At 71.4% G+C, this 55790-nt stretch carries 49 protein-coding genes, 4 tRNA genes and 1 pseudogene (2 of these 54 cut by a window edge); 26 read left to right on the top strand and 28 right to left on the bottom strand.

The features are described from left to right. Positions 1–424: the end of a VCBS repeat-containing protein gene (locus K7G59_RS34975; RefSeq protein ID WP_225832498.1), read on the top strand. Its footprint begins 2786 nt before the window's first position; the window shows 424 of its 3210 coding nt (coding positions 2787–3210); its start codon lies off the left edge, out of view; the stop codon is at positions 422–424. A gap of 91 nt (positions 425–515) precedes the next feature. Here the strand turns inward: K7G59_RS34975 and aspS are convergent, their stop codons facing one another. Continuing rightward, a complete protein-coding gene (gene aspS, locus K7G59_RS10165; RefSeq protein ID WP_225832501.1) occupies positions 516–2279 on the bottom strand; it encodes an aspartate--tRNA ligase in 1764 nt (587 codons plus the stop codon). Positions 2280–2456: 177 nt separating this feature from the next. On the opposite strand from aspS, the gene K7G59_RS10170 reads away from it, so the two are divergent. Continuing rightward, positions 2457–4628 (top strand): SpoIIE family protein phosphatase, encoded by a 2172-nt coding sequence (locus tag K7G59_RS10170; protein ID WP_225832502.1) that lies wholly within the window; start codon positions 2457–2459, stop codon positions 4626–4628. Between the two features lie 100 nt (positions 4629–4728). Here K7G59_RS10170 and K7G59_RS10175 read toward each other — a convergent pair whose 3' ends face one another. Continuing rightward, positions 4729–5796, bottom strand: a complete 1068-nt coding sequence (locus K7G59_RS10175; protein ID WP_225832504.1) for an AI-2E family transporter — start codon at positions 5794–5796, stop codon at positions 4729–4731. Between the two features lie 89 nt (positions 5797–5885). Here K7G59_RS10175 and K7G59_RS10180 point away from each other — a divergent pair, with 89 nt between their 5' ends. Further along, the gene (locus tag K7G59_RS10180) at positions 5886–6284 is read left to right on the top strand and encodes a VOC family protein (protein WP_225832505.1); all 399 of its coding nucleotides are present in this window, start codon (positions 5886–5888) and stop codon (positions 6282–6284) included. 28 nt (positions 6285–6312) lie between these two features. Here K7G59_RS10180 and K7G59_RS10185 read toward each other — a convergent pair whose 3' ends face one another. The 3 genes from K7G59_RS10185 to K7G59_RS10195 all read right to left on the bottom strand — a co-directional run bounded on the left by K7G59_RS10185 (position 6313) and on the right by K7G59_RS10195 (position 8783). After that, positions 6313–7284, bottom strand: a complete 972-nt coding sequence (locus K7G59_RS10185) for a pirin family protein (RefSeq protein ID WP_225832507.1) — start codon at positions 7282–7284, stop codon at positions 6313–6315. A 104-nt stretch (positions 7285–7388) separates the two neighbouring features. Further along, positions 7389–8249 carry a hypothetical protein gene (locus K7G59_RS10190; protein WP_225832509.1) on the bottom strand — a complete coding sequence of 287 codons (861 nt, stop codon included), beginning with the start codon at positions 8247–8249 and terminating at the stop codon, positions 7389–7391. A 45-nt stretch (positions 8250–8294) separates the two neighbouring features. Beyond that, complete coding sequence (locus tag K7G59_RS10195) at positions 8295–8783, bottom strand: SseB family protein (protein WP_225832511.1); 489 nt, start codon at positions 8781–8783, stop codon at positions 8295–8297. 249 nt (positions 8784–9032) lie between these two features. On the opposite strand from K7G59_RS10195, the gene K7G59_RS10200 reads away from it, so the two are divergent. The 3 genes from K7G59_RS10200 (at position 9033) to K7G59_RS10210 (ending at position 12563) form a co-directional block, all read left to right on the top strand. Then, positions 9033–10859 carry an acyl-CoA dehydrogenase gene (locus K7G59_RS10200; protein WP_225832513.1) on the top strand — a complete coding sequence of 609 codons (1827 nt, stop codon included), beginning with the start codon at positions 9033–9035 and terminating at the stop codon, positions 10857–10859. A gap of 81 nt (positions 10860–10940) precedes the next feature. Further along, positions 10941–12242, top strand: a complete 1302-nt coding sequence (locus K7G59_RS10205) for a M18 family aminopeptidase (protein ID WP_225832515.1) — start codon at positions 10941–10943, stop codon at positions 12240–12242. A gap of 66 nt (positions 12243–12308) precedes the next feature. Then, complete coding sequence (locus K7G59_RS10210; RefSeq protein ID WP_225832517.1) at positions 12309–12563, top strand: DUF6458 family protein; 255 nt, start codon at positions 12309–12311, stop codon at positions 12561–12563. A 12-nt stretch (positions 12564–12575) separates the two neighbouring features. On the opposite strand, the gene K7G59_RS10215 is transcribed toward K7G59_RS10210, so the two are convergent. After that, positions 12576–14405 (bottom strand): thioredoxin-like domain-containing protein, encoded by a 1830-nt coding sequence (locus tag K7G59_RS10215; RefSeq protein WP_225832519.1) that lies wholly within the window; start codon positions 14403–14405, stop codon positions 12576–12578. Positions 14406–14435: 30 nt separating this feature from the next. After that, positions 14436–14828 (bottom strand): cupin domain-containing protein, encoded by a 393-nt coding sequence (locus K7G59_RS10220; protein WP_225832521.1) that lies wholly within the window; start codon positions 14826–14828, stop codon positions 14436–14438. 52 nt (positions 14829–14880) lie between these two features. Here K7G59_RS10220 and K7G59_RS10225 point away from each other — a divergent pair, with 52 nt between their 5' ends. After that, positions 14881–15888, top strand: a complete 1008-nt coding sequence (locus tag K7G59_RS10225) for a GlxA family transcriptional regulator (RefSeq protein ID WP_225832523.1) — start codon at positions 14881–14883, stop codon at positions 15886–15888. A gap of 32 nt (positions 15889–15920) precedes the next feature. Further along, on the top strand, positions 15921–16439 hold the full coding sequence (locus K7G59_RS10230) for an LURP-one-related/scramblase family protein (RefSeq protein WP_225832526.1): 519 nt from the start codon (positions 15921–15923) through the stop codon (positions 16437–16439). On the opposite strand, the gene K7G59_RS10235 is transcribed toward K7G59_RS10230, so the two are convergent. Next, complete coding sequence (locus K7G59_RS10235) at positions 16436–17236, bottom strand: carbon-nitrogen family hydrolase (RefSeq protein WP_225832528.1); 801 nt, start codon at positions 17234–17236, stop codon at positions 16436–16438. The two genes, K7G59_RS10230 and K7G59_RS10235, sit on opposite strands and share 4 nt — an antisense overlap. Positions 17237–17420: 184 nt before the next feature. Here K7G59_RS10235 and K7G59_RS10240 point away from each other — a divergent pair, with 184 nt between their 5' ends. Then, on the top strand, positions 17421–18245 hold the full coding sequence (locus K7G59_RS10240) for a maleylpyruvate isomerase family mycothiol-dependent enzyme (protein ID WP_225832532.1): 825 nt from the start codon (positions 17421–17423) through the stop codon (positions 18243–18245). Between the two features lie 159 nt (positions 18246–18404). On the opposite strand, the gene K7G59_RS10245 is transcribed toward K7G59_RS10240, so the two are convergent. Beyond that, a complete protein-coding gene (locus tag K7G59_RS10245) occupies positions 18405–19646 on the bottom strand; it encodes a nitrate/nitrite transporter (RefSeq protein ID WP_225833094.1) in 1242 nt (413 codons plus the stop codon). 62 nt (positions 19647–19708) lie between these two features. Then, positions 19709–20359 carry a GntR family transcriptional regulator gene (locus K7G59_RS10250; RefSeq protein WP_374114207.1) on the bottom strand — a complete coding sequence of 217 codons (651 nt, stop codon included), beginning with the start codon at positions 20357–20359 and terminating at the stop codon, positions 19709–19711. A 258-nt stretch (positions 20360–20617) separates the two neighbouring features. Here K7G59_RS10250 and K7G59_RS10255 point away from each other — a divergent pair, with 258 nt between their 5' ends. Continuing rightward, positions 20618–21520: a D-alanyl-D-alanine carboxypeptidase family protein gene (locus tag K7G59_RS10255; RefSeq protein ID WP_225832534.1), complete on the top strand. Its 903-nt coding sequence runs from the start codon at positions 20618–20620 to the stop codon at positions 21518–21520. 138 nt (positions 21521–21658) lie between these two features. Continuing rightward, positions 21659–22597 carry a D-alanyl-D-alanine carboxypeptidase family protein gene (locus tag K7G59_RS10260; RefSeq protein WP_225832536.1) on the top strand — a complete coding sequence of 313 codons (939 nt, stop codon included), beginning with the start codon at positions 21659–21661 and terminating at the stop codon, positions 22595–22597. 573 nt (positions 22598–23170) lie between these two features. On the opposite strand, the gene K7G59_RS10270 is transcribed toward K7G59_RS10260, so the two are convergent. Both K7G59_RS10270 and K7G59_RS10275 read right to left on the bottom strand, forming a co-directional pair. Beyond that, on the bottom strand, positions 23171–23455 hold the full coding sequence (locus K7G59_RS10270; RefSeq protein WP_225832539.1) for an alpha/beta fold hydrolase: 285 nt from the start codon (positions 23453–23455) through the stop codon (positions 23171–23173). A gap of 187 nt (positions 23456–23642) precedes the next feature. Then, on the bottom strand, positions 23643–24419 hold the full coding sequence (locus tag K7G59_RS10275) for a hypothetical protein (protein WP_225832541.1): 777 nt from the start codon (positions 24417–24419) through the stop codon (positions 23643–23645). Positions 24420–24607: 188 nt separating this feature from the next. On the opposite strand from K7G59_RS10275, the gene K7G59_RS10280 reads away from it, so the two are divergent. From K7G59_RS10280 to K7G59_RS10300, 5 genes are all read left to right on the top strand, one after another. Further along, positions 24608–24678: transfer RNA gene (locus K7G59_RS10280), tRNA-OTHER, on the top strand. 7 nt (positions 24679–24685) lie between these two features. Next, positions 24686–24757, top strand: a tRNA-His gene (locus tag K7G59_RS10285). 7 nt (positions 24758–24764) lie between these two features. Further along, positions 24765–24836, top strand: a tRNA-His gene (locus tag K7G59_RS10290). A 10-nt stretch (positions 24837–24846) separates the two neighbouring features. Then, positions 24847–24918 (top strand) — tRNA-His (locus tag K7G59_RS10295). A gap of 2 nt (positions 24919–24920) precedes the next feature. Beyond that, positions 24921–27293, top strand: coding sequence for a hypothetical protein (locus tag K7G59_RS10300; protein ID WP_225832543.1), 2373 nt, complete (start codon positions 24921–24923; stop codon positions 27291–27293). A gap of 85 nt (positions 27294–27378) precedes the next feature. Here K7G59_RS10300 and K7G59_RS10305 read toward each other — a convergent pair whose 3' ends face one another. Genes K7G59_RS10305 through pdhA (K7G59_RS10315) form a run of 3 tightly spaced genes read right to left on the bottom strand, consistent with a single transcriptional unit; the run spans position 27379 to position 31021 of the window. Next, complete coding sequence (locus K7G59_RS10305; RefSeq protein WP_225832546.1) at positions 27379–28824, bottom strand: dihydrolipoamide acetyltransferase family protein; 1446 nt, start codon at positions 28822–28824, stop codon at positions 27379–27381. An 11-nt stretch (positions 28825–28835) separates the two neighbouring features. Next, on the bottom strand, positions 28836–29801 hold the full coding sequence (locus tag K7G59_RS10310) for an alpha-ketoacid dehydrogenase subunit beta (RefSeq protein ID WP_225833100.1): 966 nt from the start codon (positions 29799–29801) through the stop codon (positions 28836–28838). A gap of 23 nt (positions 29802–29824) precedes the next feature. After that, complete coding sequence (gene pdhA, locus K7G59_RS10315) at positions 29825–31021, bottom strand: pyruvate dehydrogenase (acetyl-transferring) E1 component subunit alpha (RefSeq protein WP_225832548.1); 1197 nt, start codon at positions 31019–31021, stop codon at positions 29825–29827. A 455-nt stretch (positions 31022–31476) separates the two neighbouring features. Between pdhA (K7G59_RS10315) and K7G59_RS10320 the strand changes: the two are divergent. Next, positions 31477–32238: pseudogene (locus tag K7G59_RS10320) on the top strand (phosphotransferase); the annotation flags it as partial. 85 nt (positions 32239–32323) lie between these two features. Here the strand turns inward: K7G59_RS10320 and K7G59_RS10325 are convergent. Further along, entirely contained in the window at positions 32324–33913 is a 1590-nt protein-coding gene (locus K7G59_RS10325; RefSeq protein WP_225832550.1) for a protein kinase, read from the bottom strand. 353 nt (positions 33914–34266) lie between these two features. Here K7G59_RS10325 and K7G59_RS10330 point away from each other — a divergent pair, with 353 nt between their 5' ends. After that, positions 34267–35907 carry a Stk1 family PASTA domain-containing Ser/Thr kinase gene (locus tag K7G59_RS10330; RefSeq protein WP_225832553.1) on the top strand — a complete coding sequence of 547 codons (1641 nt, stop codon included), beginning with the start codon at positions 34267–34269 and terminating at the stop codon, positions 35905–35907. Positions 35908–36115: 208 nt separating this feature from the next. On the opposite strand, the gene K7G59_RS10335 is transcribed toward K7G59_RS10330, so the two are convergent. Next, a complete protein-coding gene (locus K7G59_RS10335; protein ID WP_225832555.1) occupies positions 36116–36661 on the bottom strand; it encodes a bacterial proteasome activator family protein in 546 nt (181 codons plus the stop codon). Positions 36662–36925: 264 nt separating this feature from the next. Between K7G59_RS10335 and K7G59_RS10340 the strand changes: the two genes are divergently transcribed. Beyond that, entirely contained in the window at positions 36926–37540 is a 615-nt protein-coding gene (locus tag K7G59_RS10340; RefSeq protein WP_225832556.1) for a hypothetical protein, read from the top strand. Between the two features lie 54 nt (positions 37541–37594). On the opposite strand, the gene K7G59_RS10345 is transcribed toward K7G59_RS10340, so the two are convergent. The 6 genes from K7G59_RS10345 to pdhA (K7G59_RS10370) all read right to left on the bottom strand — a co-directional run bounded on the left by K7G59_RS10345 (position 37595) and on the right by pdhA (K7G59_RS10370) (position 44642). Beyond that, positions 37595–38575 (bottom strand): NAD(P)H-quinone oxidoreductase, encoded by a 981-nt coding sequence (locus K7G59_RS10345; protein WP_225832558.1) that lies wholly within the window; start codon positions 38573–38575, stop codon positions 37595–37597. A gap of 64 nt (positions 38576–38639) precedes the next feature. Beyond that, positions 38640–40043 carry a molybdopterin molybdotransferase MoeA gene (locus K7G59_RS10350; RefSeq protein ID WP_225832560.1) on the bottom strand — a complete coding sequence of 468 codons (1404 nt, stop codon included), beginning with the start codon at positions 40041–40043 and terminating at the stop codon, positions 38640–38642. Beyond that, on the bottom strand, positions 40040–40951 hold the full coding sequence (locus tag K7G59_RS10355) for an NTP transferase domain-containing protein (RefSeq protein ID WP_225832562.1): 912 nt from the start codon (positions 40949–40951) through the stop codon (positions 40040–40042). The genes K7G59_RS10350 and K7G59_RS10355 overlap by 4 nt, the downstream gene beginning before the upstream one ends. A gap of 201 nt (positions 40952–41152) precedes the next feature. After that, entirely contained in the window at positions 41153–42487 is a 1335-nt protein-coding gene (locus tag K7G59_RS10360) for a dihydrolipoamide acetyltransferase family protein (protein WP_225832564.1), read from the bottom strand. Continuing rightward, positions 42487–43491, bottom strand: a complete 1005-nt coding sequence (locus K7G59_RS10365) for an alpha-ketoacid dehydrogenase subunit beta (protein WP_225832565.1) — start codon at positions 43489–43491, stop codon at positions 42487–42489. Before K7G59_RS10365 ends, K7G59_RS10360 begins: the two co-directional genes overlap by 1 nt. Then, positions 43488–44642 (bottom strand): pyruvate dehydrogenase (acetyl-transferring) E1 component subunit alpha, encoded by a 1155-nt coding sequence (gene pdhA, locus K7G59_RS10370; RefSeq protein ID WP_225832567.1) that lies wholly within the window; start codon positions 44640–44642, stop codon positions 43488–43490. The genes K7G59_RS10365 and pdhA (K7G59_RS10370) overlap by 4 nt, the downstream gene beginning before the upstream one ends. Positions 44643–44832: 190 nt before the next feature. Here pdhA (K7G59_RS10370) and K7G59_RS10375 point away from each other — a divergent pair, with 190 nt between their 5' ends. Beyond that, on the top strand, positions 44833–45318 hold the full coding sequence (locus tag K7G59_RS10375; protein ID WP_225833102.1) for an Lrp/AsnC family transcriptional regulator: 486 nt from the start codon (positions 44833–44835) through the stop codon (positions 45316–45318). Here K7G59_RS10375 and K7G59_RS10380 read toward each other — a convergent pair whose 3' ends face one another. Both K7G59_RS10380 and K7G59_RS10385 read right to left on the bottom strand, forming a co-directional pair. Continuing rightward, positions 45319–45906, bottom strand: a complete 588-nt coding sequence (locus K7G59_RS10380) for a TetR/AcrR family transcriptional regulator (protein ID WP_225832569.1) — start codon at positions 45904–45906, stop codon at positions 45319–45321. Further along, on the bottom strand, positions 45903–47417 hold the full coding sequence (locus tag K7G59_RS10385) for a 3-hydroxyacyl-CoA dehydrogenase (protein WP_225832572.1): 1515 nt from the start codon (positions 47415–47417) through the stop codon (positions 45903–45905). Before K7G59_RS10385 ends, K7G59_RS10380 begins: the two co-directional genes overlap by 4 nt. A 159-nt stretch (positions 47418–47576) precedes the next feature. On the opposite strand from K7G59_RS10385, the gene paaN reads away from it, so the two are divergent. Further along, positions 47577–49271, top strand: a complete 1695-nt coding sequence (paaN, locus tag K7G59_RS10390) for a phenylacetic acid degradation protein PaaN (RefSeq protein ID WP_225832574.1) — start codon at positions 47577–47579, stop codon at positions 49269–49271. 7 nt (positions 49272–49278) lie between these two features. Here paaN and K7G59_RS10395 read toward each other — a convergent pair whose 3' ends face one another. From K7G59_RS10395 to K7G59_RS10405, 3 genes are read right to left on the bottom strand one after another with little or no spacing between them, the layout of a single operon-like run. Continuing rightward, on the bottom strand, positions 49279–50034 hold the full coding sequence (locus K7G59_RS10395; RefSeq protein ID WP_225832576.1) for an RNA methyltransferase: 756 nt from the start codon (positions 50032–50034) through the stop codon (positions 49279–49281). Further along, the gene (locus K7G59_RS10400) at positions 50031–51242 is read right to left on the bottom strand and encodes an HTTM domain-containing protein (protein WP_225832578.1); all 1212 of its coding nucleotides are present in this window, start codon (positions 51240–51242) and stop codon (positions 50031–50033) included. The genes K7G59_RS10395 and K7G59_RS10400 overlap by 4 nt, the downstream gene beginning before the upstream one ends. Next, positions 51239–52210 carry a DUF5819 family protein gene (locus tag K7G59_RS10405; RefSeq protein ID WP_225832580.1) on the bottom strand — a complete coding sequence of 324 codons (972 nt, stop codon included), beginning with the start codon at positions 52208–52210 and terminating at the stop codon, positions 51239–51241. The genes K7G59_RS10400 and K7G59_RS10405 overlap by 4 nt, the downstream gene beginning before the upstream one ends. A gap of 285 nt (positions 52211–52495) precedes the next feature. On the opposite strand from K7G59_RS10405, the gene paaA reads away from it, so the two are divergent. The 5 genes in view from paaA to K7G59_RS10430 are tightly spaced (each overlapping or abutting the next) and all read left to right on the top strand, a layout consistent with a single transcriptional unit that may run on beyond the window. Beyond that, positions 52496–53557, top strand: coding sequence for a 1,2-phenylacetyl-CoA epoxidase subunit PaaA (gene paaA, locus K7G59_RS10410; RefSeq protein ID WP_225832582.1), 1062 nt, complete (start codon positions 52496–52498; stop codon positions 53555–53557). Further along, positions 53554–53841, top strand: coding sequence for a 1,2-phenylacetyl-CoA epoxidase subunit PaaB (gene paaB / locus K7G59_RS10415; protein ID WP_225832585.1), 288 nt, complete (start codon positions 53554–53556; stop codon positions 53839–53841). The genes paaA and paaB overlap by 4 nt, the downstream gene beginning before the upstream one ends. Continuing rightward, positions 53838–54557 (top strand): 1,2-phenylacetyl-CoA epoxidase subunit PaaC, encoded by a 720-nt coding sequence (paaC, locus tag K7G59_RS10420; RefSeq protein WP_225832587.1) that lies wholly within the window; start codon positions 53838–53840, stop codon positions 54555–54557. Before paaB ends, paaC begins: the two co-directional genes overlap by 4 nt. Further along, positions 54551–55090, top strand: a complete 540-nt coding sequence (gene paaD / locus K7G59_RS10425; RefSeq protein ID WP_225832589.1) for a 1,2-phenylacetyl-CoA epoxidase subunit PaaD — start codon at positions 54551–54553, stop codon at positions 55088–55090. Before paaC ends, paaD begins: the two co-directional genes overlap by 7 nt. Then, positions 55090–55790: the 5' portion of a 2Fe-2S iron-sulfur cluster-binding protein gene (locus K7G59_RS10430; protein WP_225832591.1), read on the top strand. Its footprint extends 364 nt past the window's final position; the window shows 701 of its 1065 coding nt (coding positions 1–701); its start codon is at positions 55090–55092; its stop codon lies off the right edge, out of view. The genes paaD and K7G59_RS10430 overlap by 1 nt, the downstream gene beginning before the upstream one ends.

Below are 55790 nucleotides of genomic sequence, written 5' to 3' on the forward strand. Positions count from 1 at the left end.
CCTGATCGCCCGCAACGCGTCGACCGGCACGGTGTACCTGTTCAAGGGCACCAGCACCGGCGGACTGTCCGCCCGCGTGAAGCTGTACGACAACTGGAAGGGCTACAAGAAGATCGTCGGCACCGGCGACCTCAACGGCGACGGCATCGGTGATCTCCTCGCCCAGGACGGATCGAACACGCTCTACCGCTACAACGGCACCGGAAAGGGCACCTTCGCCGCCCGCTCCAAGGTGTTCAGCAGCTGGGGCGGCTCGTACAACGTCATCGTCGGCGTCGGCGACACCAACCGCGACGGCAAGGCGGACATCGTCGCGCGGGACACCTCGGGCAACCTCTACCGCAACTACGGTGACGGCAAGGGGTCGTTCGGGGCGCGCACCCAGATCGCGACCGGGTGGGGCGGGTACAGGTCCCTGTCCTAGTACCGGCTGATCGCAGCTCGTCCTGACGCATGCGAAGGGGCCCGGAACCGCCGTCGCGGTTCCGGGCCCCTTCGTTGCCCGACCCAGCCGGTTACTTCGGCTGCGGCTTGCGGATGTTCAGGTGCAGCTCGCGCAGGCGGGTCTCGTCCAGCTCCGTCGGCGCGCCCATCATCAGGTCCTGGGCGTTGCCGTTGAGCGGGAAGGCGATCGTCTCGCGGATGTTGGGCTCGTCCGCGAGGAGCATGACGATGCGGTCCACGCCGGGGGCGATGCCGCCGTGCGGCGGGGCGCCGAAGCGGAACGCGCGCAGCATGCCCGCGAACTTCTCCTCCACCGTCTCGTGGTCGTAGCCCGCGATCTCGAAGGCCTTGAGCATGACCTCCGGGTCGTGGTTCCGGATCGCGCCGGAGGACAGCTCGACGCCGTTGCAGACGATGTCGTACTGCCAGCCCAGGATGTCCAGGGGGTCCTGGGTCTGCAGGGCCTCCAGGCCGCCCTGCGGCATGGAGAACGGGTTGTGCGAGAAGTCGATCGCGCCGGTCTCCTCGTCCCGCTCGTACATCGGGAAGTCGACGATCCAGCAGAAGCGGAAGACGCCCTCCTCGAAGTGGCCGGCCCGGCGGGCGGCTTCCACCCGCACCGCGCCCATGACCTTGGAGACCTCGTCGAACTCGCCCGCACCGAAGAAGACGGCGTGGCCGGGGGCCAGGGACAGGCGCTTGGTCAGCTCGGCGACGTTCTTCTCGGTGAGGAACTTCGCGATCGGGCCGGACAGGGCGCCGTCCTCGCCGACGCGGACCCACGCCAGGCCCTTGGCGCCCAGCGAGACGGCGAACTCGCCGAGCTGGTCGAAGAACTTGCGCGGCTGGTCCTGGACCGCCGGCACCGGCAGGGCACGCACGTGCTTGCCGGCGAAGGCCTTGAACTCCGAGGCCTCGAAGACGTCGGTGATGTCGACCAGCTCCAGCTTGGCGCGCAGGTCCGGCTTGTCGGAGCCGTACTTCAGCATCGCCTCGCGGAACGGGATCCGCGGGAAGGGGGAGGTGACGTGGCGGCCACCGCCGAACTCCTCGAACAGCTCGGTCATCAGCTGCTCGACCGGCTGGAAGATGTCCTCCTGCTCGACGAAGCTCATCTCGATGTCGAGCTGGTAGAACTCGCCCGGCGAGCGGTCGGCGCGGGCGTCCTCGTCGCGGAAGCAGGGCGCGATCTGGAAGTAGCGGTCGAAGCCGGAGATCATGAGCAGCTGCTTGAACTGCTGCGGGGCCTGCGGCAGGGCGTAGAACTTGCCCGGGTGCACACGGGAGGGGACCACGTAGTCACGGGCGCCCTCGGGGGAGGTGGCGGACAGGATCGGCGTCGCCATCTCGTTGAAGCCCATCGCGGCCATCTTGTGCCGCATCGCGGAGATCACGGCCGTGCGCAGCATGATGTTGCGGTGCATGCGCTCGCGGCGCAGGTCCAGGAAGCGGTACTCCAGGCGCCGCTCCTCGTTGACCCCGTCCTCGGTGTTGATCGTGAAGGGCAGCGGGGCGGCGGCACCCAGCAGCTCGACCGCGCCGACCTCGACCTCGATCTCGCCGGTGGGCAGGTCGGGGTTGACGTTCTCGGTTCCACGTGAAACAACGCGGCCGTCGACGCGGACCGTGGACTCCTTGGAAATCTTGTCCAGGGCCTCGTACGCGGGCGTGCCGGGGCGGGCGACCAGCTGCGTGATGCCGTAGTGGTCGCGCAGATCGATGAAGAGGATGCCGCCCAGGTCGCGCCGATTGTGCAGCCAGCCACTCAGCCGGACGTCGGTGCCGACGTCAGAGGCGCGGAGCTGGCCGCAGGTGTGGGACCTGTAGCGATGCATCGTCGTTCATCGTCCTTCGTGGTGGGGTTGGCTCCTGCCCGGGCGCTGGGCCCCGGCGGGAACGGGCACGGGGCCCGGACCCATCAAGGGTACCGGGCACCCGAGATCGGCTCCCCGCCATTACCGTCGGGCCGGCCAGGGTGGCATTCATCGGGCAGGTGTTCCTAAAGTGGGGCAATGCGCACAGGCGAGCCCCTCCCGTCCGTCGGGGTCGTCCTCGCCGCCCTCGCGACCGGGCTGTGGCACTGGGACACGGCCGCCGGCCTGGTCACCGTGGACGCGGAGGCGGCGCGGCTGCTGGGGCTGCCCGCGGAGGCGACCACCCTCACGGAGGCCCAGACCCGGGCCCGGCTGCATCCGGTCGACTGGAACGAGATCACCGGGGTGGTCCCGATGGCCGTCGCCGAGGGCACGCTCGCCGAGGTACGCGTCCGCATCATGGACGAGCAGGGCAACGTCCTGCGGGTCGTCCGCAGCCGCTCGAAACCGTCCTACGACCCCGAGTGTCAGGCGTACGAGCTGGTCGGCACCCTCCAGGAGGTCACCGAGCCGGCCCCGGGCACGCGGGCCGCCCGCAGCGCGGTCACCGGTGACTGGCGGCGCTCACGGGAGGCGTTCCTGCTGGACGCGGGCCGGGCGCTGGCCGAGGCACGCTCCACGGCCGAGGTGCTCCGGGTGGTCGGCGGCCTGTCGATGCCGGGGTTCTCCCCGGACGGGCTCGTGGTCTTCGGGGTGGAGGGCGACCGGCTGACGATCATCGGCCAGCACGGGCACCGGCCCGGCGCCATGAGCGCCTTCTCGCACATGCCGCTGACCACCAGCTATCCGGCGGCCGAGGTCGTGCGAACCGGCCGCGCCGTGTATCTGTCCTCCCCCGCGGAGTACAAGGCCCGCTACCCGGCGACCTGGCCGCTCGCCCGGCACTTCGGCCGCCGCTCGTGGGCCTTCATGCCGCTGACGGTGGCCGGACGCACGATGGGTGCCTGGATGGCCGCCTTCACCTATCCGGTGGCCTTCACCCCGGACGAGCGCGCCGTCCTGGCCACGGTGGCCCGGATGCTCGCCCAGGCCCTGTCGCGGGCCGGCGCCCAGGAGGAGGAGCGGGAGCTGACGGAGGGCCTGCAGCGCTCCATGCTGCCCACGCTGGGCCCCGCGATACCGGGCATGCGGGTGGCCGCCCGCTACATCCCGACCGGCGGCGGCCTCCAGGTCGGCGGCGACTGGTACGACATGATCCCGCTGCCCTCCGGGCGCTTCGCGCTGGTCATAGGGGACGTACAGGGCCATGACGTACGGGCGGCGGGCCTGATGGGGCAGCTCAGGATCGCCCTGCGCGCCTACGCGTCCGAGGGCCACCGCCCGGACGCCGTCCTCTCCCGGGCCTCCCGCTTCCTGCACGGCATGACCCATGACCGCCGGAACGGACACCCCGGCCGCGCCGGACACCCCGGCCGCGCCGCACCCCCCGAACCGCGCTTCGCCACCTGCCTGTACGCCGAGGCCGACCCGGTGAGCGGCCGGCTGGAGATCGCCCGCGCCGGGCATCCGCACCCGGCGATCCGGATGGCCGACGGCACGGTGATACAGCGGCCGACCGCGGGCGGGCTGCCGCTGGGCATCGACCCGGACGCCGACTACCCGACGACCCGGTTCACGCTGGAGCCCGGCGAGATCATGATGCTGTGCACCGACGGCCTGATCGAGACCGGCGGGCACGACATGGAGAGCGGCTGGCAGCGCCTTCGCACGATCCTTGAGGACTTCGGCCCGGGCCACGACCCCAACCACGAGCACGGCCTGGAGATGCTGGCCGACACACTGGTGCAGGGCGTGCACGGGCCCTCCTCGCACCACACCACCGGTCCGCTGGCCGACCGCCGCGAGGACGACATAGCACTGCTGCTCCTGGGCCGGCCCGGGGACGGCTACGGCGCCGCCGTGACGGCACGGTCGGCGGTACGGCGCACGCTGCTGTCGGTGGCGCAGGACGAACCGGACCGGATCGCCGAGGCCCGCCAGTACGTGCGCGAGCTGCTGCACGACTGGTCCGACGGAGAGCAGGTGGACGCGGCGGTGCTGCTGGTCTCCGAGATGGTCACCAACGTCCTGGTGCACACCGACGCCGACGCGCTGCTGCTCGCGGAGGTCGCCGGGGAGCCGGGCGGCCGACGGCTCAGGGTGGAGGTCACCGACGCCGGCGACGACCTGCCGCACAAGCGCCGCCCCGGCGAACTGGCCTCCTCCGGCCGCGGTCTGATGCTGGTCGAACTGCTCGCGCACGGATGGGGAGTGGATCCGCGGGGCGAGGGCAAGAGCATCTGGTTCGAACTCTTCGAGAAGTACTACTGACCCGGCCGCCCTTCCCAGCCACGCTGCCCAGCCGCCCTTCCCGGCCGCGCTGCCCAGCCGCGCTGCCCAGCCGCGTTGCCCAGCGCTCTGCCCGGCCGGCTCACTCGGCCGGTCTGCCGGCCGACTCGCTCTGCGCGTAGTGGTTCCGCAGCTCCTGTACGACCCCGAAGGCCGCGGCGGTCAGCGGTACGGCGAGCAGCATGCCGAGGATGCCCGCGACCGAGGCGCCCGCGGTGATCGCCAGCAACACCGCGGCCGGGTGCATCTGCACGGTCCGGCTCTGGATCACCGGCTGCAGCACATGCCCCTCCAGCACCTGCACGGCGAGCACGACACCGAGCGCCCACAGGGCGATGACGAAGCCCCGGTCGGCGAGCGCGACCAGCACGGCCACCGCGCCGGAGATGAAGGCACCGAGGTAGGGGATGTAGGCGCCGACGAACACGAGCGCGCCGAGCCCGACCGCACCGGGCACCTGGAGGATCAGCAGGCCGAGGGTGATGCACGCCGCGTCGATGAGGGCGATGACAGTCGTCCCGCGCATGAACCCCTCGACCGCCTGGAAGGCACGGCGTGCGATGGCCTCCAGGGTGTCGGCGCTGTCGCCGGGGGCGCAGGCACGCAGGCCCGCGACGGCGCGCCCGGAGTCGCGCAGGAAGAAGAAGACGAGCAGCAGCGCGAGGACGGCCATCGCCAGGAACTCGCCGACGACACTGACCCCGCTGATGACGTTGGAGGCGGCTGTCCCGCCGAACTTGCCGAGCAGCCGGCGCGCGTTGGCGGCGAGGTCGTCGAGACTGGTCCCGGCGGCCCCGAAGTGCCGGGTGAGGGACTTGGCGGCGTCTCTCAGGGAAGTGATGATCTGGTCGCCGGTGTCGATGAGCGCGGCGACGACGATGTAGACCGCGCCGCCGACGACGGCCAGTACGGCGACACAGGTGAGCCCTGCCGCCACCGAGGGTGTCACCCTGGCCCGCACCAGCCGCCGGTACAACGGCCCGAGCAGCGCGGTCCCGAGCAGCGCGAGCAGCACCGGGGTGACAGCCGCGCGGAACTCGGCGCACAGCTGCACAGCGACCCAGCCGACCCCGGCGACGAGCAGCAGCACGGCGCACCAGGCGGCAAGACGGCGAACGGGCGCGGGCAGCAGGTCCGGTGGCGTGGACATGCGCCCATGCCACCACGGCCGCCGAGGGCCCGCCTGTCGTAGGACCCACCCAGGTGACAGGCCGTCAACTCGGACGTAGGCTCGCCGTCGTGATCGACTCGACCACCCATGTCCGTGTGGCCCGGCCCTCGCGGGATCTCGCCGCTGCCGAGCACTTCTACGTGACCGGACTCGGACTCGACGTACTGTGGCGGACCACCGAACGGGTGCCGGGCGAGCACGACCTGCTGATGGTCGGCCCGCCCGGCGGGTCCTGGCACCTCGAACTCACCCACGACCCCGAGCAGCCGATGGAGCCCACCCCGACCGTGGAGGACCTGTTCGTGGTCTACCTGGGCGCCCCGGTCGACGAGGCTCTGGTCGAGCGCCTGGTCGCCGCCGGGGGAGCCCGGGTCCCCGCACACAACCCGTACTGGGACGTGCACGGGGTGACGGTCGCCGACCCGGACGGCTACCGCCTGGTGCTGTGCTCGCGCACCTGGGGCTGACGGCGGCCGGCTGACAGCCGGCGGAGGGTCAGATGCCGCCCTCGGACATCCCGTGCACGGCCGGTACGGTTCCCAGCCGGCCCTTCTGGAAGTCCTCGAAGGCCTGCATCAGCTCTTCCTTGGTGTTCATGACGAACGGGCCGTAGTGGGCCATCGGCTCCCGGATCGGCTGTCCGCCGAGGAGGACGACCTCCAGGTCCGGCGTGTGCGAGTCCTGCTGCTCGTCCGCGCGGACGGTCAGCGAGGACCCGGCGCCGAAGACGGCGGTCTGGCCCATGTGGACCGGGCGCCGCTCGGCGCCGACCGCACCGCGGCCCGCGAGGACGTACGCGAGACCGTTGAAGTCCTCCCGCCAGGGCAGGGTGATCTCCGCGCCCGGGGCGAGGGTCGCGTGGATCATCGTGATCGGCGTGTGCGTGATGCCGGGGCCCTGGTGGCCGTCCAGCTCACCGGCGATGACACGCAGCAGCGCGCCGCCGTCGGGGGAGGTGAGGAGCTGGACCTGGCCGCCCCGGATGTCCTGGTACCTCGGAGCCATCATCTTGTCCTTGGCGGGCAGGTTCACCCACAGCTGCAGGCCGTGGAAGAGACCGCCGGACACCACCAGGTGCTCGGGCGGGGCCTCGATGTGCAGCAGGCCGGAGCCCGCCGTCATCCACTGGGTGTCGCCGTTGGTGATGGTGCCGCCACCGCCGTTGGAGTCCTGGTGGTCGAAGACGCCGTCGATGATGTAGGTGACGGTCTCGAAGCCCCGGTGCGGGTGCCAGGGGGTGCCCTTGGGCTCGCCCGGCGCGTACTCCACCTCGCCCATCTGGTCCATCATGATGAACGGGTCGAGGTGGCGGTAGTTGATCCCGGCGAACGCCCGGCGCACCGGGAAGCCCTCGCCCTCGTAACCGCCCGGAGCGGTCGTGACGGTCAGCACGGGGCGTGCCACGGCGTCGGCGGGCGCGGTCACACGGGGCAGCGTCAGCGGGTTCTCGACGGTCACTGCAGGCATGGTGGGTACCTCCTTGGTACGCCCAGTTTAGTTGAGCGTTGAACTTCTCGCCAGGTGTAACAGAAGAAGCCCGGAGGGAATTCCCTCCGGGCCCTCCGTCCGGCCTACGCGAACAGGGGCGCCAGCCCCGTAGCGACCATCTCGAGACCGATCGCCGTCATGGGCGCTCCGAGCAGCAGGGCGAGAAGCAGCCCGGCCAGCAGGTGCCCCACCGTGCCACGGCCGACCTTGGCGGTGCCGCCAGGATCGTCCGGGTCGTAGAGGATCTCGACCTCCACTCCGCCGCCTTCGGGTCCACTGCGCCGGTGCGGCTCACCGAGGGCGTCCTCGTACGCGTAGACGTACTCGGTTCTCCTGTCGTCCCCGTCACCCAGCTCGTACGTGCCCACGAGCCGCCCCGCGACCACGATGCCCCGCCGGCCCAGCACCAGGGCGTCGCGCACCATGCGCAGACCGCCCCTCAGCGGCAGCACACCGACCGTTGTCATCATCGGGCTCAGCAGCCAGGAGACCTGAGCCTGCTCCCCCGCGTCACGTGCCACCAGGAGCACGGTGATCACCCCGAAGAGCGCCGCAGCGAGCCCGCCCAGCGCCCACCGCGCCACATTCCGGGGTTCCAGCCCCGGGCGCTCCATCGGCGTGACCGTCACCAGCGCCGCCCCGTCCCGGCTCGGCTCGCCGGCGGCCCGCACGGGCAGTGCGCGGCGCACCGCCTCGGCGAACTCCCGCACGGCGGGTGCACTGCCGGAGGTGAGGGCGTAGGCCGCCCTGCCGGGGGAGGCCGAGGTCAGGACGACGACCAGCTCACGCCCCCTGCGCCCGCGTACGTCGACGCGCTCGATCGCGGAGACGGGTATTTCGCGGCGCACACCCCCCGACTCCAGCAGCAGCGCCCCGGAACGCAGCCGGGCAACAGAACGCCGCCGGCCGTACAGGACCAGCGGCGAGGTGTCGGCTGAGGCCATGCGGAAACGGTAGGCGAGCCGTGCGACCGGAAGGAGCGGTTCGGCTCAGCCGCCGCCGTACATCCGGCGCATCGCGAAGTCGACCATCTGCTCGACCGCCTTCGCGTCGAAGACGATCCGGTGCTCGCCCTCCATGTCCAGGACGAAGCCGTAGCCGGTCGGCAGCAGGTCGATCACCTCGGCACCGGTGATCACGAAGTACTTGGACTCCTTGCCCGCGTACCGGCGCAGCTCCTTCAGCGAGGTGAACATGGGGATCACCGGCTGCTGGGTGTTGTGCAGGGCGAGGAAGCCGGGGGTGTCGCCGCGCGGGCAGTACACCTTGGACGTGGCGAAGATCTGCTGGAAGTCCTCGGCCGACATCTGGCCCGTGGTGAACGCGCGCACCGCGTCCGCGAGCGAGGGCGGCGACGGCTCGGGGTACAGCGGCGGCTGCTGGCCGTACCCGCCGACACCGCCCGGCATCTGCTGCTGCGGCGGGGCGTACTGCTGCTGTGCGGCGCCCCCGTCCATGGGCTGGCCGTATCCGTACATGGGCGCAAGCGTACCGAGCCGCCGCGCCGCCCGAACGGCCCGCGGCGGTAACCGCCCAGCCCCGGCCGGCCGCCGGAGCACGCGGGGTTGCCCGCAGGGACGCCATGGGCCGAGGCTTGAGCCTCGTCACAGATACCGGGGCAGGGTTGCGTCTTATTACCGGCGGGTAGCATCATCTAGCTACTTGCTGGTACCTGAACAAGGCGCGAGGAGTCAGTGCCTCGCCGATCCCTCTACGGAGCCGTCACCATGGGGCACTACAAGTCCAACCTCCGCGACATCGAGTTCAACCTCTTCGAAGTGCTCGGCCGCGACAAGCTGTACGGCACCGGCCCGTTCGAGGAGATGGACGCGGACACCGCCAGGAGCGTCCTCGAGGAGCTGACCCGGCTCGCCGAGAACGAGCTGGCGGAGTCCTTCGCGGACGCCGACCGCAACCCGCCGGTCTTCGACCCCGAGACGAACACCGCACCCGTTCCGGCGTCCTTCAAGAAGAGCTACAAGGCCTTCATGGACTCCGAGTACTGGCGCCTCGGCCTGCCCGAGGAGATCGGCGGCACCGTCGCTCCCCCGTCCCTGCTGTGGTCGTACGGCGAGCTGGTCCTCGGCGCCAACCCCGCGGTCTGGATGTACTCCTCGGGCCCGGCGTTCGCCCGCGTCCTCTTCGAGGAGGGCAACGAGATCCAGAAGAAGATCGCCAAGATCGCGGTGGAGAAGACCTGGGGATCCACCATGGTGCTCACCGAGCCGGACGCCGGCTCGGACGTCGGCGCCGGCCGCACCAAGGCGATCCAGCAGGAGGACGGCTCCTGGCACATCGAGGGCGTGAAGCGCTTCATCACCTCCGGTGAGCACGACATGGAGGAGAACATCATCCATTACGTGCTCGCGCGCCCCGAGGGTGCCGGGCCGGGCACCAAGGGCCTGTCCCTCTTCCTCGTCCCGAAGTACCTGTTCGACTTCGAGACCGGCGAGCTGGGCGAGCGCAACGGCGTCTACGCCACCAACGTCGAGCACAAGATGGGCCTCAAGGCCTCCAACACCTGCGAGATGACCTTCGGCGACCGCCACCCGGCCAAGGGCTGGCTGATCGGTGACAAGCACGACGGCATCCGCCAGATGTTCCGCATCATCGAGTTCGCCCGCATGATGGTCGGCACGAAGGCCATCTCCACCCTGTCCACCGGCTACCTCAACGCCCTCGAGTACGCCAAGGAGCGCGTGCAGGGTCCCGACCTGGCGAACTTCATGGACAAGTCCGCGCCGAAGGTCACCATCACCCACCACCCCGACGTGCGCCGCTCGCTGATCACGCAGAAGGCGTACGCGGAGGGCATGCGTGCCCTCGTCCTCTACACCGCGTCCATCCAGGACACGATCGCGGTCAAGGAGGCGACCGGCGAGGACGCGTCGGCCGAGCACGCGCTGAACGACCTGCTCCTGCCGATCGTGAAGGGCTACGGCTCCGAGAAGGGCTACGAGCAGCTCGCCCAGTCGCTGCAGACCTTCGGCGGCTCCGGCTTCCTGCAGGAGTACCCGATCGAGCAGTACATCCGGGACTCCAAGATCGACACCCTGTACGAGGGCACCACCGCGATCCAGGGCCAGGACTTCTTCTTCCGGAAGATCGTCCGCAACCAGGGCGCCGCGCTGAACTCCCTCGCCGAGGACATCAAGAAGTTCCTGGCGCTCGGCACCGGCGGCGAGGAACTGGCCGGCGCCCGCGAGCACCTCGCCAAGGCCGCCGTCGAGCTGGAGGCGATCGTCGGCCTGATGCTGACCGACCTCGCGGCCACCGAGCAGGACGTCAAGAACATCTACAAGGTGGGTCTGAACACCACCCGTCTGCTGCTCGCCTCCGGTGACGTGATCGTCGGCTACCTGCTCCTCAAGGGCGCCGCGGTCGCCGCCGAGAAGCTCCAGACGGCGTCGGCGAAGGACAAGGCGTTCTACACCGGCAAGATCGCCGCGGCGAAGTTCTTCGCGGCCAACGTCCTGCCCGGCGTCACCATGGCCCGCAAGGTCGCGGAGAACGTCGACCTGGACCTCATGGAGCTGGACGAGGCGGCCTTCTAGTCCGCGTCCCCTCCGACCGCCTGCGCGGGCCCGCTCCCTACAGAGGGGAGCGGGCCCGCGCTCGTCGTTAAGGTGAACACCATGAGCGCATCCGCTGCCCGCTTCGACCGCGGCCACACCGACGACCTGATGTCCTTCCTGGCGGCGAGCCCGACGCCGTACCACGCCGTGGCGAACGTCGCCGAACGGCTGGAGAAGGCGGGCTTCCGGCAGGTCGCGGAGACGGATGCATGGGAGGGGACGAGCGGCGGCAGGTACGTGCTGCGCGGCGGCGCGATCGTGGCCTGGTACGTCCCCGAGGGCGCCGCACCGCACACGCCGTTCCACATCGTCGGCGCACACACCGACTCCCCGAACCTTCGGGTCAAGCCGCAGCCGGACAGCGGCGCGCACGGCTGGCGCCAGGTCGCGGTGGAGATCTACGGCGGCCCGCTGCTGAACTCCTGGCTCGACCGGGACCTGGGCCTGGCCGGCCGACTGACCCTGCGCGACGGCTCCTCGCACCTGGTGAACGTGGACCGGCCGCTGCTGCGCGTGCCGCAGCTCGCCATCCACCTCGACCGTTCCGTCGCCACCGAGGGGCTCAAGCTCGACAAGCAGCGGCACTCCCAGCCGGTATGGGGACTCGGCGACGACGTGACCGACGGCGACCTCATCGCCTTCCTGGAACAGGAGGCGGGGCTGCCGGCGGGCTCGGTGGCCGGCTGGGACCTGATGGTCAACCCGGTGGAGGCGCCGGCCTACCTCGGCCGGGACCGGGAGCTGGTCGCGGGCCCCCGGATGGACAACCTGCTGTCGGTGCACGCGGGCGCCGCCGCGCTCGCCGCCGTCGCCACCCGTGACGCCCGGCTCACCCGGATCCCCGTGCTGGCCGCCTTCGACCACGAGGAGAACGGCTCCCAGTCGGACACCGGCGCGGACGGGCCGCTGCTGGGCTCCGTCCTGGAACGCTCGGTGTTCGCGCGCGCAGGCTCGTACGAGGACCGGGCCCGCGCCTTCGCCGGAACGGTCTGCCTGTCCTCCGACACGGGCCACGCCGTGCACCCCAACTACCCGGAACGGCACGACCCGACGCACCACCCGCGCGTCAACGGCGGCCCCATCCTGAAGGTCAACGTCAACAACCGCTACGCCACGGACGGTTCGGGCCGCGCCGTCTTCGCCGCCGCCTGCGAGAAGGCCAACGTCCCCTTCCAGACCTTCGTCTCCAACAACTCCATGCCCTGCGGCACCACGATCGGCCCGATCACCGCCGCCCGGCACGGCATCCGGACCGTCGACATCGGCGCGGCCATCCTGTCGATGCACAGCGCCCGCGAACTGTGCGGCGCCGAGGACCCCTACCTCCTGGCGAACGCGCTGGCCGCGTTCTTGGAGGGCTAGCCGGGAAAGACCCGGGTACCCGCTCGGCACCGGAGATTCCGGCACCGAAAGGGGAGGCGAAGTCTCATGGGGCTCGGCGGATGCATCATCCTCATCGCCGTGGGAGCCATCCTGACGTTCGCGACCGACTGGCACATGCAGGGTGTCAACCTCACGGTCGTCGGCCTGATCCTGATGGCCGTGGGGCTGATAGGCGTCACGACCTTCAGCGGGATCGCGCGACGCCGGCGGGTAGTGGTCCCGCCGGCGACGCCGGTGGTGGAGGAAGAGCCGCACCACCACCACCGCGGCGACGGATACGTCGACGGCTACGGCCTCTGACGCGACGCCCGGCTACTGCTCGTCCATGCCCGCCAGGACGAGCGGCAGGCGGTCCGCCCCGCCCTCGGTGAGACGGACCGGAACGCCCCAGTCCTGCTGGTGGACGTGGCAGGCGGGGTATTCGTTGGCCGGATCGTCGTCGCAGGACGCCGCCATCGCGGAGACGTGCAGAACGCCCTCCGCGACCGCCGGGTTCAGTTCCAGCTCGCGGGAGAGGTCCGTGTCGGCTCCCTCGCCCTTGAGCAGCAGCTCGGGCGGGGTGGCGGAGACCAGCAGGCGGGTCGAGGGGCCGTAACGGGTGTCCAGCTTCTGGCCCGCCGGGGCCTGGAAGATCACGTCCAGGCGCAGGCGGCCGGGGGCGACCTGCGTCGCCGCGCGCTGCGTGCGGTGGGCGACGGACTCCACCCGGACGGCCTCCTCGGGCAGGCGCAGCCGGGTCAGGCGGTGCCGGGCCGACTCCACGACCACGATGTCCTCGCCGACGAGGACCGCGTCGCTGGGCTCGCGCAGGTCCGTCGCGAGGGTGGTGACCTCGCCGGTGGCGGGGTCGTAGCGGCGCAGCGCGTGGTTGTAGGTGTCGGCGACCGCCACCGAGCCGTCCGGCAGCGCCGTCACGCCCAGCGGGTGCTGGAAGAGGGCCTGCTCCGCGGCGCCGTCCCGGTGACCGAAGTCGAACAGCCCGGTGCCGACCGCCGTGTGGACGTGACCGTCGAGGTCCACCCAGCGCAGCGCGCTGGTCTCGGAGTCGGCGAGCCAGAGCCGGTCGGCGGTGGCCGCGAGACCGGAGGGCTGCGCGAACCAGGCCTCGGCGCCGGGGCCGTCGACCAGGCCCTCGTTGGTGGTGCCGGCCGTGACGGCGACCGTCCGCTCCGCCGGGTCGTAGGCCCACAGCTGGTGGGTGCCCGCCATGGCGATCCACACCTTGCCGCCGAACAGCGCCACGTCCCACGGGGAGGAGAGGCTCACCTCGCGCGCCGGGCCGGAGGTCGCGGAGCCCTGCCACCACTGCTTTCCGGTGCCCGCCAGCGTCGTCACCGTGCCGGAGGCGAGGTCGAGGCGGCGCAGGGCGTGGTTGACGGTGTCGGCGACGACCACCGAGCCCTCGTCCAACAGCGCGAGACCCTGCGGCTCGTTGAACGCGGCCTCCTGCGGGCCGCCGTCGACGAACGCGCGCGCGCCGGAGCCAATCCGCCGCACGACCGTCTCGGCGTCCTCGGCCAGCTCCACCAGCTGGTGCCGGGTGGTGTCGCTGACCAGAAAGTTCCCGGACGGCAGCAGAAGCGCCCTGCCCGGGAAGCGGAGCGTGGTCGGCTCCGGCTCCGGCGGCACGTACGGCCCGTCGCCGCGGCGCAGCGTGCCCTTCGCCTCGTGCTCCGTCTCCAGCTCCTCGACCAGCCGCTCGATGGCGTGCGCGTGTCCCTCGCCCGCGTGCTGGGCGACGACGTACCCCTCAGGGTCGATCACGACGAGGGTCGGCCAGGCGCGGACCGCGTACTGCTTCCACGTCGCCAGCTCCGGGTCGTCCAGCACGGGGTGCTCCACGCCGTACCGCTCGACCGCGTCCACGACCGCCTGGTGCTCGGCCTCGTGCACGAACTTGGGGGAGTGCACGCCGATGACGACCACCGTGTCCCGGTGCTTCTCCTCCAGCTCGCGCAGCTCGTCCAGGACGTGCAGGCAGTTGATGCAGCAGAAGGTCCAGAAGTCCAGGACCACGATGCGTCCGCGCAGGTCGGCCAGGGTGTACTGCTTGCCGCCCGTGTTCAGCCAGCCGCCCTTGCCGATCAGCTCGGGGGCGCGGACGCGGGCGCGTCGGGCAGTCGCCGGGGAAGTGTCGCTCATGGACCCAAGGGTGCCATTGGGCACCGACAGTCACGTCAGCGCGTGGCCCGTGGTGGCGTCCACGTGGTCGGGTACGTCGTCGTGGCGGTCGCCCACCGTCAAGGTGCCCGTGGGTTCGAACACCAGGATCGAGGTGGCGAGTGGGGCGTACGGCTTGTGCTCGGTGCCGCGCGGGACGGTGAAGACGGAGCCCTTGGTGAGCACGACCGTCCGGTCACCGGCCGGCTCGCGCAGCGCGATGTGCAGTTCGCCGTCCAGGACCAGGAAGAACTCGTCGGTGTCGTCGTGGACGTGCCAGACGTGCTCGCCGTGGACCTTCGCGATGCGGACGTCGTAGTCGTTGACGGCCGTCACGATGCGCGGGCTCCAGTGCTCGCTGAAGGAGGAGAGGGCGGTGGCCAGGGAGATCGGTTCGCTGCTCATGTCCCCCATCGTCGGCGGTGACCGGGGGCCGCACCAGTGCTAGAAACCGCACATGCCGCAAGGATCCTCTCATCACCGTCCGCACCGAGTCGCCGTGATCGTCGACGACGGGACGAACCCCTTCGAGGTCGGGGTCGCGACCGAACTGTTCGGGCTGCCCCGGCCGGAACTGGGCCTGCCCGGGCCCCTCTACGAGGTGACGCTGTGCACGCCCACCTCGGCGGTGCGGATGAACCACGGCTTCTTCACCCTGACCGGCGTACCCGGCCTGGACGCGGTGGACGGGGCCGACACCCTCGTCGTGCCCGGACGCCCGGACAACGTCGTACCGCGCGGGGACGACGTCCTTGACGCGATCCGCCGCACGCACGCGCGCGGCGCCCGCGTCGTCAGCTTCTGCACCGGCACCTTCGCGCTCGCCGAGGCCGGGCTGCTCGACGGGCGCCGGGCCACCACCCATTGGATGTGGGCGGACACCTTCCGGGACCTGCACCCGAAGGTGCTCCTGGAGCCCGACGTGCTCTACGTGGACGAGAAAGACGTCCTCACCGCCGCCGGCAGCGCCGCCGCCCTCGATCTCGGCCTGCGCCTGTGGCACCGCGACCACGGAGCGGAGATCGCCAACGCCGTCTCCCGGCGGCTCGTCTTCGCCGCCCACCGGGACGGCGGCCAGCGCCAGTTCGTGGAGCGTCCGCTGCCCGACATCCCCGACGACTCCCTCGGCCCGCTGCTCGCCTGGGCGCAGGAACGGCTGGGCGAGCCACTGACGGTGGCGGAGCTGGCCGCCCGTGCGGCCGTCTCCCCCGCCACGCTGCACCGCCGCTTCCGCAGCCAGCTGGGTACGACCCCGCTGGCCTGGCTCACCCGGGAACGTGTCGCGCTCGCCTGCCGGCTGATCGAGCGGGGCGAGGAGCGGCTGGATGTCGTGGCAGCGCGCAGCGGCCTGGGCACGGCGGCCAACCTACGGGCGCGGCTGCGACGCGAGACCGGGCTGAGCCCGTCGTCGTACCGGCGCCGCTTCGGCCCGGTGGCCGACGGCGCCCTGGGCGGCGCCCTGTGATGATCTCCGCGTCCCGGGGAAGCACCTCCGGTATGAGACTCCTCGTACGCGACCGGCTCCTCGGCATCGGTGACGACTACTGGATCGAGGACGAGCACGGCCGGAAGGTCTTCCTCGTCGACGGCAAGGCCATGCGGCTGCGGGACACCTTCGAGCTGAAGGACGCCCAGGGGCGCGTCCTGATCGACATCCACCGGAAGATGTTCGCGCTGCGCGACACGATGGTGATCGAGCGGGGCGGCGAGAGCCTCGCCACGATCAGGCGCAAGCGGCTGTCCCTGCTGCGCAACCACTACCGGGTGTCCCTCGTGGACGGCACCGGACTGGACGTCAGCGGCAAGGTCCTCGACCGCGAGTTCGCCATCGAGTACGACGGCGAACTCCTCGCGGTCATCTCCCGGCGGTGGCTGCACGTCCGGGAGACCTACGGCATCGACGTCGTCCGCGAGGACGCGGATCCCGCGCTGCTGCTCGCGGTCGCGGTGTGCGTGATCCACCTCGCGGAGAAGGAACGGGAGAAGGAGCAGGAGAAGGACCGGGAGGAGGACTAGCCGTGGCGTCGGGGCGGCTCCAGGCCCAGCATCCGGTCCTTCAGCGCCGGGAACTGCTCGCGGGTCGCGGCCACCTTCCCGGGGTCGAGGTCGACGGTCAGGACCTCTTCGCCGGCCCCCGCCTCGGCCAGCACCTCGCCCCACGGATCCACCACGATCGAGTGACCCGCCTGCGGAACTCCGGCGTGTGTCCCGGCCGTTCCACAGGCGAGCACGAACGCCTGGTTCTCCACCGCCCGTGCCTGAGCCAGCAGCGTCCAGTGCGCGCGCCGGCGCTCGGGCCAGCCCGCCGGAATCACCAGGATCTCGGCGCCGGCGTCCACGAGGGAGCGGAAGAGTTCGGGGAAACGGAGGTCGTAGCAGGTGGCCACGCCCAGGGTGGTTTCGGGCAGCCGGACCGTCACCAGGTCCCGCCCGGCCCCCATGAGCACGGCCTCGCCCTGGTCGAAACCGAACCGGTGGATCTTGCGGTAGGCCGCGGCCAGGTCACCGGAGGGGGAGAAGACGAGAGAGGTGTTGTAGAGCGTCCCGTCGGGGTCCCGTTCGGGGATCGAGCCCGCGTGCAGCCACACGCCCGCGTCGCTCGCCGCCTTGGCCATCGCCTCGTACGTGGGGCCCTCGAGCGGTTCGGCCTCCCGGCCGAACTCCTCGTAGGCGAAGGCACCCGTGGTCCACAGCTCGGGCAGCACCACGAGGTCGGCACCGGACTGCGCGCGTACGAGCGCGGCGGCCCGCTGCCTCCTGTCGGTTGCCGATTCGCCCTCGTCCACGGTCATCTGGATCAGCGAGGCGCGCACACTACCACCGTCCTGGCATTCGAGTCGTCCACACGGGCCTACGATCGTCACACGAAAGCACTGCCGGGGTGCCTTGGGGCAGCGTAACTTAGCGGTTTGAGACGCCCGCCGAGTGTCGCCGCCTCCCACTGGCAACGCCGCCCACAACCTGCCCGTGTACCAACCGCCGAGGGGTCCCGTTTCCGTGAGTCTGCATCCAACCCTCCAGCCCTACGCCGACGCCTGGACCGACTCCATCGAAGCGATATCCGAGCTGGTGCAGTCCCTCGCGGAACCGGACTGGAACCGGCGGACCCCCTGCCCCGGCTGGTCGGTGCGGGACATCGTGTCCCACGTCATCGGCCTCGACTGCGAGCTGCTCGGCGACCCGCGGCCCATCCACGCGCTGCCGCGCGACCTCTTCCACGTGACCACCGACCACCAGCGCTACATGGAGATGCAGGTCGACGTCCGCAGGCACCACACGGCGCCGGAGATGACGGCCGAGCTGGAGTACACGGTCATCCGCCGCAACCGCCAGCTGCGCAACGAGTCCCGTGACCCGGGCACCATGGTGCGCGGCCCGCTCGGCTCCGAGGTCACCCTGGAACAGGCCATGCGAACCCGCGCGTTCGACGTCTGGGTGCACGAGCAGGACCTGCGCACCGCACTCGGCCGCCCCGGCAACCTGGACTCGCCGGGCGCGTACGTGGCCCGTGACGTCCTGCTGGGCGCCCTGCCCAAGGTCGTGGCCAAGGACTCGGACGCCCCGCGCAGTTCGGCGGTCGTCTTCGACGTGCACGGCCCCGTGGAGTTCCTCCGCACGATCCGGGTGGACATGCAGGGCCGGGGCACCCTGGAGACCGCCCCCGCCCTGGGCCCCGCCGCCACCCTCAGCCTCGACTGGGAGACCTACGTCCGCCTGGCCTGCGGCCGGGTGGCCCCGGAGGCGGTGGCGGACCGGGTGACGGCGGAGGGCGACCAGGCCCTGGCGACGGCGATCCTGAAGAACTTCGCCGTGACGCCGTGACGCCGTGACGCAGTGACGCCGTGAGGTCTCGTGGTGCCGTGCCGTGCCGTCGCGATGCCGCGATGCCGCGATGCCTTGACGCCGTGGTGCCGTGACGCCGTGGTGTGTGGTGCCGTGACACCGTGGGGGCTTGGCCGCGCGGGGCGGGGAGGCACCGGTTCACGCGGGCACGTGCACCGTCTCCACCCGGCTCGCCACCAGCCGCTCCCGCTCGCGCCGAGCTGCCTGCCCCCGCAGCCGCAGGATCTGGCTGACCCCGAGCGCCTGCAGGACGAACACGGCGGAGAAGGCCGCGGTGTAGTTGTCGCCGGTGGCGTCCAACAGCACCCCGATCGCGAGCAACATCGTCATCGAGGCGGTGAAACCACCCATGTTGGTGATCCCGGACGCGGTGCCCTGCCGCTCCGGCGGGTTGGCCGGCCGGGCGAAGTCGAAGCCGAGCATGGAGGCCGGTCCGCACGCGCCGAGCACGGCGCACAGGACCACCAGCAGCCACATCGGCGCACGGTCGCCGGGGCAGGCGAGCGTGGCCGCCCAGACTGTGGCCGTCGCCCCCACCGTGCCGAGCGCCAGCGGCAGCCGTGCCGCGTGGTGCCGGGCGACGAGCTGTCCGTAGACGAGCCCGATCACCATGTTGGACAGGACGACGAGCGTGAGCAGTTCGCCAGCCGTCGCACGGCTGAGCCCCTGCGCCTGGACCAGGAACGGCAGCCCCCACAGCAGCAGGAACACCATCGCCGGGAACTGGGTGGTGAAGTGCACCCACAGCCCGAGCCGGGTCCCCGGCTCCCGCCAGGCGGCGGCGATCTGCCGGCGCACATAGACGGCCCCCCGATGCGGTGACGGCTGCGGCTCGTGCCCCTCGGGGTGGTCCTCCAGGAACAGCAGCGTCAGCACCAGCACCACCGCCCCCGCCAGCGCGCTGCCCGCGAACGCGGGCGTCCAGCCGAGCCCATGCAGCAGCCGGGCCAGGACGAGCGTGGAGACCAGGTTGCCCGCCATCCCCGCCAGGGCCGCGAGCTGCGCGACCAGTGGTCCGCGGCGGGCCGGGAACCAGCGGGTGCCGAGCCGCAGCACGCTGATGAAGGTCATCGCGTCCCCGCAGCCGAGCAGGGCCCGGGAGCCGAGCGCCATGCCGTACGAGGGGGAGAACGCGAAGCCCAGCTGCCCCGCCGTGAACAGCACGGCCCCGATGCTCAGCACCCGCTTGGTGCCGAGCCGGTCCACCAGCAGGCCCACGGGTATCTGCATGCCCGCGTAGACGAGCAGCTGGAGGATGGAGAACGTCGACAGCGCGGAGGCGTTCACATGGAAGCGGTCGACGGCGTCGAGCCCCGCCACGCCCAGGGACGTACGGAAGATGACGGCGACGAAGTAGACCGCGACGCCTATGGACCACATGGCGACGGCACGCCGGCCGCCCGGTGGGTCACCCGGCACGGTGGCGTGCTGTACGGGATCGTTCACCGCACCTCACCCCGCGCGAGGTGCGAGAACCAGCTCACATGCCGGTGCACGACCCCGACGGCCGCCTCCGCGTCCCCGGCCCGCAGCGCGTCCAGGATCTCCTCGTGCTCGGCGAGCGTCTTGGCGATCCGGTCGGGGTGCGAGTGCATGACGGCGACACCCATCCGCAACTGACGGTCGCGCAGCTGGTCGTAGAGGCGGGCGAGGATCTCGTTGCCGCCGCTGCGCACGATCTCGGCGTGGAAGCAGCGGTCGGTCGTCGCGGCACCGGCCAGGTCACCCGCGGCGGCCTGTGCCTTCTGCTGCTCCAGCAGCTCCGCGAGCCGGTCCAGCAGTCCCGGCGGCGCGGGTACGGCCTTGCGCGCGGCGTGCTCCTCCACCAGCAGCCGGGTCTCCACGACGTCCGCGATCTCCTGCGCGGAGACGGGCAGCACCAGGGCGCCCTTCTTCGGGTAGAGCCGGATGAGCCCCTCGGCCTCCAGGCGCAGCAGCGCTTCCCGGACGGGAGTGCGGGAGACTCCCACGGCTTCTGCCAGCTCGCCCTCGGTCAGCAGTGTCCCGCCCTCGTAACGGCGGTCGAGGACGCCTCGTTTGACGTGGTCGTAGACACGTTCGGCGGCGGGCGGTTGCTTCACGGTCTGCTTCACCGCCGGCTTCACGGCTTGCATCACGGGTTGCATCACGGGTTGATGGACGGCCGTTTCCATGACCACAGGATAGATACAACACGTACGCATGCGAGGGGGCCGTCCACGATCCGGACGAGACACAGATCCCGCCGGCGACCGCACAACCTTCCGTGCCGCTCACCCGTTACCTGTCACGCACCCATGGGCCCCGGCCTCTCCACCGGTCCCAACGGGGCTGCATCTCAGATGGTTTCACGACAATCGGGGTACATTGCTTTGATTACCGGCATCATGGGCATCCGTATCCGCAGGGCCGCCGCCGTCGCCGTCACGTCCGGTGCCCTGCTCACCACCGGGACCCTCACCACGGCGCCCGCGCAGGCCGTCACGACGCCAAGGATCACCGCCAAGGGCGGCTACGTGATGAACGACGCGGACGGCTCGACGCTGTACGGCAAGGCGGCGGACACCAGGCGCTCCACCGGCTCCACCACCAAGATCATGACTGCCAGGGTGGTCCTCGCACAGCCGCACCTCGACCTCGACGCCAAGGTCACCATCCAGAAGGCTTACAGCGACTACGTCATCGCCCACAACGCCTCCCAGGCGCACCTGATCGTCGGCGACCGGGTCACCGTCCGCCAACTGCTGTACGGCCTGATGCTGCCGTCCGGCTGCGACGCCGCCTACGCGCTGGCCGACAGGTTCGGCTACGGCACCACCCAGGGCGCACGCGTGAAGTCCTTCATCGACAAGATGAACACCACCGCCAGGCGCCTCGGCATGACGCACACGCACTTCGACTCCTTCGACGGCATCGGCAACGGCGCCAACTACTCGACGCCCCGCGACCTGACGACACTCGCCCGCGACGCGATGCGGAACAGCACCTTCGCCTCGATCGTCAGCACAAGGTCGTACCGGGCCAGGACGACCACCAGGACGCGCAGCACACGCACCATGAGCCCGTGGACCAACACCAACGGCCTTCTGGCCGGCTACCGCGGCACGACCGGCGTGAAGACCGGCTCCGGGCCCGAGGCAGGCTACTGCCTGGTCTTCGCCGCGACCCGCAACGGCAGGACGGTCGTCGGCACGGTCCTCGCCTCCACCTCCGTCTCGAACCGCGAGGCGGACGCGAGGAAGCTGTTGGACTACGGTTTCGCCGAACTGGGGTGATTTCCGGTCAACGAGGGCGGCTGCGGGCAGATTTGCCGCCCTCGTGCATCCTTTCGCGCTGCCGGGGCGTCTTCCGATAGTCGCGCCCCTTTCCATCGAGGCGCCTACCAGGCATTTCGTACACTCGGAGCGTTCATAGTGATAACCGTCAACAAGGGCATTCGCGTCCGCAGGGCCGCCGCCGTCGTCATCACCACCGGTGCCCTGCTGGCCGGCGGCGCGCTCGCGGCGCCTGCTCAGGCAGCGACCGCACCCACGGTCAGTGCCAAGGGCGCATTCATGCTCAACAGCGCGACGGGGTCCACCCTTTACAGCAAGGCCGCCGACTACAAGCGGCCCATGGCAAGCACCACCAAGATCATGACGGCCCGTGTCGTCCTGAGCACCACCAACCTGAACCTCGACCAGAAGATCACCATCAAGCAGGCCTACCGCGACTACGTCGCCAACGTGGGCGCGAGCTCGGCGGACCTGAAGACCGGCGACAAGGTCACCGTCCGCCAGCTGCTGCACGCCATGCTGCTGCCGTCGGGCTGCGACGCCGCCATGGCGCTGGCCGACCACTTCGGCACGGGCACGTCGATCTCGGCCCGCACCAAGTCGTTCATCTCCAAGATGAACGCCAAGGCCGTCGACCTCGGTCTGACCAACACGCACTTCGACTCGTTCGACGGCAACTCCACGCAGAACACGAACTACACGACGCCGCGCGACCTCGCCAAGCTCGCGCGCAGCGCGATGAAGTACTCGACGTTCAGCGGCATCGTGAAGAAGCAGAAGACCGTGCAGTACGCCACCACGAGCACCGGCGGCACCCGCACGTACACCTGGTACAACACCAACAAGCTGCTGGGCTCCTACAGCGGTGCGATCGGTGTCAAGACGGGCACCAACACGCCGTCCGGCCCCTGCCTCGTCTTCGCGGCGACCCGCAACGACAAGACGGTCATCGGTGTGATCCTCAACGACCAGTACCGCTACGAGGACGCCGCCAAGATGATGGACTACGCGTTCGGCAGCACCTCGGCGACCACGATGCAGCTGCGCAAGCTCCCCGCAGGCACCCCGCAGGACTGACCTGCCCCGCCTGAAGGCACCGGGCCCGCCGTGAAGCGCCATCGTCACGGCGGGCCCTCTTCACATCTGACCATCGGGACGATCAGGGGTTCGAGCGGCCAAGGGGCCGACGTGAGCAGGGGGCCGACATGATCCGGGAGACGTCGTTTGACGTCCGGAACGTGCTGGGGCCCCGACCGGGACCGCCGGGGTCACGGAGTTGCTCGCCGCACTGCCCTGGGGCGGCGGGCGGACGCCTGCGGCACCGGCTGGCCGCCCACTGGAGCGGCAGCGGCCGAGCCGACGGCTCGATGCCCCTGTGGGCCGCCGCCGTGTTCCCTGCCCCTGATCTCAGCGTTCAATGAGTGTCCGGGGCGGAAGCGGGCGAGAGCCCGGTTCCGGCGACGAAGCCGTCGAGGACCTTTGGAGCGGCACTGCCGACGTCTGAGTCGGTTGCGCACGGGCCTTTCCAGTCGGCCGAGGGCGACCGACGCGAGGTTGGCCAGGCTGCGCTTGATCTGCGCCCATAGTCCTCCAACCGCGTTCAGCTACGGGGCGTAGGCCGGCTAGGCCGGCAGCAGGAACACCGGTTCATCACCACGTCCCGGTGAACCGCTCCGGGGCGTACAGGCACAACGGCCCCAGGTGGGCGCCCCCGACGATCGGGCATGGGTCCGCCAGGCCGTCCATGTCGTAGGCGCGCCGCGTGATCTCGGACCAGCCGAAGCCGCGCAGGTCCCGACAGAGCAGCCGGTACCCGTCGGATGACTGCCCGGCGACCTTGTGCCAGGCCCACGCGGCCGTGGGCAGCCGCGCAGCGTCAGCAGCACGGTGCCGGTTCCGGTGCCGCCGTACCGGGCTGTTGCAGCTAAGTACCACGGACGTCGAGCCTGCGGTGTTGCCGCTGGTATGCCCTCGGGAATCGGCCGCCCGACACGACCACGGCGTGCGGTGCCATGCATGCCCCCTCTCAGGCCGCTGCGGTCCCCCCGTCGGCCCCGCGTCGCCGGGTCAGCAGTCGGCGACGGTGCGAAGGTTCCCTCCTGTCCTTCTCCTCATGGAGCCGTCAGGCGCTGTTGCGGAGACCGGTCGCGGGGAGCTGGTCGTAGGTCTTGAAGGTGTACGAGGCGTCGTACGACAGCAAGTTCCCTTCCGACGCCGGCAGGCCGAGTCGGCGGTTGAGGGGGCGGGTGAGCGGGCCGCAGTGTTCGGCGGCCGGGGCGCTGAAGGTGTCGTCGTACGCCGAGAACTCGATCACCGGGGGGTCCTGGGAGACCCGCTTGGAGGGGCCCGAGCGCTTCATCTGGAAGTCGACGGGGTCGCCCGCCCCTATGACACAGCTCTCCGGCACCATCGGGCCGACGAGCCGGAAGCGGAGGCTGAACTGCCCGGTGTAGAAGTCGGACCGGCCCCCGTACTCCGGTTGTATCGCCAGCCCCGGCTCATCCGCGCGATCGCCTGCCGGGGTTCCGGTCAGTCCTCCCGGTACTGCGGTGGAGGCGCTGTGCATCGCACCCCACACCTGTCCCTTGCTGCCGTCCGGCATCGGGCCTTCGGCGTGCGTCATGACCATCGGGGCAAGTTCCGTCGTGACCTTGCCGATGGTCAACCGCGGTGCGGCGGTGTGCACTTCGCACCTCCATCGGGACGGGTCGGCGCCGTCGGGCAGGGGCGGGCAGTCACTGAAGTCGGCCGCGGACGGAGTGGAGGCCGCATCGGTGGCGGCGTACGCCACGCCCGGCGCGCACAAGGCCGCTGCGCCGGCGAGGACGGCGGCACCTGCGACAGCGGCGACACGGCGGACCGGCGAGGAACCGTGGCGAAAGGCAGTGGATTTCGTCATGTCACCAGCGTGCCGCCGTGGCCACTCCGTCACCATCCGTGACATCCCCGACACCACCCTGAACCTCCCCTGATGTGACGTCAGGGGCCGGTGGCTGACCTGCGGCAGGCGAGGTCGCGTCCGAGCGAGACGGCCTTGACGGAAACCCGTTTGTACGACCACAGCCCCGGCGTCTACCGTCGGTCCATCGACGTGTAGCTCAGCAGCAGAGCACCGGGCTTTCACCCGGAGGGCGCGGGGGCGGAACCCGCCACGTCGGCTAACGACGACGTGTAGCTCAGCAGGAGAGCACCGGGCTGTGGTCCCGGAGGGCGCGGGGGCGGAACCCGCCACGTCGGCTAACGACGACGTGTAGCTCAGCAGGAGAGCACCGGGCTGTGGTCCCGGAGGGCGCGGGGGCGGAACCCGCCACGTCGGCTATGAACGACGACGTGTAGCTCAGCAGGAGAGCACCGGGCTGTGGTCCCGGAGGGCGCGGGGGCGGAACCCGCCACGTCGGCTATGAACGACGACGCTGAGCAGCAGCACCTCGCCCAGGCGAACCCCGGATACGCGGCCGGTCAGCTGGCCGCCGCGCTCCGCACGGCCGCCGCCCACCCGGACCCGGAGACCCGCCGCCGCGGCGAGGAACGCGGCCGTAGGTGGCGTGCGGTCCTGGACGGAATGGCTGACGGCCTGCTGAAGATCGGTTCCCGCACGCCCGTCTCCGGACTGCCCGCGTGGGTCACACCCGAGGTCGTCCGGGGCGGCTTCGCAACCGGCGCGCCGAGCGCGGGCGGCCCCCTGCTCGACTTCGAGATCGCCGTCGCCCGCCGGGCCGGTGTGCCCGAGAAGCGACGAGCCCTGTTCGGCCACTTCCTGTCCGAGGAAGGGCTCGCCCATCTCTACGAACTCCTCGACAGCGGTCGTTACGAGGTGACCGTTCCCGAGGAGGCCGCCCTCCTCACCGTGGCCTGGCTGGTCCGGGCCGGGGAGACGGACGCGGCGCTGGACCTGGTCGAGGAGCTGGCACCGTTCGCGGACCGGCTGCGGTTCAGCCCGCGGCCGTCCGACCGGCCCACGCCCCGGCCCGACGCCTTGCACCGCTGCACGGTCGCCGACGCCTCCGCGGTGCTCGCGCGCCGACGCCCCAGCACGGCCGTCGAGACGCAGCGCGAGGCCTTGGCCATCTGGCAGCCCTTCGGCGACGAACTGCTCCTGCACTGGCTGGAGGTGACGGACGAGGAGGGACGCCTCCGCGTCCCCGGACCCACCGACGCCTGGCACGTACGCTCGGCCGAGCTGCTGCGCCGCTACCGCGACCTGGCCCGGCGTCACACCCACTGCACCAAGCACCTCAACCCCAAGGAGAACCTGGGCATCCTGCGCGGCGCGCTGGAGGAGACCGTCGCCGGAAGGGCCCTGGAGCCGCGACGGCTCGGGCTGCTGCGGCATGCCGTCGCCTCCATGGTCCGGCGGCGAGGGCGGCCCGGCTCCGCGAAGCACACGGCGCTGCGCCGCGACCAGGCCGCCCAGGCCGCGCTGCCCTCGCACCATGCGCTGGCCCGCGTCGTGCTGGCACGGCTGTCCGGCCTGCCGCAGGACGACGGGGTGAGCGACGTCGCGCCCATCGTGGCCCCGGTGAATGCCGAGGAGGCCGCCAGGAGCGGTGGGCGTGGCGAAGCGGCTGGGAGTGGTGTGCCTGCGGGCGCGCACATTCCGTCAGCGGTCCGCCGGCCCGTCGAGGCAGCGCTCAGCGCACCCGTCGGCACGCTCGTGGAGCGCGGTGTCGTCCCCTCGGCGGAGGTCCTGGCCGAGCTGGTCCCTCAGCTCGTCGCCGCCACCACCGCCGCGGCACACCGCGAACCGGTCCTGCGCTCGCTGGCCGCCGCCAACTACCGCGCGTTCCGCAATCGCCGCTCGCTGCTGCTGCTCGACCTCCAGCGGCAGGTGCGGGTGGAGGAGCTGCCGTGGGTGCGCGCCGTCGCCGCCCACCGCACCGACGCAGGGGCCGACGAGGTGGCTGCTGCCGCGCTGCGGGAACTGGGCGGCCTCGCGGTCGTGGCCTTCCCCGGCACGATCCTGCCCAACCTGCTGATCCGTGAACTGTCCGTGCTCGCCCGCCAGGCCGAGCTGGGGGCGCCCTTCGTCGAGGAACTCGCGGCGGACATCTTCATGGGCACGTTCACCCCGAAGTTCCTGACGGCGGCGCGGGTCGCGGCCGAACTCCTCGGCGGGGGCTCCCTCTACGAGCGTTACTACGACATCGACTACCGGGCCGTCCGCAACCTTGCCGTCGTCGAAGCGGGGGATGCGGCACTCCGCTCCCACGGAGCGCGGACGTCCCCCGGGTTCGCCGCGCTGTGCCGGCAGCGGGCCGCTGAGCTCGCACCGGGCACAGGGACGTCCGGCTCCTGGGTCGCCGGGAACGGCGCGGTGATCGAGCAGGCGCAGATCCTCACCACCCACAACCTGGCCACCCTCGTCCACCGGGTCGGCATCGAGCCCGGCGTCGGCTGGGACGAGCTGGCTCTGCGCTGCTTCGACTCGGTGTGCCTGCTGACCGGACGCGTGCACCACAACCCGCGACCGCTGGGCACCATCAAGGATGTCGCCTACGCCTGGCGTCAGATGGTGTTCCACCTGTCGCTGTGCGCACCACAGGAGCAACGGAACGTCCTGGACCGGCTGACCGAGGAGACCGCACGTCGGCCCTGGCACATCGCCGGCCGTCTCGCTCCCGCCCTCACCGGGCTCCGCCAGGTCATGGCCGGCGCCCCGGCCGACGCGGGCACGGGCCGCCGCCTGCTGGGCTGGAGCACCGGCGGACACTGGTTCCGTCCGGACCCGACGCCGAGCAGGGCGCATACGCCTGGGGTGAAGCCTCGTAGGTGACCAACCGGCCCGGAAAGGGTTGCCTGAAGGCTGAGCCACGCACCCGGAGTCGGGTGCGTGGCTCTCTCAGCTCACCGGGTACCGATCACGCCCAGGTGATCAGCCGCTTCGGCTGCTCCAGGATCGCCGCCACGTCGGCCAGGACCTTGGAGCCCAGTTCGCCGTCGACCAGGCGGTGGTCGAAGCTCAGGGCCAGGGTGGTGACCTGGCGCGGCTTGACCTTGCCCTTGTGGACCCACGGCTGGAGCTTGATCGCGCCGACCGCGAGGATCGCGGACTCGCCGGTGTTGAGGATCGGCGTGCCGGTGTCGACGCCGAAGACGCCGACGTTGGTGATGGTCACCGTGCCGCCCTGCATGGCGGCCGGGGACGTCTTGCCCTCACGGGCCGTCGACACCAGTTCGCCCAGTGCCTCGGCCAGCTGGGGCAGCGTCTTGTCGTGCGCGTCCTTGATGTTCGGCACGATCAGGCCGCGCGGGGTGGCCGCGGCGATACCCAGGTTGACGTAGTGCTTGAGCACGATCTCCTGGTTCGCCTCGTCCCAGGAGGCGTTGACCTCCGGGTTGCGCTTGATGGCGACCAGCAGGGCCTTGGCGATCAGCAGGAGCGGGTTGACCCGCAGGCCCTGCATGTCCTTGTCCTGCTTCAGCTCCTCGACCAGCTTCATCGTGCGGGTCACGTCCACCGTCACGAACTCCGTGACGTGCGGTGCGGTGAACGCGGAGTTGACCATCGCCTGGGCGGTCATCTTGCGGACACCCTTGACCGGGACCCGGGTCTCACGTGCACCGTCGTAGGTGACGACCGGAGCGGGGGCCGCCTGTGCGGGGGCGGCCGGAGCGACCGGTGCGGCCGGGGCCACCGGCTCGGCGGGCTTGGCCGGGGCCGCCGCCGCGTGGACGTCCTCACGCGTGATGATGCCGTCCGGGCCGGACGGGGTGACCGTCGCGAGGTCGACGCCGAGGTCCTTGGCCAGCTTGCGCACCGGCGGCTTGGCCAGCGGGCGGGACTTCTCCACGACCGTGGCCTGGCCGGTGTGGCCGTTCATCTCGCCCTGGATCGCCTGCGCCGCAGCCGGAGCCGGGACGGTGGTCACGGCACCCTTGCGGGGACGGCGCTTGGTGGAGGTGGTGGCCACGCCATAGCCGACCAGGACCGGCTGACGGGCCTGCGCCTTGGGTTCCTCGGCCTTGGGTTCCTCGGCCTTGGGTTCCTGCACAGCCGCCACCGGCTCGGCCTTCGGCTGCTCGGCGGGGGCCGGGGCCGCTCCGCCGGACACGTCCACCGCGATGATGGACGTGCCCACGTCGACCGTGGTGCCCTCCGGGAAGTGCAGTGCGCGCACCACGCCGTCGTAGGGGATGGGCAGTTCGACGGCCGCCTTGGCGGTCTCGACCTCGCACACCACCTGGCCGTCGCTGACCGTGTCACCGGGCTGCACGTACCACTTGAGGATCTCGGCCTCGGTGAGTCCCTCGCCCACGTCGGGCATCTTGAACTCGCGTACGGAAGCTTCCGTCATCGTCGTCACGACCCTCTCCCTCAGTACGCCAGCGAGCGGTCGACGGCGTCGAGCACCCGGTCCAGGCCCGGCAGGTACTCCTCCTCCAGGCGCGCCGGCGGGTACGGGGCGTGGTAGCCGCCGACCCGGAGCACCGGGGCCTCCAGGTGGTAGAAGCAGCGCTCCGTGATCCGGGCGGCGATCTCCGCGCCGGAGCCGAAGAACACCGGCGCCTCATGGACCACGACCAGGCGGCGGGTCTTCTCCACCGACGCCTGGATGGTGTCGAAGTCGATGGGCGAGATCGAGCGCAGGTCGATGACCTCGAGGGACTTGCCCTCCTCGGCCGCCGCGTCGGCGACCTCCTGGCACAGCTTCACCATCGGGCCGTAGGCGGCCAGGGTCAGGTCGGCGCCCTCGCGGACCACACGCGCCTTGTGCAGCGGGCCCGGGATGGCCTCGGTGCTGACCTCGGCCTTGTCCCAGTAGCGCCGCTTGGGCTCGAAGTAGATCACCGGGTCGTCGCTCTGGATGGCCTGCTGCATCATCCAGTACGCGTCGGAGGCGTTGGAGGGGCTGACGATCTTCAGACCGGCCACGTGCGCGAACAGCGACTCGGGGGATTCCGAGTGGTGCTCGACCGCGCCGATGCCGCCACCGTAGGGGATGCGGACGACGACCGGCAGCTTCACCTTGCCCAGGGAGCGGGCGTGCATCTTCGCGAGCTGGGTGACGATCTGGTCGTACGCCGGGAAGACGAAGCCGTCGAACTGGATCTCCACCACCGGGCGGTAGCCGCGCAGGGCCAGGCCGATCGCGGTGCCGACGATGCCCGACTCGGCGAGCGGGGTGTCGATGACACGGCTCTCGCCGAAGTCCTTCTGCAGGCCGTCCGTCACGCGGAAGACGCCGCCGAGCTTGCCGACATCCTCGCCCATGATGACGACCTTGGGGTCCGCTTCCAGGGCACGGCGCAGCGACTCGTTGATCGCCTTGGCCATTGCCATGGTCTTGGTCTCTGCTGCCATGATCAGACCCCCTCGGCCTCTGCATCCGCGAACGACGCCTGGTAGGCGGCGAACTGGGCGCGCTCCTCGTCGACGAGCGCGTGCCCGTCCGCGTACACGTTCTCGAAGATGGCGAAGTGGTCCGGGTCCGGCATCGCACGGACCGCTTCGCGCACTCGTTTGCCCAACGCCTCGGACTCGGCCTCGAGTTCCGCGAAGAATCCCTCGTCCGCGTGGTTTGAGGCCTCCAGGTACCGGCGAAGACGCAGGATCGGGTCCTTCGCCTCCCAGGCGGCGCGCTCGTCGTCGTGCCGGTAGCGGGTGGGGTCGTCGGAGGTGGTGTGGGCGCCCATGCGGTACGTGAACGCCTCGACCAGGGTGGGGCCCTCGCCGTTGCGGGCGCGCTCCAGCGCCCACTTGGTGACCGCGAGACAGGCCAGCACGTCGTTGCCGTCCACCCGCACGCCCGGGAAGCCGAAGCCCTGCGCGCGCTGGTAGAGCGGAACACGGCTCTGCTTCTCGGTGGGCTCGGAGATCGCCCACTGGTTGTTCTGGCAGAAGAACACCACGGGGGCGTTGTAGACCGCGGAGAAGGTGAACGACTCGGCCACGTCGCCCTGGCTGGAGGCGCCGTCGCCGAAGTAGGCGATGACGGCCGAGTCCGCGCCGTCCTTGGCGATGCCCATCGCGTAGCCGGTGGCGTGCAGCGTCTGGGAGCCGATGACGATCGTGTACAGCTGGAAGTTGTTGCTGTTCGGGTCCCAGCCGCCGTTGTTCACCCCGCGGAACATGCCGAGCAGGTTGGTCGGGTCGACACCGCGGCACCAGGCGACGCCGTGCTCTCGGTAGGTCGGGAAGACGTAGTCGTCCTCACGGGTGGCCCGGCCGGAGCCGATCTGCGCGGCCTCCTGGCCGAGCAGCGACGCCCACAGGCCCAGCTCGCCCTGGCGCTGCAGCGAGGTGGCCTCGGCGTCGAAGCGGCGGGTGAGCACCATGTCGCGGTACAGGCCGCGCAGCTCTTCGGGGGTGATGCCGGCGACGTAGGTGTCGTACTCGGCGTTCTTGACCCGCTTGCCCTCCGGCGTCAGAAGCTGCACCAGTTCGGTGCCGTTGCTCGTCTTCTTCGCGGTGGTGCGGGTGGTGCGCTCGGTGCCGGTCGTGCCGGCCTTGCCTGCGGCGGTGCGTCGCGGCTTGCGCGCGGCACTGCTCTCCACGGTCACGTGTGCTCCTCCGTCGGTCCGGCCCCCGGGGTTGCCGGTAGGCCAGTGCGGCTCACCTGTTGTCGACCACGGGGCACGGGGTGGGTGCCACTCGGCCGGGAACAGGCGTGACAGGTGCCCCGGCGAGCGCCCTGCAACATTCACGTTACCCAGTGCTCCACATTTCTGTGAAACCCCTTCTGACCTGCGTTTTTGCTTGGATTTCCAAGTAAAGACGCAAGGACTCGAAGGTCGCTGGTCACAGCCTTGCAGGCGGCCGGAGCTACGGCACGTTATCCCGGCGACCCCGGACACGGGAAGAGTCAATCTGTGAGACCGGTCGCCTCCCCACAGGATGAAAAGTCATATTTTCAAGACTGAAATGCGACTGACGATGACTGCCGGTGACAAGTCCCAGCTCACGGCTTTCCTTTCCGCGCCCAAGCATCTGGCACGTGCCGCGCTCTCGGATACCACCCCAGCACCACTTCGACCCCGACACCGCCGATCCCGCCGCCATCGAGCGCCGGCACCGGACCACCCAGTGCCGGCCGACCTCGGGCGTCCCGGTCGCCCCGCCGCTCGCGCACCGCGAGGGCCGCACCGTGGCCGTCGTCGGCGGCCACGCCTACCCCCTGCCCCCTGGATCGACGACAGACACCGTCACGGCGGGCAGCTCACCGCGCCCAGGGCGCACGCCTGGGGGCGCTCCTGGGGCTCCTGAAGCTCATGGGACTTTTGGGGCTCATGGGTGCTCCTGGGGGCCGTACACGCGTGTCGGGAGCGCGCGGCGGGCCCTGGTGGAGCAGCACGCGCACCCGGGCCCGCCGCGCGGCGGCTCGATCGGCTGGGTGCACGGGGACTTCCACCGTTCAACCTGCTCTGCGAGGGGGATGGCCCTGCCGCCGTCGTGGACTGGGACGGGCTCGGCGTGCAGGCCCGCGCGGAGGGGACCGTACGCGCCGCCGCGATCTTCGCCGTACGGCCCGCGGGAGCGCTCGACCTGCCGAAAATGCGGTCCTACGCGCGCGTACCGGGACGCGACCGGGGCCGCGCCCTCGGAGCTGGCGGCTGCCGTGCACCGCGTGTGATGGGACCGCCTGAACGACTTCTGGATGCCTCGCCGGCACTACGAGCGCGGCGACACCCGCGCGGACTGCCAGTTCCCGGCCGCCTCCGCGCTCGCGGTGTGGTGGATGCGCGAGTACGACGTGGTGTCCGACGCGTTCGCGCAGTGACGACCGTTCACCGTCCCGGCAATTTCTTCGGGCTGACGCCGCCTCACGGAGACGCCGTCACCGTCTCAGGGGGCGTAGGACCGCTTCAAGGGCTGGTGCCCGCATCGGTGCCGCCGACCGTGGTGCCCGTGTCCGTGCCGCCGGTGCCCGGGTCCGTCGGCGGGTCCGTCGGCTCGGTGGGGGTGGTCTGCGGAGCAGTCGGCTGCGGCGAGGTCTGCGGAGCCGTCGGCTGGTCGGTCGGGGCGGAGCTGGCCGTCTCGGACGGGGTGACCGACGGCGTGGACGACTGCGACCAGCCAGGACCGGTGCCCGTTTGCGAGCTGCCACCCCCGGTGGTCGAGCCGCTCGGCTCGTGGGTGGTCTCCTCGGACGGGGTCGCCGAGGGCGTCTTGTGCTTCGTGCTCTTGGAGTGGGTCGCCGTCGGCGTGCTGCCGCCGCCGCTGCCCCCGTTGCCGTTTCCGTGGTTCAGCGCCACGGCCACGCCCGCCGCGATCGCGATCACCGCCAGGACGGCGAGGATCCACAGCTTGCCGCGCCCGCTGCCCTTGTTGCCGTGCCCTTCGAAGCCGCCGTCGTCACCATTGCCGTATCCGGCGGGCAGCAGCGGCTGTGGGATCTGCGTGGTGCCCGAGGCGTCCATCGGGTGCGGCATGGCGGTCGTCCGCGCGAAGCCGCCCGACGGGGTCCGGCGGCCGTCGTGCATGTCCACCGGGCCGGTGTTCCAGGTGCCGGTGTGCGCGCCCTGCTCGTAGAGCATCTGCAGCCCGTACTGGACCAGGCCGCGCATCTCCTCGGCCGTCTGGAAGCGGTCGTCGGGCTCCTTGGCGAGCGAGCGCATGACCAGGCCGTCCAGCTCCGGCGGGCACCCGCCGTCGGAGATCTGCGACGGCGGCACCGGCATGTCCTGGACGTGCTGGTAGACCACCGACAGCGGCGTCTCGCCGGTGAAGGGGGGCCGCAGCGCGAGGAGTTCGTAGAGCAGACAGCCGGTCGCGTACAGGTCGGAGCGGTGGTCGACGGCCTTGCCGAGCGCCTGCTCCGGGGAGAGATACTGCGGCGTGCCCATGACCATGCCGGTCTGCGTCATCGTCGTCGACGCGCCGTGCAGGGCCCGGGCGATGCCGAAGTCCATCACCTTGACGGCGCCGCTGTCAGTGATGATCACGTTGGCCGGCTTGATGTCACGGTGCACGATGCCGTGCTGGTGCGAGTAGGCGAGCGCCTCCAGCACCCCGGAGACGATGACCAGGGCCTGCTCGGGGCCCGGCGCCTCGGCGTTGATCAGCAGATCCCGGATGGTGCGGCCCTCGACCAGCTCCATCACGATGTACGGCACGGACTGGCCGCCGACCACGTCCTCGCCGGAGTCGTACACGGCGACGATCGCATGGTGGTTGAGCCCGGCGACCGACTGTGCCTCACGCGTGAAGCGGGCCTTGGAGACCGGGTCCTCGGCGAGGTCGGCACGCAGCAGCTTGACCGCGACCGTACGGCCCAGGCGCACGTCCTCGGCCGCGAAGACCTCGGCCATGCCGCCCCGGCCCAGCCGGTGGGTCAGCCGGTACCTGCCGTCGCCGACGAGCCCTCCGTTGCCCCACGTCTCCGGCGCGTCTGCCATGCCGCCGCCAGTCGCCTCGGGGTCGGACGGGCCCTGGGCGCTGTGCGTCTGTGCCATCGGTCCTCGCCGTCGTCTCTGCCCGCGGTGCGCGCGGTGTTGTCACGGGTCTCCGTCGGCCACGCTACAGCCTCCGTGGAAACCACCGGCCCGGAACCGGAACCAGGACCGCCCGCAGCCGGACCGGCCATCAAACCCGCAGCGCACGCTGTCGTGCAAGTTCTGTGAGCCGGGCGTACACCACCCGTAACGCTTGCGCGACGCTTCTTTCGCGTACGGTCACGGAACGGGCACCGAGCTTGACGTGTCACTGCCCTAGGGCAGACTTGGCCGGGAATGACATATTCGATCAAGGCCTATCCGATCAACTCGGTCAACGAAGGCGCCGGACGGCCAATGGGGGACGCGGAGAGATGAGCCAGGACGGCGCACAGGGCCGGCATGTGGGGCAGGCGGTGGCCGGAGGCCGCTATCAGCTGCGCGACCTGCTCGGCGAGGGCGGCATGGCCTCGGTGCATCTGGCGTACGACGCCGTGCTCGACCGCCAGGTCGCGATCAAGACCCTGCACACCGAACTCGGCCGGGAACAGGCCTTCCGCGAGCGCTTCCGCCGCGAGGCCCAGGCCGTGGCCAAGCTCACGCACACCAACATCGTCTCCGTCTTCGACACCGGCGAGGACGAGCTGGGCGGCATGACGACTCCGTACATCGTCATGGAGTACATCGAGGGCCGCCCGCTGGGCTCGGTCCTGGAGGACGACATCCGCCAGTACGGTGCGATGCCCGCCGACAAGGCGCTGAAGATCACCGCCGATGTGCTGGCGGCACTGGAGATCAGCCACGAGATGGGGCTGGTCCACCGCGACATCAAGCCGGGCAACGTCATGATGACCAAGCGCGGTGTGGTCAAGGTCATGGACTTCGGCATCGCCCGTGCCATGCAGTCCGGCGTCACCTCGATGACCCAGACCGGCATGGTGGTCGGCACTCCGCAGTACCTCTCGCCCGAGCAGGCCCTCGGCCGGGGCGTGGACGCCCGCTCCGACCTGTACTCGGTCGGCATCATGCTGTTCCAGCTGGTCACCGGGCGGCTGCCGTTCGACGCGGATTCACCGCTGGCGATCGCGTACGCGCACGTGCAGGAGGAGCCGGTGGCGCCCTCCTCGATCAACCGATCCCTGCCGCCGGCGGTGGACGCACTGGTCTCCCGTGCACTGAAGAAGAACCCGAACGAGCGCTTCCCGACCGCCGAGGCGATGCGCGACGAGTGCCTGCGCGTCGCCGCGTCCTTCCAGGCGGCCGCGCCGAGCATCGTGCCCGGCACGGCGGGGCAGAGCGGCTCTGGCGTCGGCTCCGCGGTGTTCCCGCCGGTCGACCAGGCGACGCCCACGCCCACCGGGCCGGTGCAGTCGCCGTACCAGCCGACACCGGTCCCGAGCCCGTACGGCGCCCCGACGCCCGCTCCCGCCCCCTCGTACGGCTACCCGCAGCAGGGCGGCTACCAGACGCCTCCCCCGATGGGTTACGGCCAGCAGACGCCCGCCACGCCTCCTCCGTACGGCGGCACGCCGTCCACGGCCGTGCAGCCCGCCGGCTCGGGTGGCGGCAAGAGCAACAAGCCGGTGATCATCGGCTCGGTCGCGGTGTCCCTCGTCGCGGTCGTCGGCCTGATCGTCGCACTGACGCTGAACAGCGGCGGCAGCGACGACAAGGGCGGCAGCACCAACGCGAGCGCGTCGGCCTCGCCCTCCCACGCACCCGGCTACCGCGGCCCGGACACCAGCAAGGTCATCGACAAGACCAAGTGCACCGAGCCGACGGAGTCGTACGACGACCCGGACAAGGTCATGCTGCCGGACTTCCGGTTCAAGTACATCAAGTCCGTCAAGGCATGTGCACAGGCGGCGGGTTGGCGGGTGAAGGTGGTGTACGTCGACGACAACACCTGGGGCGACGGCGCGGTCATCGACCAGTTCCCCAAGGAAGACACCGACGTGGACCCGAAGAACGTCGAGATCCAGCTCAACGTGTCCACGGGCAACCCCGCGCAGTGACCCGGTAAGGGGGCGGCCGCCGTCAATCGGCTGCCGTCGGGGAGGCACCTCCGGGGTCGCCAGGCAGGCCCTGCTGGAGGAGCGGAAAACCCGAAAGGGTGGACTGCACAGAGGCTTTGACGCCCACTCAGGGAATGCCGCCTGACGCAGACTGAGCCGCAGGGCCCGGCGGTGGTTCGCCGGGCCCTGCGTGCTGGGGTGAGCCGTTTTACAGGTACGGTCCGCCCGCTCGGCCGCCGGTTCGGTGTTCGTCGGGGCCCTCGTGGCCGCCCACGCCCGGCGGGAGCGCGCGGCGCATCTGCTCCAACTGGGCCCGCGCGGCCATCTGCTGGGCGAACAGCGTCGTCTGGATCCCGTGGAAGAGGCCCTCCAGCCAGCCCACGAGCTGCGCCTGCGCGATGCGCAGTTCGGCATCGCTCGGGGTCGCTTCGTCGGTGAACGGCAGGGAGATCCGCTCCAGTTCCTCGACCAGCTCGGGCGCCAGACCGTCCTCCAGCTCCTTGACCGAGCTGCGGTGGATCTCCTTGAGCCGGGCCCGGCTCGCCTCGTCCAGAGGAGCCGCGCGCACCTCCTCCAGGAGCTGCTTGATCATGCTGCCGATCCGCATGACCTTGGCAGGCTGCTCGACCTGCTCCGTCACCGGAATCTCGCGGGAGTCCTCGTCCCCGTTACCACCGCTGAGCGCCATGCCGTCCTGGCCCACGACCAGGATCTGCGGGTTCTCCGGCGACCTTTCGTTCCTCGGCATCTCCATGCCGCCATTCTCTCGCACCCCTACACCTCATCACCGTGGTGCCCCCTGGCGCGGGCGATCCACCATAAACGCCGGCCTTCGACCCTTCGGACCAACCCGGAATGCCGGGTCCGCCATTGAATGTGAGGCTGGAAATCCATCGGTTCTTCCGTCGGCTTCCGGTCGGTCTTCCGTCAGCTTCTCCTCGGTCTTCCGTCGGCTTCCCATCGGTCTTCCGTCGGCTTCCCGTCGGTCACGGCAACTCGGCTCCAGGAGGTCGCCGACGTGACTCCATGGCTTCGCATCACGCTTCGCCTCGTGCGGCTGCTGCTCGTCCTGGCGGTGGTCCTGGCGGTGGCCCTGCCCGCGTACGGCATGGCCGACACGTACGGCACGGCCGACGCCTACAGCGCCGAGCGGTCCGCTCCCTCGCGCTCCCCCGGCGCCACGGGCGTACCGTCTCCCGCCGCGCGTGCGCCCCGTTCCGCTTCACCCTCGGCCTCCGTGTCCACCCCGAAATCCGCCGTCAGACCGTCGCGCGCGGGGAGCCGGCCCGGTGAGGGGCGGATGAGGCCGGGCCGGCCGGACGGGCCGGCGGCGGAGGTGGAGGGCGACGACGACACCAGGCCCGACGAGGTCCCCGGCACCGACGCCCCCCGGCCGGAGGAGCCGGAGACGGCGGACGCCCCGGCCGGGACTGCCCAGACCCTCACGGCCGCCCCGCCCGACGAGTCCCCGGCGACGCCTCGGCGGCGGCCCGCCGCCCAGAACGCCGTGCCCCGGGCCGAGGACCAGGCCGACGAGCCGGTCCTGCGGATCCTGCCGCTGGGCAGCGGCCTGGTCCTCATCGGCCTGGGACTCGGCCTTGCATTCCTGGGGCTGCGGCTCCGCAGGACGTGAACCGGAACGCTCGTGAGGACCTCTCTTCGAACCGGTCCACGCGTCCGCACGTCCCTACGGCGCGACCAGCAGCACCTTGCCGACGTGGCCGCCTGCCTCCACCACACGGTGGGCCTCGGCCGCCTGCGGCATCGGCAGTTCGCGGTCGACGACCGGACGGACCCGGCCCCCGGCGACCAGCGGCCACACGTGCTCCCGGACGGCGGCCACGATGGACGCCTTCTCCGCCAGCGGGCGGGCACGCAGGGAGGTGGCGCTGATGGCGGCCCGCTTGTTCAGCAGGCTGCCGATGTTCAGCTCACCCTTGACACCGCCCTGCATACCGATGATCGCGAGCCGTCCGTTGACGGCGAGCGCCTGAATGTTGCGGTCCAGGTACTTGGCGCCCATGTTGTCGAGGATGACATCGGCGCCCGCGCCGGCGGTGGCCTGATCGATCTCGGCGACGAAGTCCTGTTCGCGGTAGTTGATCAGCACGTCGGCGCCCAGCTCGGCGCAGCGCTCCAGCTTCTCCTTCGTACCGGCCGTGACCGCGACCTTGGCGCCGACCGCCTTGGCGAGCTGGATCGCCAAGGTGCCGATACCGCTGGAGCCGCCGTGCACGAGCAGCGTCTCGCCGGGTCGCAGGTGGGCGATCATGAAGACGTTGGACCAGACCGTACAGACCACCTCGGGCAGGGCCGCGGCCTGCTTGGGGCCGATACCGGCGGGCACGGGCAGCAGCTGTCCGGCCGGCACGACGACCTTCTGGGCGTAGCCGCCGCCCGCCAGCAGCGCGCACACCTCGTCGCCGACGACCCAGCCGGACACCCCGGGGCCGAGCGCGGCGATCCGTCCGGAGCACTCCAGGCCAGGGTAGGGGGAGGCGCCGGGCGGCGGGTTGTAGAAGCCCTGCCGCTGCAGAATGTCGGCGCGGTTGACGGCGCTGGCCACCACCTCGACCAGCACCTCTCCCTCGCCGGGCACGGGATCGGGGACCTCGTCCCACACGAGCGCCTCTGGACCACCGGGTTCGGGAATCGTGATCGCATGCATGCGGCCGACGCTACGCCACCGCCCAGGCGGGCGAACTGCACCGGGCCTCACAGCCCGGGACGTTTCACGTGAAACACACCCCGATCCCGGCCGCGGCCCACGGCAGGTCCAGGAGTTCCGCTTCCTCCCCCTGCCGTGCCCCGCCCGGCGGTACGACCGCCACGGCGTCGGCGGCGGCGATGCCGCGCAGCATGGCCGGACCGTTGTAGTGCAGTGGCATGGCGCGGTCTCCGCGCAGCACCACGGGGATGAGCCGGGTGTCGTAGGGATGCCCGTGCACCGTCTCCGCGAGCGGCAGCGTGTACGCCTCCGGGGCGGGACGGGCGGCGAGGGTACGCAGCAGGGGCTCGGCGAGCGTGAGCAGGCCGGAGACGGCCGCGAGGGGGTTGCCGGGCAGGCCCACGAGGTGCTGGGTCTCGTTCAGGCGGGCCAGCAGCATGGGGTGGCCGGGGCGCACCTCGACCCCGTCGACGAGGAGTTCGGCGCCGATGCGTTCCAGGGTGGGGTGGACGTGGTCGACGGGCCCGGCGGCGGTGCCGCCGGTGGTGACGACGAGGTCGGCGGTGGAGGCGGTGATCGCCTGGTAAAGGGACTCGGCGTCGTCACCGACCCTGCGCACGGCGGTCACTTCGGCGCCGAGGGCGCGCAGCCAGGACGGCAGCATGGGGCCGAGCGCGTCGCGGATCAGTCCGTCGTGCGGGAGCCCCTCGGTGAGCAACTCGTCGCCGAGGACGAGGACGTCGGCGCTGGGCCGGGGGACGGCGGTGACAGTGTCGTATCCGGCAGCTGCCGCCAGGCCCAGGACGGCGGGGGTGACCAGGGTGCCGACGGGCAGCAACTGGTCGCCGCTGCGGCACTCCTGTCCGCGCGGACGGATGTCCTGGCCGTGGCCCGGCTCGCGCAGGGCGTGCAGGCGGCCCTTGGCGTCGAGCCGGCCGTGTTCGCTGCGCAGGACGGCGGTGGTGTCGGCGGGGATACGGGCGCCGGTGGCGATGCGGACCGCCTCCCCGTCGGTGAGCGGCTCGGGCCGCGCGTGCCCGGCGAGAACGCCCTCGTCCCGCACGTCCCAGGGGCCGGGGCCGGCGACCGCCCAGCCGTCCATCGCGGAGGTGTCGAAGGAAGGCAGGTCGGTGAGCGCGTCGAGGGGCGCCGCCAGGACCAGGCCGAGCGCTTCGGCGAGGGGCACGGAGACGGGGGTCCGGCGGACGGCGGCGGGGGTGTCGCCCGCGCTCCTGCGGCTGCGGCGGCGTGCTGCGCGCGCGGCGATCTCGCGGGCCTGCGGCCACGGGGTGGCCCGGTGCCGCTCGGCACGGTGCTCGGCCTGCCGGTCCGCGCCTCGCGGCCCGGAGGCGGGCATGTGGCCGGCGCCGTCGTCCTTGCCTTCCCTCACGAGGGCCAGGGCCTCCTCGACGTCGAGGTCGTCGATGTTCTCGGCGGCTGACGAGGCCCGGTGGCCGGGGGCGGTCATCCGGCGTCCGGGGCGGACGCGTCCCCACCCGGGCCGGTGGGGTTCGCATCGTTCTCCGCCTCCCACCGCAACGCCAGCGCGGTGGCCTTGCGGGCGGCCTCGGCGACGGCTTCCGGGCCGCCGTCGCCCTGGGCGGCGGCGTAGCCGACGAGGAAGGTGGTCAGCGGGGCGGCGGGCCGGGCCACGCCGTGCGCGGCGTCGCGGGCCAGGTCGAGCAGGACGCCGGTGTCGACCTCCAGGTCGATGCCCAGTTCGTCCTTGACTGCGGAGATCCATTCATCCAACACGTGCCCATGCTCCCTGATGCGTGCCCTGGCATTGACGATGTCGTCCCAGGTGTCGCAGTCGAAGGACGCGAGCGGGTCCGGGACGCGGGTGAGCTGGAGAGCGCCGGTGAGCCTGCGCAGGGGCAGACCGGTGAGGCCGTGGTCCGCCTCGGCGAGGCCGGCGAGTTCGCGGCGCAGGGCCGCTGTGCGGTAGGCGGCGACGAGCGGTTGGTCGCGGCCGTCGGCGTCGGTGAGCAGCGCGCCGTCGGCACCGGTGGCGGCTAGGGCGCTCAGCAGCCGCTCCACCGTGGCCGTGTCGAGGAACGGCAGGTCGGCGGAGAGAACGGCGGTGTACTCGGCGGCGGTGTGCCGCAGGCCGGCCTCCAGCGCGGCGACCGGCCCGGCACCGGGCGGCTCCTCGCGCGCCCAGCGCACGGGGCGCGCGGTGGGCCGGGGGTCCGCCACGACGACAGTGGTGCGGGCGCCCGCACAGGCCGCGAGCACCCGGTCGAGCAGCGCGCGCCCACCGACCCGCACACCAGGCTTGTCGGCCCCGCCGAGCCGCCGGGCGGCGCCGCCGGCGAGCACGACGGCGTCGTACGGCGCGGGGGCCCCGGGGGCGACGGGAGCGTTCTCGGTCACCTCATGAGTATCTCTGTCCGAGCTCTCCTCCGGGTCACCGGGATTCCCGGAGAAGCCCGAGTACCCCACAGAGTCCGTCGGAGGGACGGGGCACCTCCGGGACGCCGGGCCCTCTGCCGTTGTCCGAGCGCACCTACGTCTGCACCGCGTGCGGAGTTCTTTCGCCGAGGGAAAAGAACTCCGCACGCGTGAAGGGGGCAGTCAGAGCGTGCGCAGGAGCACCGTCGGCTGTTCCACGCAGTCCGCCACGTACCGCAGGAAGCCGCCCGCCGTGCCGCCGTCGCACACCCGGTGGTCGAAGGTGAGCGAGAGCTGGACGACCTGGCGCACGGCCAGCTCGCCCTCGTGCACCCAGGGCTTGGGGACGATGCGGCCGACGCCGAGCATGGCTGCTTCGGGGTGGTTGATGATCGGGGTGGAGCCGTCGACGCCGAAGACTCCGTAGTTGTTCAACGTGAAGGTGCCACCGGTGAGGTCCCCGGGGGTGAGCGTCCCGGTCCGCGCGGCCTCGGTGAGCCGGGCGAACTCCGCGGTCAGCGACTCGGCGTCGCGCGCATGGGCGTCCCGGACGACCGGTACGACCAGTCCGCGTTCCGTCTGCGCGGCGAACCCCAGGTGCACCTGGTCGAGTTGGACGACCTCGCGGGCGTCGGCATCGACGTAGGAGTTCAGCTCGGGGAAGCGGGCGAGGGCGGCGGTGCAGATGCGGGCGAGCAGGGAGAGCAGGGAGATCTTCGTTCCGCCCGCCGCGTTCATCGCGGCCCGGGCGCGCATGAGTTCGGTGGCGTCCGCATCGACCCAGCAGGTGGCGTCGGGGATCTCCCGGCGGCTGCGCGACAGCTTGTCGGCCACGGCCCCGCGAATGCCCTTGAGGGGGGTGCGGATGCCGTTGCGGACGGAGGAGTGCGTGGGCGCGGCGGCGGGAGGTGTGGAGGCGGTGAGCGCCTGTCCCGTCGGGGCGGGTGCCGTCTGGGCGCGGAGCGCCTTCTCGACGTCCGCGCGCAGGATCAGGCCGTCCGGTCCTGAGCCCGCCAGGCAGCGCAGATCCACGCCGCCCTCGCGGGCGAGCCTGCGCACCAGGGGCGAGATCACGGGCACGGGACCCTCGGCGTGGACTGCCGGGACTGGGGCTACGACGGCTGCCGGGACCACGGGGGGCGCGGCGGCTGCCGGCGCTTCTGGGGCCACCGGCGGTGCCGGCCGCACCCTGCGCCGCCGGGTCGGCGCTTCGGAGGTGCCGTAGCCGACCAGTACGTTGCCCGAGCCCCCGCCCTCGCCGTCGGAAGCCGTCGAGCCCACGGCCACTGTCAACAGGGGTGCGCCGACGGGCAGCTCGGTGCCCTCCTCGCCGAAGCGTGCGGTGACCACACCGCCGTACGGGCAGGGGACCTCGACCATCGCCTTGGCCGTCTCGACCTCCACGACCGGCTGGTCGATGGTGACGACGTCGCCGACCTGGACCAGCCAGCGGACGATCTCCGCCTCGGTGAGGCCCTCGCCGAGGTCGGGAAGCTTGAACTCCAGCACCTGTGCCATCAGCTCCCGGCCTCCCACTGCAGACGCGCGACGGCGTCCAGGATGCGGTCGACGCCGGGCAGGTGGTGCCGCTCCAGCATGGGCGGCGGGTAGGGGATGTCGAACCCGGCCACGCGCAGCACCGGCGCCTCAAGGTGGTGGAAGCAGCGCTCGGTGATGCGGGCCGCGATCTCCCCGCCCGGTCCGCCGAAACCGGTCGCCTCGTGCACGACGACCGCACGTCCGGTACGCCGCACGGCCGCGCAGACCGTCTCGTCGTCGAACGGCACCAGGGAGCGCAGGTCGACGACCTCCAGGTCCCAGCCCTCCGCCTGCGCGGCCTCGGCGGCCTCCAGACAGACCGGCAGGGACGGGCCGTAGGTGATGAGCGTGGCGCTGCGGCCCGCGCGCCGGACCACCGCCCGGCCGATGGGCTCGACGTCGGTGGGCTCCTCGGGGTTCCAGGAGTCCTTCGACCAGTACAGCCGCTTGGGCTCCAGGAAGACCACCGGGTCGTCGGAGGCGATGGCCTGGCGCAGCAGCCCGTAGGCGTCGGCGACGGTCGCCGGCGTGACGACGTGCAGCCCGGGGGTGGCCATGTAGTAGGCCTCGGAGGAGTCGCTGTGGTGCTCGACGCCGCCGATGCCGCCGCCGTAGGGGACGCGGACGGTGATCGGCAGGGGCATCCTGCCGCGCGTGCGGTTGCGCATCCGGGAGACGTGGCTGATCAGTTGCTCGAACGCCGGGTAGGCGAAGGCGTCGAACTGCATCTCGACGACCGGGCGCAGCCCGTACATGGCCATGCCGACGGCGGTGCCGAGGATGCCCGCCTCGGCGAGCGGGGTGTCGGTGCAGCGGTCCTCGCCGAACTCCTTGGCGAGTCCGTCGGTGACACGGAAGACGCCACCGAGCGTGCCGACGTCCTCGCCCATGACATGGACGGTGGGGTCGGCGGCCATGGCATCGCGCATGGCACGCGTGAGGGCCTGGGCCATGGTGGCGGGCTTGACGGCCACGGTGGTCATCGGTGACCGCCTTCCTGGTGGTGCTCGTCGTCCTGCTCGGCTGCCAGTTCGGCCTGCAGCAGGGCGCGCTGCTCGCGCAGTTGCGCCGTGGTCTCGGCGTATACGTGGTCGAACAGGTCCATGGGGTTCAGCTCGGGGTCGCGGTTCATGCGCTCACGCAGGGCGGCGGCCATCGCCTCGGCGTCCTGCCGGGCGGCCTCGACACCTGCCTCGTCGAGCAGTCCGCGCGTGGTCATCTCCCGCCCCAGCAGCTCGATCGGGTCGTGGGCGCGCCAGGCCTCGACCTCGGCGTCGCCCCGGTAGCGGGTGGCGTCGTCGGCGTTGGTGTGGGCGTCGATGCGGTAGGTCACCGCCTCGATCAGGGTCGGGCCGCCGCCCTCTCGCGCGCGCTGTACGGCGTCACGGAGCACCTCGTGGACGGCGACGGCGTCGTTGCCGTCGACCAGCCGGCCCGGCATGCCGTAGCCGACGGCCTTGTGGGCCAGGGAGGGCGCGGCGGTCTGCTTGTCGAGCGGGACGGAGATGGCGAAGCCGTTGTTCTGCACGAGGAAGACGACCGGTGCCTGCCAGACGGCCGCGAAGTTCAGCGCCTCGTGGAAGTCGCCCTCGCTGGTGCCGCCGTCGCCGATCATGGCGAGCGCGACCACGTCGTCGCCCTTGAGGCGGGCGGCGTGGGCGAGGCCGACGGCGTGCGGGAGCTGGGTGGCGAGCGGGGTGCTGAGGGGGGCGACCCGGTGGGCGTAGGGGTCGTAGCCGCTGTGCCAGTCACCGCGCAGCAGGGTGAGGGCCTCGGCGGGGTCGACGCCCCGGGCGACGACGGCGAGGGTGTCGCGGTAGCTGGGGAAGAGCCAGTCGCGCTCTTCGAGGGCCAGCGCGGCGGCGACCTCACAGGCCTCCTGGCCGGTGCTGGAGGGGTAGACGGCGAGGCGGCCCTGCTTGGTGAGCGCGGTGGCCTGCGTGTTGTAGCGGCGACCGCGTACAAGCTCGCTGTAGAGCCGGCGCAGCAGGTCCGGGTCGGCCTTTCCGGCCGCCTCGGTGCCGAGGACGCGGTAGGGCTCGGCGTCGGGCAGCAGCGGCGCGGGGTCCATACGGGGCTGCCAGGCGGGCGGCGGCGATGGCCGATACGCGCCCCGCTGCTCCATGACCGTCATGACGGCACCTCCTCGTGGGAGTGACTACGAGAGGCGTGTCGGCTGTGACCCGCCTCACCTACCGATTGTTCGGTCGTCGGCACATTTTGGCTACAGGCACCTTCGGGCTGTGGACAAACGGTTCTCCACAGCCTGGAATGAATGCAGGACGTCCACGGCGGCAAAGCGGGGGGACATGGCAGTTGAACAAATGGCCGACGGGCCGCAGGGGAGCATCCCGCTCGTGCCGCCACGGCCGCTCGACGCCATCGATCAGGACATCCTGAAAATCCTCCAGGCGGACGGCCGCGCATCCATACGGTCCGTCGCCGAACGGGTCCACGTCTCGCGCGCCAATGCCTACGCCCGCATCAACCGGCTGGTCGAGGACGGGGTGATACGGGGCTTCAGTGCCCGCGTGGACCACGAACGGGCGGGGCACGGCACGTCGGCGTACGTGACGCTGAAGATCGTCCAGAACACCTGGCGCACGGTTCGCGAGCAGCTGCGCCGGCTCCCCGGCGCCTCTCACATCGCTCTGGTGGGCGGGGACTTCGACGTACTGCTGCTGGTGCACACGCCCGACAACAGGGCGCTGCGCGAGCTGGTGCTCACCCGGCTCCAGGCGATACCCGAGGTGCTGAGCACGCGCACGCTGCTGGTGTTCGAGGAGGAGGACCTGGAGCCGGAAGGGTGATCAGCCCCGGCGCAGCCCCGAGAAGACCAGCTTCACGACCGCGTCGGACACCTCACGGTGGCTCGCGCCGCGCACCTCGGGCCGGTACCACTCCACGATGGAGTTGATCATTCCGAAGACCAGCCGGGTGGCCAGGCGCACCTCCACGTCACCGCGTATGTCGCCCTCGGCCGCCGCGGCCCTCAGCAGGTCGGCCACGCGGTGGTCGAAGTCGCGGCGCCGCTCCAGCGCCCACCGTTCGGTGGCGGTGTTGCCGCGCACGCGCAGCAGCAGCGTCACGTACGGCAGCTCGGCTATGAGCACCTCGACCATGCGCCGTACGACGTGCTCCAGGCGGTCGGCGGGCCGCCCCGCGCGCGCGGGCTCCTCCTCCAGGATGGCGAACAGGCCGTCCAGCGCCCGGCTGACGGCCCGGCGCAGCAGCTCCTCCTTGCCGCTGACGTGGTGGTAGATGGACGACTTGGAGATGCCGGCCGCCTTGGAGAGATGCTCCATGGAGGTGCCGTCGTAGCCGCGTTCGTTGAAGATCCGGACGGCCACGGAGAGCAGTGTCTCGGGGGTGTACGTGTCGCGCCTGGCGGTGGTCATGAGGTGCCCTCCCGCTTGTCGGTGGCATAGGCGTGACGGTAGAGCGCGAGGGAGGGCGCGTAGCGTCCGGAGGGGTCGCGCTCGTGCATCTCGTCCAGGATGTCGAAGGCGACGTCGCGGCCGAGCCTGCGGCTCCATTCGAAGGGGCCGAGCGGGTAGTTGACGCCGAGCCGCATCGCGGTGTCGACGTCCTCCTCGGTGGCCACGCCCTTGGCGACGGCGTCGTACGCGAGGTCGATGATCCGGGCGACGGCACGGGCGACGATCATGCCGGGGATGTCGCCGATGACGCTGACGTCCTTGCCGAGCGCCTGGAAGAGGCCGGTGGCCTCGGCGAGGGTCTGGGGTGAGGTGTCCTGGGAGGCGGACAGGGCGACGCGGGTGGCGGTGCGGTAGTCGAGGGCGAGGTCGAAGTAGACGACGTCCCGGAACTCCACCGAGGTCTGGCCGTCGGCGAGCACCAGCTGGCCACCGCTCGGCAGCACCAGACGGGTGCCGTGGTCCTCTTCCTCCTCGCGAACCCGGATGCCCGCCTCGCGGATCAGCGCGAGCAGCTCGGCCGCGGGCCCCAGCCCGCCCTCGGCGATGACGTAGGCGGGCGGCTGCTCCTTCTCGGCGGTGTGCGGCTCGGCGCGCTCGGCTCCGTCGGCGTAGTCGTACCAGCCGTGCCCCGTCTTGCGGCCGAGCCTGCCGGACTCCACCAGGCGGCGCTGGGCCAGGGACGGCGTGAAACGCACGTCCTGGAAGAAGGACTGCCACACGGAGTGGGTGACGGACTCGTTGACGTCCTGCCCGATCAGGTCGGTCAGTTCGAAGGCTCCCATTTTGAAGCCGCCGCACTCACGCAGGACGGCGTCGATGGTGGCCGGGTCGGCGGCCTGCGCCTCGTAGACCGCGAACGCCTCGGCGTAGAAGGGCCGGGCGATCCGGTTGACGATGAAGCCGGGGGTGTCCGCGCAGGCTACCGGCGTCTTGCCCCAGGCGCGGGCGGTCTCGTACGCGCGCGTGGCCGATGTGACGTCGGTGGCGAACCCGGAGACGACCTCGACCAGGGGCAGCAGCGGCGCCGGGTTGAAGAAGTGCAGGCCCACGAACCGGCCGGGGTGGCGCAGGGCGCCGCCGATGGCCGTCACCGACAGGGACGAGGTGTTGGTGGCGAGCAGGCAGTCCTCGGCGACGATCTCCTCCAGCTCGCCGAAGAGCCGCTGCTTGACGTCCAGCCGCTCCAGGACGGCCTCGACGACCAGCCCGCACTCGGCCAGCTCCGTGAGGGCGTCGACAGGCCTGAGACGGGTGAGGGCCGCGTCCCGGGCGGCGGCGGAGAGCCGGTCCTTGGCCACGAGCCGGTCGAGGCGGGCCCCGATGGCGGCGACCGCGTCCCGGGCACGTCCGGGCACGGTGTCGTAGAGCCGCACGGGGTGCCCGGCGACCAGCGCGACCTGGGCGATGCCCTGGCCCATGGTGCCGGTGCCGACGACGGCCACGGGGCTGCTGAGGTCGAGTGCTGTCATGAGCGCGATCCTCCCGCACGGGGTTTTCCACAGATGCGGCAGGCCCCCTTGTCCCGACCGATCGTTCGGTTACTCTAGCTCTCACCGGCTGTCCCTGCCCATGTTTCTGCCAGGTCATGAACTAGACGAAGAGTTCTCCAGACGAGGAGTTGGTCCCGCATGGCCGCCGAACCGACCGCGCACGAGCTGATCGCCAAGCACCGGTCCACTCTCGACCAGGCGCTGGAAGCGATCCGCACACGCGCGTACTGGTCTCCGCACCCCGAGCACCCCAAGGCCTACGGCGAGCACGGCAGCCTGGACGCGGCGGCGGGCAAGGCCGCCTTCGACGCCCTGCTGGGCAACCGCCTGGACCTCACCGACCAGCCCGGCACCGACGACTGGGTGGGCGAGGAGGTCTCCCCCTACGGCATCGAGCTGGGCGTGACCTACCCGCACGCGGACCTCGACGTGCTGCTGCCCGCGATGAAGGCCGGGCAGCCCGCCTGGCGGGACGCGGGCCCGGAGCTGCGTGCCGCGGTGTGCCTGGAGATCCTCAAGCGGATCAGCGACCGCACGCACCAGTTCGCGCACGCGGTCATGCACACCAGCGGACAGGCGTTCATGATGGCCTTCCAGGCGGGCGGCCCGCACGCCCAGGACCGCGGCCTGGAGGCGGTGGCCTACGCGTACGCGGAGCAGGTCCGCACCCCCGGGACGGCCGAGTGGAGCAAGCCGCAGGGCAAGCGCGACCCGCTGGTCCTCACCAAGCAGTTCACGCCGGTTCCGCGCGGCATCGGCCTGGTCATCGGCTGCAACACCTTCCCGACCTGGAACGGCTACCCGGGCCTCTTCGCCTCCCTGGCCACCGGCAACGCCGTCCTGGTCAAGCCGCACCCGCGTGCGGTGCTGCCGCTCGCACTCACCGTGCGCATCGCCCGGGACGTGCTCGCCGAGGCGGGCTTCGACCCGAACCTGGTGGCGCTGGCCGCCGAGCGCCCCGGCGAGGGCATCGCCAAGACGCTCGCCACCCGCCCCGAGATCAAGATCATCGACTACACGGGGTCGACGGCGTTCGGTGACTGGCTGGAGGCCAACGCCCGCCAGGCGCAGGTCTACACGGAAAAGGCCGGCGTCAACACGGTGATCGTCCACTCGACGGACGACTACAAGGGCATGCTGTCCAACCTGGCGTTCTCGCTGTCCCTGTACAGCGGCCAGATGTGCACCACCCCGCAGAACCTGCTGATCCCGCGCGACGGCATCCGCACCGACGAGGGCCCCAAGACCTTCGACGAGGTCACCGCCGACCTCGCCCGCGCGGTCGACGGCCTCCTCGGCGACGACGCGCGCGCGAACGCCCTGCTCGGCGCGATCGTCAACCCGGACGTGAAGGCCCGTCTGGAGGCCGCGGCCGGCCTCGGCGAGGTCGCCCTCGCCTCCCGCGAGATCACCAACCCGGAGTTCCCGGACGCGGTCGTGCGCACCCCGGTCATCGTCAAGCTGGACGGTGCCAAGCCGGACGACGAGGCCGCCTACATGAGCGAGTGCTTCGGCCCGGTCTCCTTCGCCGTCGCCGTCGACTCGCTGGACGACGCGGTCGGGCTGCTGCGCCGCACGGTACGCGAGAAGGGCGCGATGACGGTCGGCGCGTACACCGCCGACGCGGAGGCCGAGCGGGCCGTCGAGGAGGTGTGCCTGGAGGAGTCCGCCCAGCTGTCCTTCAACCTGACGAGCGGGGTGTACGTGAACCAGACGGCCGCGTTCTCCGACTTCCATGGCTCGGGCGGCAACCCGGCGGCCAACGCCGCGCTGTGCGACGGCGCGTTCGTGGCCAACCGGTTCCGGGTTGTGGAGGTCCGCCGGCAGGCCTGAGCCGTCCTCAGCGGACGGCGGCTGCGCCCCCGGCGGCGCTCCAGTGGTACAGCGTCATCGCCACACTGGTGGCGAGGTTGTAGCTGGAGACCTGGGGGCGCATCGGCAGCCGGAGCAGACGGTCGGCACGCGCGCGCAGCTCGGCCGACAGGCCGCTGCGCTCCGACCCGAAGGCCAGTACGGCGTCGTCGGGCAGCTTCGTGCCGCGGATGTCCTCGCCCTCCGGGTCGAGCGCGAACAGCGGCCCGGCGGGCAGCTCGTCGACGCCGAGCCGCTCCACGGCGGTCGCGAAGTGCAGCCCCGCGCCACCGCGCACCACCGTGGGGTGCCAGGGGTCGAGCGTGCCCGTGGTGACCACACCGGTCGCCCCGAAGCCTGCGGCCAGCCGGATGACGGCTCCGGCGTTTCCCAGGTTGCGCGGATGGTCGAGGACCACGACCGGGGCGGTGCGCGGGGTGCGGGCCAGCGCCCGCAGGTTGGCCTCACGGGAGGGTCGTACGGCCAGCGCTGCCACCCCGGTGGGGTGCGGGCGGGGCACGAGGGAGGCGTACGTCTCCTGCGGCACCTCGGTCAGCAGCGCCGCCAGCCGGTCGTGTACGTCCCCGGCCAGCTCCTCGGCGAGGGCGAGGGCGGCGCGCCGGTCGTTGGTGACCGCCACCGGGACCTCGGCCCCGAAGCGCAGCGCGTGCTTCAGGGCGTGGAAGCCGTCGAGCAGCACGGTGTCCGCGGCATGCTGCCGCCAGCGGGTCAGGGGGTCGGTCATGCGGTGAACCCTACGCGGCCCGGCGTGCTCTGCTCCGGGGAGCGCGGCGGTGGCACCGTGCCGTCACCGCGCCGCAGCAGCCGCCCACGTGCACGTGCCGCCAGCGCGCCCAGCCGGCGCAGGAACGACGTCGGCAGGAACACCGCGTCCGCGGTGATCATCGCCAGGGAGAAGAACGGCAGGCCGAGGACGACCGCGATCACGGCGTGCTCGGTCATCATCAGCACCAGCAGGACGTTCTTGACCCGCCGGTTGAACAGCGTGAACGGGAAGGCGACCTGCACCATCACCGTCCCGTAGGCCACCAGCATCATGATCGTGCCGCTGGCGGACATCAGGTCGGCGAGGCCCGGCCAGGGCGAGAAGTAGTCCAGGTGCAGCGGGTAGTACACGGCGGTGCCGTCCTGCCAGCGCGAGCCCTGGATCTTGTACCAGCCGGCGGTGGCGTAGATCAGACACGCCTCGGCCATGATCACGACCAGGGCTGTGTTGTGGACGACGTTGGCGACGACGTCCAACAGGATCCGCGGCTCCGGCGACTTCGCCCAGCGCCCGACCGCCCACCACAGGCCGAGGACCGTCCACACCGTCCACAGCAGCGCGGGCACCAGCCAGCCGTTGTCGAACCGGCCGGTCAGGGTGGCCGTGCCGAGCGCCAGGCCGAGGACCGTCCAGAGCACCGGCCCCACCCGGTCACCGGGGACCCGCACCCCCCGCGCGCGAGACTCCTCGGCCCGCGACGTCCGCAGCGCGTCCAGCGACCACACCTGGGCGCAGCGCGTGAACACCAGGTACAAAGCCATCAGGTGAAGCACGTTGTCGCCGCCGTCGCCCATGAAGACACTGCGGTTCTGCAGCGACAGCACACCGAGCATGAACAGCACGGACGCAGTGCGGGTGCGCCAGCCGAGCAGCAGCAGCGCGGAGGCGAGGACCGCCAGTGCGTAGCAGCACTCGAACCACAGCTGGCCCCTCGACCACAGCAGTGCCGTGAAGGCGTGGTTGTCGTCGGTCAGTCGCTTGGCGAGGTCCCAGGCCCAGGGTCCGGCAGGGCCGTACAGCTCCTGGCGGTGCGGGAACTCGCGCAGCAGGAACAGCAGCCAGGTCCCGGCGAAGCCGATCCGGATCACGGCGCTCTGGTACGGGCCGAGGGCCGAGCCGGTGACCCGGGCGATGCCACGCGAGAGAGTCAGAGAGACACGGTTCACCGCACACCTCCCGCGGCCTCGTCGGCCGTCACCGTCCACCAGGGCAGCTCGCGGTAGACAGGCGTCTCGGAGACCCGCTCACCGCTCCACTTCGGCGGCTGCACATTGGTGGTGCTGGAGCGCACCTGCACGCGCTGGACGACACCCTGCTCGGCGGTCGCGTCCGCCCGGTACAGGCGCATCACCACGATCCGGCGCAGGTACTGCTCGGAGAGTGCGCCGCGCAGGCCCATCGCACGGTTGTCGGCGGTGTGCGAGCCCAGGAAGAAGTCCCACGCGCGGCGCAGCTCGTTCTGCTGGGTGTGGCTGGGCACCAGGTTGCCGTCGATGGCCGCTCCGTCCAGGGCGGAGAGGTCGTTCCAGCCGGTGGTGCGCAGCATGCCGTCCTTCATGCGCACCTCCGCGCGCACCTGGACGGCGATGTTCTGCTGCAGCGGGTTCGGGGCGAACAGCTTCCAGTTCTGCTCGAACTCCGGATTCACCCAGTCCGAGATCGCCGCGCCGTGCTGCTTGGACACCGTGTTCTCCGGAGCGAGGCTCAGGAACACCATCGCCAGGTGCACACAGGCAGCCACACCGATCACCGCCAGCGCGAGCGCCGCGACGACCTGGTAGCGCAGGGAGAGGGCGGCGACACCGGTGGAGGCCTGGGACGCGGGGAGTTCCGGGGAGCCGACGGGCAACTGCGCGGCGGTCCTGACCTGTGAGCCGGTGCTGCCAAGCGAGCCAGGTGTGTCCTGCGACCCTGAGAGGGCCTGTGACCCTGGGCGGGCCTGTGACTCAAGGAGGCCCTGTGCCCCGGTAGAGGCCTGCGACCCGATAGAAGCCTCTGACTCAGGATGGCCGGATGACCCCGGGTGGTCGTGGGACCCGGTGCAGCCCCGTGTTGCGGTGGCCTCCGGGCGACGCACCCCCTGCGGCCCGTCCGGCCCCGGCCGGGCGTGCGAGTCCTCGTCGTACGCGTCCATCCCGTCCCGATCCCCGTTCCGTTTCCTGGTCCGTCCGCCCGCCACAGGCGCCGCATGATGCTCGGCGTCACGCGATGAGATCCGCGACACCCGCACGGAACGGTACTCAGCCGCGCCGACCCGGCGCAGCCCTGGGGAGTCTCCCGGCTTTTCCACAGGCAGCCGGCGCGGTTTTCCACAGCAGTTGACACCTCGCGGCGGCCCGGCCCACCATTGACACGCACGGACCGAACGATCGGTCGGGAAAGCGTTCAGGCAGAGCCCGAGGTCAGTCAGGGGGACCGCATGGCCACAGCAGCCGCGCACCGCACGGCCGGCACACCGGCGGACGGCGCACCGGACACCGTCGACACGACGGCCTACCAGCACGCCTTCGACGCGGCGGTGGCCGCGGACGAACGCGTCGAACCACGCGACTGGATGCCCGACGCCTACCGCGCCACACTGGTCCGGCAGATCGCCCAGCACGCGCACTCCGAGATCATCGGCATGCAGCCGGAGGCCAACTGGATCACCCGGGCGCCCACCCTGCGCCGCAAGGCGATCCTGATGGCGAAGGTCCAGGACGAGGCCGGCCACGGCCTGTACCTGTACAGCGCGGCCGAAACCCTCGGCACCAGCCGCGACGAACTCCTCGACAAGCTGCACAGCGGCCGCCAGAAGTACTCCTCGATCTTCAACTACCCCACGCTGACCTGGGCCGACGTCGGCGCGATCGGCTGGCTGGTGGACGGCGCCGCCATCACCAACCAGGTCCCCCTGTGCCGCTGCTCCTACGGCCCCTACGCGCGCGCCATGGTGCGGATCTGCAAGGAGGAGTCCTTCCACCAGCGCCAGGGCTACGAACTGCTGCTGGCCCTCAGCAACGGCACCGCCGAGCAGCGCGCGATGGCGCAGGACGCGGTGAACCGCTGGTGGTGGCCCTCCTTGATGATGTTCGGTCCGCCGGACGACGAGTCCCAGCACTCCGCGCAGTCGATGGCCTGGAAGATCAAGCGCCACTCCAACGACGAGCTGCGCCAGCGCTTCGTCGACATCTGCGTCCCGCAGGCCGAGTCCCTGGGCCTCACCCTCCCCGACCCGGATCTGCGGTGGAACGAGGAGCGCGGTCACTACGACTTCGGCGCGATCGACTGGACGGAGTTCTGGGAGGTCCTCAAGGGCAACGGCCCTTGCAACGAACAGCGCATCACCCAGCGCAGGCGCGCACACGACGAGGGCGCATGGGTGCGGGAGGCAGCCGCCGCCTACGCGTCCAAGCACACCCGAACCACCACCGACACCGCCGACACCGGCACCCCCGGAGACACCGGGAACACCGCGGAGACGGGAGCGAACCGAGCATGAGCACCACCGACTGGCCCCTGTGGGAGGTCTTCGTGCGCTCCAGGCGCGGCCTCTCCCACACCCACGCCGGCAGCCTGCACGCCCCGGACGCGCAACTCGCCCTGCGCAACGCCCGCGATCTGTACACCCGGCGCGGCGAAGGCGTCTCGATCTGGGTCGTCCCCGCCTCCGTGATCACCGCCTCCTCGCCCGACGAGAAGGACCCCTTCTTCGAGCCCGCCGCCGACAAGGCCTACCGGCACCCGACGTTCTACGAGATCCCGGACGGGGTGAAGCACCTGTGACCGCCACCGTCCCCGTGACCGCCGCACTCGCCCTCGGCGACGACGCCCTGGTGCTCTCCCATCGTCTGGGGGAGTGGGCCGGCCACGCCCCCGTCCTCGAAGAGGAGGTCGCCCTCGCCAACATCGCCCTCGACCTCCTCGGCCAGGCCCGGATCCTGCTGTCCATGGCCGGCGACGAGGACGAGCTTGCGTACCTGCGCGAGGAGCGGGACTTCCGCAACCTCCAGCTGGTCGAACAGCCCAACGGCGACTTCGCCCACACGATCGCCCGCCAGCTGTACTTCTCCACCTACCAGCAGCTGCTCTACGGCGAACTCGCCGCCCTGGACGGCCCGTTCGCACCGCTGGCCGCCAAGGCGGTCAAGGAGGTCGCCTACCACCGCGACCACGCCGAGCAGTGGACCCTGCGACTCGGTGACGGCACCGACGTCAGCCGGGAGCGCATGCAGCGGGCATGCGACGCGCTGTGGCGTTTCACGGGGGAGATGTTCCAGCCGGTGGAGGGCCTGGACGTCGACTGGGCGGGCATGGAGGCCGCCTGGCTGGAGTCCGTCACGGACGTTCTCGGCCGGGCCACCCTGACCGTGCCCGCGGGGCCGCGCACCGGCGCCTGGGCGGCGGGCGCCGGCCGGCAGGGCCTGCACACCGAATCGTTCGGGCGGATGCTCGCCGAGATGCAGCACCTGCACCGCAGCCATCCGGGGGCGACATGGTGACCGCCACCACCCTGGAAACGGAACTGCTGGAGCTGGCCGGCTCGGTGCCCGATCCCGAACTGCCCGTGCTCACGCTCCATGAGCTGGGTGTTCTGCGCGCCGTCCGGGTCAACGGCCCCGACGCGGTCGAGGTCGACCTCACCCCCACCTACACCGGCTGTCCGGCTCTCGAGGCGATGACGTCGGACATCGAACGGGTCCTGCATGCGCACGGCGTGCGCGAGGTCACCGTCCGCACCGTGCTCACGCCCGCCTGGTCCACCGACGACATCACCGCCGAAGGCCGCCGCAAGCTCCAGGAGTTCGGCATAGCTCCCCCGCGTGAGCGCCACGACACCGGCCCGGTGCCGCTCACCCTCAGCCCGACCCGGACCGGTGCGACGCAGCGAGCCGAGGCCGCCGACCCCCTCCGCTGCCCGCACTGCGGATCCGCCGACACCGAGTTGCTGAGCCGGTTCTCCTCCACCGCGTGCAAGGCGCTGCGCCGCTGCCTCGCCTGCCGTGAACCGTTCGACCACTTCAAGGAGTTGTGATGGCGCGCTTCCACCCGCTCCAGGTGGCCGCGGTCGACCGGCTCACCGACGACTCCGTCGCACTCACCCTCGCCGTCCCGCCGGAGCTGCGCGGGGAGTACCGGCACGCGCCCGGTCAGCACCTCGCCCTGCGCCGCGTCGTCGACGGCACCGAGATACGGCGCACCTACTCGATCTGCTCCCCCGCACCCGACCCGGACGGCGAGGGACCGAGCACCCTGCGGGTGGGCGTACGCCTGCTGGAGGGTGGCGCGTTCTCGACCTACGCGTTGAAGGAGATCAACCCCGGCGACAGGCTGGACGTGATGACCCCGGCCGGGCGCTTCACCCTGGAACCGGCACCGGGTGTGTACGCCGCCGTCGTCGGCGGCAGCGGCATCACGCCCGTCCTGTCCATCGTCTCGACGCTGCTGGCACGCGAGCCCGAGGCCCGGTTCTGCCTGATACGCAGTGACCGCACGGCCGCCTCGATGATGTTCCTTGAGGAGGTCGCCGACCTGAAGGACCGCTATCCGGAGCGGCTTCAGCTGGTGACCGTGCTCTCCCGGGAGGAGCAGCAGGCGGGCCTGCCGTCCGGGCGGCTCGACCATGAGCGGCTCACCGGACTGCTGCCCGCGCTGCTGCCGGTCGGACAGGTGGCGGGGTGGTTCCTGTGCGGGCCCTACGGGCTGGTGCAGGGTGCGGAGAAGGCGCTGCGCGA

The sequence above is a fragment of the Streptomyces sp. NK08204 genome, assembly GCF_020400585.1.
Taxonomy (GTDB): Bacteria; Actinomycetota; Actinomycetes; order Streptomycetales; family Streptomycetaceae; genus Streptomyces.

Excerpts from the sequence above, each read along its gene's own strand:
- aspS (WP_225832501.1), bottom strand. The coding sequence starts at position 2,279 with ATGCATCGCTACAGGTCCCACACCTGCGGCCAGCTCCGCGCCTCTGAC.
- K7G59_RS10170 (WP_225832502.1), top strand. The coding sequence starts at position 2,457 with ATGCGCACAGGCGAGCCCCTCCCGTCCGTCGGGGTCGTCCTCGCCGCC.
- K7G59_RS10175 (WP_225832504.1), bottom strand. The coding sequence starts at position 5,796 with ATGTCCACGCCACCGGACCTGCTGCCCGCGCCCGTTCGCCGTCTTGCC.
- K7G59_RS10185 (WP_225832507.1), bottom strand. The coding sequence starts at position 7,284 with ATGCCTGCAGTGACCGTCGAGAACCCGCTGACGCTGCCCCGTGTGACC.
- K7G59_RS10190 (WP_225832509.1), bottom strand. The coding sequence starts at position 8,249 with ATGGCCTCAGCCGACACCTCGCCGCTGGTCCTGTACGGCCGGCGGCGT.
- K7G59_RS10195 (WP_225832511.1), bottom strand. The coding sequence starts at position 8,783 with ATGTACGGATACGGCCAGCCCATGGACGGGGGCGCCGCACAGCAGCAG.
- K7G59_RS10200 (WP_225832513.1), top strand. The coding sequence starts at position 9,033 with ATGGGGCACTACAAGTCCAACCTCCGCGACATCGAGTTCAACCTCTTC.
- K7G59_RS10205 (WP_225832515.1), top strand. The coding sequence starts at position 10,941 with ATGAGCGCATCCGCTGCCCGCTTCGACCGCGGCCACACCGACGACCTG.
- K7G59_RS10210 (WP_225832517.1), top strand. The coding sequence starts at position 12,309 with ATGGGGCTCGGCGGATGCATCATCCTCATCGCCGTGGGAGCCATCCTG.
- K7G59_RS10215 (WP_225832519.1), bottom strand. The coding sequence starts at position 14,405 with ATGAGCGACACTTCCCCGGCGACTGCCCGACGCGCCCGCGTCCGCGCC.
- K7G59_RS10220 (WP_225832521.1), bottom strand. The coding sequence starts at position 14,828 with ATGAGCAGCGAACCGATCTCCCTGGCCACCGCCCTCTCCTCCTTCAGC.
- K7G59_RS10225 (WP_225832523.1), top strand. The coding sequence starts at position 14,881 with ATGCCGCAAGGATCCTCTCATCACCGTCCGCACCGAGTCGCCGTGATC.
- K7G59_RS10230 (WP_225832526.1), top strand. The coding sequence starts at position 15,921 with ATGAGACTCCTCGTACGCGACCGGCTCCTCGGCATCGGTGACGACTAC.
- K7G59_RS10245 (WP_225833094.1), bottom strand. The coding sequence starts at position 19,646 with ATGTGGTCCATAGGCGTCGCGGTCTACTTCGTCGCCGTCATCTTCCGT.
- K7G59_RS10275 (WP_225832541.1), bottom strand. The coding sequence starts at position 24,419 with ATGACGAAATCCACTGCCTTTCGCCACGGTTCCTCGCCGGTCCGCCGT.
- K7G59_RS10300 (WP_225832543.1), top strand. The coding sequence starts at position 24,921 with ATGAACGACGACGCTGAGCAGCAGCACCTCGCCCAGGCGAACCCCGGA.
- K7G59_RS10310 (WP_225833100.1), bottom strand. The coding sequence starts at position 29,801 with ATGGCAATGGCCAAGGCGATCAACGAGTCGCTGCGCCGTGCCCTGGAA.
- K7G59_RS10325 (WP_225832550.1), bottom strand. The coding sequence starts at position 33,913 with ATGGCACAGACGCACAGCGCCCAGGGCCCGTCCGACCCCGAGGCGACT.
- K7G59_RS10330 (WP_225832553.1), top strand. The coding sequence starts at position 34,267 with ATGAGCCAGGACGGCGCACAGGGCCGGCATGTGGGGCAGGCGGTGGCC.
- K7G59_RS10335 (WP_225832555.1), bottom strand. The coding sequence starts at position 36,661 with ATGGAGATGCCGAGGAACGAAAGGTCGCCGGAGAACCCGCAGATCCTG.
- K7G59_RS10345 (WP_225832558.1), bottom strand. The coding sequence starts at position 38,575 with ATGCATGCGATCACGATTCCCGAACCCGGTGGTCCAGAGGCGCTCGTG.
- K7G59_RS10350 (WP_225832560.1), bottom strand. The coding sequence starts at position 40,043 with ATGACCGCCCCCGGCCACCGGGCCTCGTCAGCCGCCGAGAACATCGAC.
- K7G59_RS10360 (WP_225832564.1), bottom strand. The coding sequence starts at position 42,487 with ATGGCACAGGTGCTGGAGTTCAAGCTTCCCGACCTCGGCGAGGGCCTC.
- K7G59_RS10365 (WP_225832565.1), bottom strand. The coding sequence starts at position 43,491 with ATGACCACCGTGGCCGTCAAGCCCGCCACCATGGCCCAGGCCCTCACG.
- pdhA (WP_225832567.1), bottom strand. The coding sequence starts at position 44,642 with ATGACGGTCATGGAGCAGCGGGGCGCGTATCGGCCATCGCCGCCGCCC.
- K7G59_RS10375 (WP_225833102.1), top strand. The coding sequence starts at position 44,833 with ATGGCCGACGGGCCGCAGGGGAGCATCCCGCTCGTGCCGCCACGGCCG.
- K7G59_RS10380 (WP_225832569.1), bottom strand. The coding sequence starts at position 45,906 with ATGACCACCGCCAGGCGCGACACGTACACCCCCGAGACACTGCTCTCC.
- K7G59_RS10385 (WP_225832572.1), bottom strand. The coding sequence starts at position 47,417 with ATGACAGCACTCGACCTCAGCAGCCCCGTGGCCGTCGTCGGCACCGGC.
- paaN (WP_225832574.1), top strand. The coding sequence starts at position 47,577 with ATGGCCGCCGAACCGACCGCGCACGAGCTGATCGCCAAGCACCGGTCC.
- K7G59_RS10395 (WP_225832576.1), bottom strand. The coding sequence starts at position 50,034 with ATGACCGACCCCCTGACCCGCTGGCGGCAGCATGCCGCGGACACCGTG.
- K7G59_RS10405 (WP_225832580.1), bottom strand. The coding sequence starts at position 52,210 with ATGGACGCGTACGACGAGGACTCGCACGCCCGGCCGGGGCCGGACGGG.
- paaA (WP_225832582.1), top strand. The coding sequence starts at position 52,496 with ATGGCCACAGCAGCCGCGCACCGCACGGCCGGCACACCGGCGGACGGC.
- paaB (WP_225832585.1), top strand. The coding sequence starts at position 53,554 with ATGAGCACCACCGACTGGCCCCTGTGGGAGGTCTTCGTGCGCTCCAGG.
- paaD (WP_225832589.1), top strand. The coding sequence starts at position 54,551 with ATGGTGACCGCCACCACCCTGGAAACGGAACTGCTGGAGCTGGCCGGC.